Annotated in this window: 37 protein-coding genes, 1 pseudogene and 1 riboswitch; of the genes and pseudogenes, 32 read left to right on the top strand and 6 right to left on the bottom strand. The window is 68.4% G+C overall.

What is annotated here, in order from left to right; all coding sequences use genetic code 11:
• The first annotated feature begins 785 nt into the window (after nucleotides 1–785).
• The 4 genes from J2X52_RS16975 to J2X52_RS16990 all read left to right on the top strand — a co-directional run bounded on the left by J2X52_RS16975 (nucleotide 786) and on the right by J2X52_RS16990 (nucleotide 16,062).
• Nucleotides 786–1,595 carry a DsbC family protein gene (locus tag J2X52_RS16975; protein ID WP_310156185.1) on the top strand — a complete coding sequence of 270 codons (810 nt, stop codon included), beginning with the start codon at nucleotides 786–788 and terminating at the stop codon, nucleotides 1,593–1,595.
• Nucleotides 1,596–1,834: 239 nt separating this feature from the next.
• Nucleotides 1,835–5,737: a phosphoribosylformylglycinamidine synthase gene (gene purL, locus J2X52_RS16980; RefSeq protein WP_310156187.1), complete on the top strand. Its 3,903-nt coding sequence runs from the start codon at nucleotides 1,835–1,837 to the stop codon at nucleotides 5,735–5,737.
• Nucleotides 5,738–6,281: 544 nt separating this feature from the next.
• Nucleotides 6,282–13,982: a YadA-like family protein gene (locus J2X52_RS16985; protein ID WP_310156189.1), complete on the top strand. Its 7,701-nt coding sequence runs from the start codon at nucleotides 6,282–6,284 to the stop codon at nucleotides 13,980–13,982.
• A gap of 157 nt (nucleotides 13,983–14,139) precedes the next feature.
• Nucleotides 14,140–16,062 carry a S8 family serine peptidase gene (locus tag J2X52_RS16990; RefSeq protein WP_310156193.1) on the top strand — a complete coding sequence of 641 codons (1,923 nt, stop codon included), beginning with the start codon at nucleotides 14,140–14,142 and terminating at the stop codon, nucleotides 16,060–16,062.
• Between the two features lie 131 nt (nucleotides 16,063–16,193).
• Here J2X52_RS16990 and J2X52_RS16995 read toward each other — a convergent pair whose 3' ends face one another.
• From J2X52_RS16995 to J2X52_RS17005, 3 genes are read right to left on the bottom strand one after another with little or no spacing between them, the layout of a single operon-like run.
• On the bottom strand, nucleotides 16,194–17,321 hold the full coding sequence (locus J2X52_RS16995; protein ID WP_310156196.1) for a serine hydrolase: 1,128 nt from the start codon (nucleotides 17,319–17,321) through the stop codon (nucleotides 16,194–16,196).
• An 8-nt stretch (nucleotides 17,322–17,329) separates the two neighbouring features.
• Nucleotides 17,330–18,481: a serine hydrolase gene (locus J2X52_RS17000; RefSeq protein ID WP_310156198.1), complete on the bottom strand. Its 1,152-nt coding sequence runs from the start codon at nucleotides 18,479–18,481 to the stop codon at nucleotides 17,330–17,332.
• Between the two features lie 28 nt (nucleotides 18,482–18,509).
• Nucleotides 18,510–19,847, bottom strand: coding sequence for an acyltransferase family protein (locus J2X52_RS17005; RefSeq protein WP_310156202.1), 1,338 nt, complete (start codon nucleotides 19,845–19,847; stop codon nucleotides 18,510–18,512).
• Between the two features lie 88 nt (nucleotides 19,848–19,935).
• Between J2X52_RS17005 and J2X52_RS17010 the strand changes: the two genes are divergently transcribed.
• From J2X52_RS17010 to J2X52_RS17100, 19 genes and pseudogenes are all read left to right on the top strand, one after another.
• Nucleotides 19,936–20,343 (top strand): hypothetical protein, encoded by a 408-nt coding sequence (locus J2X52_RS17010; protein WP_310156206.1) that lies wholly within the window; start codon nucleotides 19,936–19,938, stop codon nucleotides 20,341–20,343.
• Nucleotides 20,344–20,448: 105 nt separating this feature from the next.
• Nucleotides 20,449–21,090 carry a DUF2242 domain-containing protein gene (locus J2X52_RS17015; RefSeq protein ID WP_310156208.1) on the top strand — a complete coding sequence of 214 codons (642 nt, stop codon included), beginning with the start codon at nucleotides 20,449–20,451 and terminating at the stop codon, nucleotides 21,088–21,090.
• A gap of 122 nt (nucleotides 21,091–21,212) precedes the next feature.
• A complete protein-coding gene (gene gspE / locus J2X52_RS17020; protein ID WP_310156282.1) occupies nucleotides 21,213–22,892 on the top strand; it encodes a type II secretion system ATPase GspE in 1,680 nt (559 codons plus the stop codon).
• A gap of 126 nt (nucleotides 22,893–23,018) precedes the next feature.
• Nucleotides 23,019–23,312, top strand: a complete 294-nt coding sequence (locus J2X52_RS17025; protein WP_310156211.1) for a GIY-YIG nuclease family protein — start codon at nucleotides 23,019–23,021, stop codon at nucleotides 23,310–23,312.
• A gap of 208 nt (nucleotides 23,313–23,520) precedes the next feature.
• Nucleotides 23,521–24,738: a type II secretion system F family protein gene (locus tag J2X52_RS17030; protein ID WP_310156214.1), complete on the top strand. Its 1,218-nt coding sequence runs from the start codon at nucleotides 23,521–23,523 to the stop codon at nucleotides 24,736–24,738.
• Nucleotides 24,739–24,794: 56 nt separating this feature from the next.
• Nucleotides 24,795–25,232 carry a type II secretion system major pseudopilin GspG gene (gene gspG / locus J2X52_RS17035; RefSeq protein ID WP_310156285.1) on the top strand — a complete coding sequence of 146 codons (438 nt, stop codon included), beginning with the start codon at nucleotides 24,795–24,797 and terminating at the stop codon, nucleotides 25,230–25,232.
• Nucleotides 25,233–25,312: 80 nt separating this feature from the next.
• Nucleotides 25,313–25,777: a GspH/FimT family pseudopilin gene (locus tag J2X52_RS17040; RefSeq protein ID WP_310156218.1), complete on the top strand. Its 465-nt coding sequence runs from the start codon at nucleotides 25,313–25,315 to the stop codon at nucleotides 25,775–25,777.
• The gene (locus J2X52_RS17045; protein ID WP_310156221.1) at nucleotides 25,774–26,199 is read left to right on the top strand and encodes a type II secretion system protein; all 426 of its coding nucleotides are present in this window, start codon (nucleotides 25,774–25,776) and stop codon (nucleotides 26,197–26,199) included. Before J2X52_RS17040 ends, J2X52_RS17045 begins: the two co-directional genes overlap by 4 nt.
• On the top strand, nucleotides 26,196–26,831 hold the full coding sequence (locus tag J2X52_RS17050; protein WP_310156225.1) for a prepilin-type N-terminal cleavage/methylation domain-containing protein: 636 nt from the start codon (nucleotides 26,196–26,198) through the stop codon (nucleotides 26,829–26,831). Before J2X52_RS17045 ends, J2X52_RS17050 begins: the two co-directional genes overlap by 4 nt.
• Nucleotides 26,828–27,685, top strand: coding sequence for a type II secretion system protein GspK (locus J2X52_RS17055; protein ID WP_310156228.1), 858 nt, complete (start codon nucleotides 26,828–26,830; stop codon nucleotides 27,683–27,685). The genes J2X52_RS17050 and J2X52_RS17055 overlap by 4 nt, the downstream gene beginning before the upstream one ends.
• Complete coding sequence (locus J2X52_RS17060; protein WP_310156231.1) at nucleotides 27,685–28,875, top strand: PilN domain-containing protein; 1,191 nt, start codon at nucleotides 27,685–27,687, stop codon at nucleotides 28,873–28,875. The genes J2X52_RS17055 and J2X52_RS17060 overlap by 1 nt, the downstream gene beginning before the upstream one ends.
• A 4-nt stretch (nucleotides 28,876–28,879) precedes the next feature.
• The gene (gene gspM, locus J2X52_RS17065; RefSeq protein WP_310156234.1) at nucleotides 28,880–29,527 is read left to right on the top strand and encodes a type II secretion system protein GspM; all 648 of its coding nucleotides are present in this window, start codon (nucleotides 28,880–28,882) and stop codon (nucleotides 29,525–29,527) included.
• On the top strand, nucleotides 29,517–30,365 hold the full coding sequence (locus J2X52_RS17070; protein ID WP_310156237.1) for a hypothetical protein: 849 nt from the start codon (nucleotides 29,517–29,519) through the stop codon (nucleotides 30,363–30,365). The genes gspM and J2X52_RS17070 overlap by 11 nt, the downstream gene beginning before the upstream one ends.
• A 10-nt stretch (nucleotides 30,366–30,375) precedes the next feature.
• Nucleotides 30,376–32,640 carry a type II secretion system secretin GspD gene (gspD, locus tag J2X52_RS17075; protein WP_310156240.1) on the top strand — a complete coding sequence of 755 codons (2,265 nt, stop codon included), beginning with the start codon at nucleotides 30,376–30,378 and terminating at the stop codon, nucleotides 32,638–32,640.
• Between the two features lie 27 nt (nucleotides 32,641–32,667).
• Nucleotides 32,668–33,435: pseudogene (locus J2X52_RS17080) on the top strand (glycosyltransferase); the annotation flags it as partial.
• Nucleotides 33,436–33,674: 239 nt separating this feature from the next.
• Nucleotides 33,675–34,535, top strand: a complete 861-nt coding sequence (locus J2X52_RS17085) for a glycosyltransferase family 2 protein (RefSeq protein ID WP_310156243.1) — start codon at nucleotides 33,675–33,677, stop codon at nucleotides 34,533–34,535.
• Nucleotides 34,536–34,675: 140 nt separating this feature from the next.
• Nucleotides 34,676–36,400: a DUF1800 domain-containing protein gene (locus tag J2X52_RS17090; protein ID WP_310156248.1), complete on the top strand. Its 1,725-nt coding sequence runs from the start codon at nucleotides 34,676–34,678 to the stop codon at nucleotides 36,398–36,400.
• A gap of 7 nt (nucleotides 36,401–36,407) precedes the next feature.
• Nucleotides 36,408–37,862, top strand: coding sequence for a DUF1501 domain-containing protein (locus J2X52_RS17095; RefSeq protein ID WP_310156252.1), 1,455 nt, complete (start codon nucleotides 36,408–36,410; stop codon nucleotides 37,860–37,862).
• A gap of 532 nt (nucleotides 37,863–38,394) precedes the next feature.
• A complete protein-coding gene (locus J2X52_RS17100; protein ID WP_310156253.1) occupies nucleotides 38,395–39,795 on the top strand; it encodes a hypothetical protein in 1,401 nt (466 codons plus the stop codon).
• Between the two features lie 296 nt (nucleotides 39,796–40,091).
• Here the strand turns inward: J2X52_RS17100 and pyrF are convergent, their stop codons facing one another.
• The 3 genes from pyrF to ettA all read right to left on the bottom strand — a co-directional run bounded on the left by pyrF (nucleotide 40,092) and on the right by ettA (nucleotide 43,450).
• On the bottom strand, nucleotides 40,092–40,922 hold the full coding sequence (pyrF, locus tag J2X52_RS17105; RefSeq protein WP_310156256.1) for an orotidine-5'-phosphate decarboxylase: 831 nt from the start codon (nucleotides 40,920–40,922) through the stop codon (nucleotides 40,092–40,094).
• A gap of 10 nt (nucleotides 40,923–40,932) precedes the next feature.
• A complete protein-coding gene (gene map, locus J2X52_RS17110) occupies nucleotides 40,933–41,670 on the bottom strand; it encodes a type I methionyl aminopeptidase (RefSeq protein ID WP_310156258.1) in 738 nt (245 codons plus the stop codon).
• Nucleotides 41,671–41,788: 118 nt separating this feature from the next.
• The gene (ettA, locus tag J2X52_RS17115) at nucleotides 41,789–43,450 is read right to left on the bottom strand and encodes an energy-dependent translational throttle protein EttA (RefSeq protein ID WP_310156259.1); all 1,662 of its coding nucleotides are present in this window, start codon (nucleotides 43,448–43,450) and stop codon (nucleotides 41,789–41,791) included.
• 161 nt (nucleotides 43,451–43,611) lie between these two features.
• On the opposite strand from ettA, the gene glyA reads away from it, so the two are divergent.
• The 9 genes from glyA to thiL all read left to right on the top strand — a co-directional run bounded on the left by glyA (nucleotide 43,612) and on the right by thiL (nucleotide 51,299).
• Entirely contained in the window at nucleotides 43,612–44,865 is a 1,254-nt protein-coding gene (glyA, locus tag J2X52_RS17120; protein WP_310156262.1) for a serine hydroxymethyltransferase, read from the top strand.
• A gap of 64 nt (nucleotides 44,866–44,929) precedes the next feature.
• Nucleotides 44,930–45,394: a hypothetical protein gene (locus J2X52_RS17125; protein ID WP_310156265.1), complete on the top strand. Its 465-nt coding sequence runs from the start codon at nucleotides 44,930–44,932 to the stop codon at nucleotides 45,392–45,394.
• 63 nt (nucleotides 45,395–45,457) lie between these two features.
• Nucleotides 45,458–45,979 carry a transcriptional regulator NrdR gene (nrdR, locus tag J2X52_RS17130; RefSeq protein ID WP_159680275.1) on the top strand — a complete coding sequence of 174 codons (522 nt, stop codon included), beginning with the start codon at nucleotides 45,458–45,460 and terminating at the stop codon, nucleotides 45,977–45,979.
• Nucleotides 45,980–46,098: 119 nt separating this feature from the next.
• Complete coding sequence (gene ribD / locus J2X52_RS17135) at nucleotides 46,099–47,199, top strand: bifunctional diaminohydroxyphosphoribosylaminopyrimidine deaminase/5-amino-6-(5-phosphoribosylamino)uracil reductase RibD (protein ID WP_310156269.1); 1,101 nt, start codon at nucleotides 46,099–46,101, stop codon at nucleotides 47,197–47,199.
• A 198-nt stretch (nucleotides 47,200–47,397) separates the two neighbouring features.
• A riboswitch (FMN riboswitch) is annotated at nucleotides 47,398–47,546 on the top strand.
• Nucleotides 47,547–47,641: 95 nt separating this feature from the next.
• Nucleotides 47,642–48,259, top strand: coding sequence for a riboflavin synthase (locus tag J2X52_RS17140; protein ID WP_310156272.1), 618 nt, complete (start codon nucleotides 47,642–47,644; stop codon nucleotides 48,257–48,259).
• Complete coding sequence (ribB, locus tag J2X52_RS17145; RefSeq protein ID WP_310156275.1) at nucleotides 48,256–49,356, top strand: 3,4-dihydroxy-2-butanone-4-phosphate synthase; 1,101 nt, start codon at nucleotides 48,256–48,258, stop codon at nucleotides 49,354–49,356. The genes J2X52_RS17140 and ribB overlap by 4 nt, the downstream gene beginning before the upstream one ends.
• A 41-nt stretch (nucleotides 49,357–49,397) precedes the next feature.
• Nucleotides 49,398–49,865 (top strand): 6,7-dimethyl-8-ribityllumazine synthase, encoded by a 468-nt coding sequence (gene ribH, locus J2X52_RS17150; protein ID WP_310156288.1) that lies wholly within the window; start codon nucleotides 49,398–49,400, stop codon nucleotides 49,863–49,865.
• Nucleotides 49,862–50,326, top strand: coding sequence for a transcription antitermination factor NusB (gene nusB, locus J2X52_RS17155; protein WP_310156278.1), 465 nt, complete (start codon nucleotides 49,862–49,864; stop codon nucleotides 50,324–50,326). Before ribH ends, nusB begins: the two co-directional genes overlap by 4 nt.
• A gap of 16 nt (nucleotides 50,327–50,342) precedes the next feature.
• Entirely contained in the window at nucleotides 50,343–51,299 is a 957-nt protein-coding gene (thiL, locus tag J2X52_RS17160; RefSeq protein WP_310156280.1) for a thiamine-phosphate kinase, read from the top strand.
• Nucleotides 51,300–51,511: the final 212 nt, after the last annotated feature.

Here is a 51,511-nt window from a genome sequence, read left to right on the forward strand (position 1 = left end):
CTGCGCGAGGCCGGACGTGCGATGAAACGACTGGCCGGCAGCGACTCGATCCAGACCGCGCGGGTGCGCCGAACGCCCGGCGTGCTTCGCCGGGCCGGACGTGCGATGCAATGAAAAGCCGAGAGCGATTCGATCCGAACCGCGCGTGACGGCGCCGAACGCCTCGTGCTGCGCGAGGCCGGACGTGCGATGAAACGACTGACCGGCAGCGACTCGATCCAGGCCCCGTGGGGACATCATTTCTCTCCAGCGTGCCTGCTATCTCAATCAACTCGCTCGATTCGGCCCTCACCCGACGCGCCGTGCGCGTCGACCTCTCCCGGAGGGAGAGGTGCCTGTGCAGCGGGGTTTGCCAGGTTCGACCTCACCTGACGCGCTCCGCGCGTCGACTTCTCCCGGTGGTAGAGGTGCCGGTTCGACGTTGGTTCGGCGAAGATCCGTCACCTGCGCTGCTGGACCGCGATGCAGCTCCCACGCGCGGGGTGCCGAACGGCCCCTCTCCCTCGGCGAGATGGGGTGAGGGCAGGAGCTCGCCGAAAACCAGCCCCCAGAACCGCGCCGTGAAACACACAGGCCGCGACGTGCCCATCGTGTCGCCGAGCCAGACGCCCCGGTTCCAGCACTGAAATGCCAAAAGCTCCGCGGCAGTCCTTCGGTAGCCGACGCCAGCCGACCGGCACCATGAACGTCCCAGCCCCACTCCAAGCCACGCGGAGCCCGCTCCATCCCTTCATGCCAGAATGGCCGCCCCCGGGATCGTCCCCCGCTCTTGGTCTCCAGATTCGATGAAGCGATACGTGTTCGCGCTGCTCGGCGCTTTCAGCCTGTCCGCCTGTGCCCAGAATCCGGGTGGATCCGACCCCGCCGCGGCCTCTACGACCCCCACGCCGGCGCCGGCCACGATCGAAGCGCCGGCAGGCTCCCCGGCGGCGGAAGCACGCGACGCGATCCTGTCGATCAATCCGCAGGTCTCGATCGAAAGCGTGTCCGATGCGCCGCTGCAGGGCTTCCAGGAGGTGATCGTCTCGGGCCAGGTGCTCTACGTCAGCAACGATGGCCGCTATGTGCTGCAGGGCAGCCTGTTCGACGCGCGCGAGAAGCGCGACCTGAGCCAGGCCGGACTGTCCAAGCTGCGCCAGCGCCTGCTGTCCGAGGTGCCCGAGGATCAGCGGATCATCTTCGCGCCGGCCAATCCGAAATACACGGTGTCGGTGTTCACCGATGTCGAATGCGGCTACTGCCGGCGCCTGCACGAGGAAGTGGCCGAGTACAACAAACGCGGCATCGCGATCGAGTACCTGGCCTATCCGCGCATGGGCCCGGGCAGCGACGATTTCCGCCTGATGGAATCGGTCTGGTGCGCCAGCGATCGCAAGCGGGCGCTGACCGATGCCAAGTCCGGCCGTCGCGTGAATGCCAGCGCGTGCGAGAACCCGGTGGCCGCGCATTACGCGCTGGGGCAGCGCGTCGGCCTGACCGGCACGCCGATGATCATCGCCGCCGATGGCACCCAGATGCCCGGCTACATGCCGCCCGACCAGTTGCTCCAGGCTTTGCAGCGCCTCGATGGTGCCGCTGCCGGCGGCAGTCGCTGAACGAAGGCGCCCGGCGCGCATCCAGGGCGCAGTGAACAGACCGCTGCCGGGGTGATGCACGGATGCCCGCTTGCGGGTCGCTGGGCGCTGCGCGCGGGCAGACGTCGCGCCGGGCCATTGCAGACTCGATTCCGTACAAGGCGCGTCGCGCGTCCATCGTCATCACCGGCGACACGGCCGGGGCAGCAGGCGCGGCCATTGGCTACAATGGCCGGCCCTGAAACACGGTTTCCCCGGACATGATCGTCCTCGAGGGCCAACAGGCCCTGTCGCCGTTCCGCCGCGAACGGCTTGAAGCACGTCTGCAGTCGGTGTCGCCCGCGCTCTTTGTCGCCGGCGCCTGGCATGTCTACTTCGTCGAAGCCAAGGCCGGGCAGGCGCCCGACGATGCCACGCTGCGCCGCATTCTCGAGGTCGATGCCGGTCCTGCACCGGCGCGCGTCGACGGCGCGGTCTCGCGCTACGTGTCGCCTCGGCTGGGCACGATCTCGCCCTGGGCCAGCAAGTCGACCGAACTGCTGCGCGGCGCCGGCCTTCCAGTGCACCGCGTCGAACGTGGCCTGCGCCTGGATCTGAGCGGCTGGCCTGATGATGCGGCCACGCAGGCCGCCATCTCGAAGTTGCTGCACGACGCGATGACCCAGTCGCTGCTCGACAACGTCGACGCTGCCGACGCGCTGTTCGCGGCGCCCGCGCGCGGCGCGCTCGAACGCATCGCGCTCGACGATCTCGATGCGGCCAACCGTCGCCTCGGTCTGGCACTGGCCGACGACGAGATCGCCTACCTGCGCGAGCGCTTCGGCGCACTCGGCCGCGATCCCGCCGACGTCGAGCTGATGATGTTCGCGCAGGCGAACTCCGAGCACTGCCGGCACAAGATCTTCAATGCGTCCTGGACCATCGACGGCGAGGACATGCAGCGCAGCGGTCGCGCGCAATCGCTGTTCGGCATGATCCGGCACACGCATGCGACCACGCCCGAGTACACGCTGTCGGCCTACAGCGACAACGCTGCGGTCGTCGAGGGTTATCCCTCGCAGCGGTTCCGCCCCGATCCGGTGTCGTTTCAATACCGCAGCGAACCGCTGATCGACAGCGCGTTCTGCATCAAGGTCGAGACCCACAACCATCCGACCGCGATCTCGCCGTTCGCGGGCGCGGCCACCGGCGCCGGCGGCGAAATCCGCGACGAAGGCGCGACCGGCCGCGGCGGCAAGCCCAAGGCCGGCCTGACCGGTTTCTCGGTCTCGCATCTGCGCATTCCGACGCTGCCGCAGCCGTGGGAAGCGCCGCGCGCGCTCAATGCGCGCATGGCGCCGGCGCTCGAGATCATGCTCGACGGCCCGCTCGGCGGCGCCGCGTTCAACAACGAATTCGGGCGTCCGAACCTGCTCGGCTACTTCCGCAGTTTCGAACTGGCCGAAGGCGACGACGGTCTGGTCCGCGGCTACGACAAGCCGATCATGCTGGCCGGTGGCCTCGGCGCGATCGACCGCGCGATGGTGGAGAAGAAGACGTTGTCGGCGGGCGACGCCGTCGTCGTGCTCGGCGGTCCGGCGATGCTGATCGGCCTGGGCGGTGGCGCGGCGAGTTCGGTGGCTTCGGGCGAAAGCGCCGAGGATCTCGACTTCGCCTCAGTCCAGCGCGACAACCCGGAAATGGAGCGCCGCGTGCAGGAGGTCATCGACCGCTGCGTGGCGCTCGGTGACCGCAACCCGATCCTGTGGTTCCACGACGTCGGCGCGGGTGGTCTGTCGAACGCGATTCCCGAACTGCTGCATGACTCGAACGTCGGCGGCATCATCGATCTCGACCGCGTGCCGAGTGACGATCCGTCGCTGTCGCCGATGCAGCTGTGGTGCAACGAGTCGCAGGAGCGCTACGTCCTCGGCATTCCGCAGGACCGCGTCGAGGAATTCGAAGCCATCTGCGCGCGCGAGCGTTGTCCGGTCGCGATCGTCGGCGTGGCGACGGCCGAAGAACATCTGACCGTCGGCTACGGCGCAACACCTGAAGCGGTCGCCGCAGGCGGCGACTGGGCGATCGACCTGCCGATGGACGTGCTGTTCGGCAAGCCGCCGAAGATGCACCGCGATACCGCACGCACCACGCCGCATCGCTGGCCGGCGCTCAACAGCCGCGCCATCGATCTGCACGAAGCCGGTCTGCGCGTGCTGGCGCATCCGACCGTCGCGTCGAAGTCGTTCCTGGTCACGATCGGCGACCGCAGTGTCGGCGGCCTGACCGCACGCGACCAGATGGTCGGTCCGTGGCAGCTGCCGGTCGCCGATTGCGCGATTACGCTGTCCGGCTTCGAAGGCTTCACCGGCGAGGCGATGGCGATCGGCGAGCGCAGCCCGCTGGCGCTGATCGATTCGGCCGCCGCCGCGCGCATGGCCGTGGGCGAAGCGATCACCAATCTGTGCGCCGCGCCGGTCGAAACCCTGCACCGGGTCAAGCTGTCGGCGAACTGGATGGCCGCGGCCGGCCACGCGGGCGAAGACGCGCGCCTGTTCGATGCGGTGCATGCGGTCGCGATGGAGTTGTGCCCCGAGATCGACCTGGCGATTCCGGTCGGCAAGGATTCGCTGTCGATGCAGGCGCAGTGGCAGGCCGATGGCGCCGCGCACAAGGTGGTCTCGCCGGTGTCGCTGGTGGTCACTGCGTTCGCGCCCGTGCCTGACGTGCGCACGCAGCTCACGCCGCTGCTCAGTCGCGAGCCCGGCACCGAGCTGTGGCTGATCGGCCTGGGCGCCGGCAAGCAGCGCCTCGGCGGCTCGGTGCTGTCGCAGTGTTTCGAAGGCTTCGGCGGTGCGGTGCCGGATGTCGACGAGCCCCAGCGCCTGAAGGCCTTCTTCGAGCTGATCTGCGAAGCGCGCGAGGCCGGCCTGCTGCTGGCCTATCACGACCGCTCCGACGGCGGGGCATTCACCGCGCTGTGTGAGATGGCGTTCACCGCGCATGTCGGCCTCGACATCGACCTCGAGGGCTGGGGCGACGACCGCAGCGGCGATGCCTTGCGCACGCTGTTTTCCGAAGAACTGGGCGCGGTGGTGCAGATCGACGCCGAGGATCGCGCGGAGTTCGCCGATCTGGTGTCGCGTCACGGCCTGATCGAATGCGCCCAGCGCATTGCGCGTCCGACCACGGCAAACGCCATCCGCGTGCTCGATGGCGAGGACTTGCTGGCGGAGTGGAAGTGGGAGGCGTTGTTCGACGCCTGGTGGTCGGTGACCCACGCGATGCAGGCGCTGCGCGACAACCCCGCATGCGCCGATGAGGAGCGCGCGGGCGCACGTCGCTTCGATGCACCGGCAATGCGTCCGGTGCTGACATTCGATCCTGGCGACGACATCGCCGCGCCCTACATCGCAACCGGCGCGCGGCCGCGCGTCGCCGTGCTGCGCGAGCAGGGCGTCAACGGCCAGATCGAGATGGCCTCGGCCTTCGATCGCGCCGGCTTCACCGCCGTCGACGTGCACATGAGCGATCTCATCGCGGGCCGCGTGGATCTGGCGACGATGCAGGGACTGGTCGCCTGCGGCGGCTTCAGCTACGGCGACGTACTGGGCGCGGGTCGCGGCTGGGCCACGTCGATTCTCGAGACTGCCGAACTGCGGGCCGCGTTCGAACAGTTCTTCGCCCGTGGCGACACGTTCTCGCTCGGTGTCTGCAATGGCTGCCAGATGCTGTCGCAGCTCAAGCCGATCATCCCCGGTGCCCGGCACTGGCCACGCCTGCTGCGCAACCGCAGCGAGCAGTTCGAGGCGCGCTTCGGTCTGCTCGAAGTCGAGGCGTCACCGTCGCTGTTCTTCACCGGCATGACTGGTTCGCGGATTCCGGTGGCCATCGCCCACGGCGAAGGTCGCGTGCAGTTCGACGACGATGCCGACCGGATCGCGGCCAGCGTCGCCTTGCGCTATGTCGACGGGGCAGGGCCGGCCACCACGTATCCGGCCAATCCCAACGGGTCCCACGACGCCATCGCGGGCCTCGCTTCGGCCGACGGCCGGGCCACGATCCTGATGCCGCATCCCGAGCGCACGCCGCGCACCGCCAACCTCAGCTGGGCGCCGGCCGACTGGCCGGAAGACAGCCCATGGCTGCGGATGTTCCGGAATGCGAGGCGGCATCTGGGCTAGTCCCGCCGCGTCCATCAACGTCACGCGAGCGCGTGACGTGCAATCGCGCACTGAAGACGCCCGGTCCTGATGGACCGGGCGTTTGCGTATGCGCGCCATAAATTTGACGCGCTTCGCAGTTTTGGCAAGAAATGTCGTTAATTCTGTGTTTAAGTCATTGATTGTCATTGATTGTCATTTTTGGCCCTTGACGGGCAGTTTTTGCGGCGCAAGTATCGGACACGAACCGGCGTTGGGGGACCGTTCAACTTGTACGCATTCAGGGGATTGATCCGACGACCGCGGCGCGAACCTGCGCCCGCTCCGACGCGTTCGAACTAGACATCGAAACCCACGGTCGCTTGCGGCCGTGGGTTTTTATTTGCCAAAAATCTTTTAAATCAGAGACTTGCAGAGGATCGACATGAACCGAATCTATCGAAAGGTGTGGAGCCGCGCGCTCAAGCAACTCGTGGTGGCGTCCGAGTTCGCGTCCGGAGATTCCGCAGGGGGTTCCGGTTCTCGCGTTGCTGGTGCAGGAGGCCGGGCGGCACTATCCGCTGCGGTGCTGATCGGGCTGTCGGGCATCGCACTCCCGCTTTCGGCGCAGTCGGTCGGCGTCGGCGGTTCGGGAAGCTGCGCGGTGGTGACCGGCAGCCGCCTCGTCGTGACCCAGTGCGCGATCACTGGCAGCGCGAACGCATCGGGCACGAACGCGACCGCCTTCGGCGCCCAGGCAGTGGCCAGTGGCCCCCAGTCAACGGCGATGGGCTACGCGTCGCAGGCGACGGGACCGAATTCGACCGCCCAGGGCGCGAATGCCCGGGCGACTGCCAACAGCGCGACCGCCAACGGCGCCAATGCCCGCGCGTCCGCAGCGAATGCCTCGGCCGTCGGTGCAGGCGCCAACGCCGCCGCGACCGGTGCGACGGCGCTCGGCTCGAATGCCCAGGCGTCCCGCGCGCAGTCCACTGCGGTCGGCTTCACCGCCCAGGCCCTCGCCGACGGCGGTACGGCGCTCGGCCGAAGCGCGACGGTTCGCGCAGGTGCGACCGATGCGGTCGCCATCGGTCACGGCTCTGTCGCCACGGATGCGGACACGGTGTCCTTCGGTGACGGCGTGGGGACCGGCGCAGCGGGTGCGCCTGCAACGCGGCGCCTGGTCAACGTGGCCGACGGCATCGCCGACAGCGATGCCGCGACCGTGGGTCAGGTCGATGACGCGGTGGCCGAGTCCACCCGCCACTTCCAGGCCACCGGCGAGGACGACGCGCTGGTCGAGGGCGAAGCCTCCGTTGCCGCAGGCGCGGGCGCCGCGACCGGTGGCGATTTCACCACCGCGGTCGGCTCCACCAGCAGCGCCTACGGCACGGGCGCCTCGGCGTTCGGCAGTGGCGCGTATGCGGGCGCCGACCAGTCCACGGCGCTCGGCTTCAACGCAAGCGCGAGTCAGGAAAACGGAACGGCTGTCGGCGCGGGTGCCGATGCCAGTGGCGTCGCCAGTACTGCCGTGGGCGGTCAGGGTGAAGCGCTCGACCAGTTCGGCTGGCCGATCGAAGACGAGGATGGCAATCCCGTGCTGGTCGGCGCCGCGGCAGCGGACTATTCGACCGCAGTGGGCGCAGGCGCGCAGGCGACCGGGGTCCGTTCGGCGGCGCTCGGCTACGGCGCGCGCGCCGAGGGCGAGTCCTCGCTGGCAGCCGGCAACAAGGCCCACGCACAGGCGGATTATGCGGTGGCGCTGGGTGACAACAGCCACGCCAACGGTGAGCAGAGCACGGCGACGGGCGCATACGCGTGGGCAACAGCCGACGGCGCCACCGCCTACGGCAGTTTTGCCTGGGCAACCGGCGTCGAGTCCACTGCGCTCGGCCTGGATGCGTATGCATCCGGTCGCCGCGCCGTCTCGATCGGCTACGGCAGCTGGGCGCCCGCGGAGAGCGCGGTCGCCATCGGCAAGGGCGCGTTCGCCTACGACAACTACACCGTCGCCATCGGCCACCAGGCATTCGCCGACGACATCCACGCCATCGCGCTCGGGACAAATTCGTACGTCGATGCCGAGAGCGGCATCGCGATCGGCGCCGGCGCATCGGTGGAGACTGGCGCAACCAATTCTGTCGCGCTCGGTTCCGGCAGCACTGCCGATCGCGCGGACACGGTATCGGTCGGCGCGGAGGGCAACGAACGCCAGATCACCCATGTGGCGGCGGGCACGGAAGAGACCGACGCGGTGAATCTTGGTCAGCTCGACGAAGCCACTGCACGCTTCACCGCGACCGGCGATGGCGAGGCCTATGCCGACGGCGACGATGCCACCGCGGCGGGATCCAATGCCACCGCGGGCGCGGATTACGCGACCGCAATCGGTTCCGGCACGAACGCGACCGGCGTGGGCGCATCCGCGTTCGGCAGCGGCGCCAGCGCTTGGGGCCAGTACGCGACCGCGTCGGGTTTCAATGCGCTGGCCGAGGGCGATTCGAGCACCGCCGTCGGCGGCTGGCTGTACTACGAAGATCCGACCACCGGCGCGGTCCTGCTGGACCAGACCACGACCGCCGCCGGCGCTGGCGCATCGGCCTTAGGCGCGGGCGCGCAGGCGACTGCAGCATTCAGCACCGCGACCGGTGCCGCGGCCACGGCCGAGGGCGCGCAGTCGACCGCGCTTGGCTACCGCAGCACGGCAGCAACGGCGGCCTCCAGTGCGCTGGGGTCCTTCTCCGAAGCCACCGGTGGTTTTGCCACCGCAGTGGGCTATGGCAGCGTGGCCAGCGGTGACTACGGTCTCGCGGTCGGCGGCATCGCCGACTACGGCGATCTGCTGATCGGGTTCCCCGGCCTGATCCTGCAGACGACCGAAGCCAGCGGCGTGGCGTCCACAGCGCTCGGCAACGGTGCATGGGCGACCGATATCGGCGCGACCGCAGTGGGCACGCTGGCCGAGGCGACCGGCATCCAGACCACCGCCGTCGGCACGCTCGCGTATGCGACAGCGGATGGCGCGAGCGCGATCGGCAGCGGCAGCGCCGCTTCGGGCGAGGACTCGACCGCGATCGGCTTCCTGGCCGGCGCGTCGGCGACGAACAGCGTGGCGCTGGGCGCGAATTCGCAGGCGGACCGCGACGACACGGTGTCCGTCGGTGCGTCAGGCAGCGAGCGCCAGATCACTCACGTGGCCGCGGGCACCGAAGACACGGACGCGGTGAACCTGGCGCAGCTCGACGAGGCCACACGGAATACGAAGTACTTTGTCGCCAGCGGCGCGGAAGGCGAGGACGGCGTCGCGGCCTACGTGGATGGCGAGTACGCCACAGCGGCCGGTGAGGCAGCCACTGCGTACGGCAGCGGTGCATCGGTGTTCGGTTCGGGCGCTTCCGCAGTGGGCGACTACACCACTGCATCGGGCTATGGCGCATCGGCCACCGCGACGTCGGCGACCGCTGTCGGCGGCATGCTCTATTACACCGACCCCGATACCGGCGCAGTGCTGCTCGAGCAAGTGACCACCGCGGACGGCGAGGGCGCAAGCGCGCTGGGCGCTGGCGCGCAGGCCACGGAAGCATTCGCAACCGCGACCGGCGCCGCCGCGTCCGCATCGGGATTGCAGTCCACGGCGACGGGCTACAGCAGTACGGCATCGGGTCTGGCCGCGACTGCGAACGGCGGCTTCGCCGAAGCCACCGGCGATTTCTCGACCGCGCTGGGTTACGGCGCAGATGCGAGCAATACGCGCACGACGGCAGTCGGCATCAGTGCAACGGCGAGTGGCACGAACGCCACCGCCCTTGGCAACACCGCCCAGGCCAGCGGAAACGTGAGCCTGGCGGCCGGCAGTGGTTCGCAGGCGACCGGTCTCAACAGCACTGCGCTGGGTGGGTCGGCCCGTGCGACCGCGGACAATACGACCTCGCTCGGCCAGTTCGCCTGGGCGACCGCGGTCGGAACGACGGCAGTGGGCCGCGATTCCTACGCCTATGCGCAGAACGCCACCGCGCTCGGACTCAGTGCCTGGGCCAACGGCGTGAACAGTGTGGCGATTGGCGCTGGCGCGCGGGCAACCGAAGCAGGGGTGGTCTCGATCGGCAACGGCACCGGCGCCGGTGGCTTCCCGGCCACGCGCCGGATCACCAACCTCGCGGCGGGTGTCAACGACACCGACGCGGTGAACATGGCGCAGTTCAATGCAGTGGCCGAGGCGGTCGAATCGACCACGCGCTACTTCGCTGCGAGCGGCGAGGGCGAGGCCGCAGTCACCGGTGACGAGGCGCTTGCGGCCGGCTCGGGCGCTGCGGCCGATGGCGATTACGCCACTGCGGTCGGCTCTGCGGCACAGGCACTCGATCAGGGCGCATCGGCGTTCGGCAGCGGTGCGTTCGCAATTGCCGAGAACGCCACGTCGATCGGCTTCAATGCGGTGTCCAGCGGCGCGAATGCGTTGGCAGTCGGCGCGACATCCGAAGCGTCGGGCGAGTACGCGATCGCCATCGGTGCCGAAAGCGTGGCAACAGGTCTCTACGCCACCGCAACCGGTGCAGCGGCGAGTGCGTCGGGCGACGGCAGCGTGGCCTCGGGTGCACTGGCCGAGGCGGCGGGCGAAGAGGCCACCGCAGTCGGCTACTTCGCGTCGGCTGCAGGGGAGGGGGCCACCGCGGTGGGCGCAGAAAGCGTCGCCGACGGATCGAGCGCAGCCGCGTTCGGATTCGCTGCCGAGGCGACGGGCGATTTCGCGACCGCCCTTGGCGGCAACGCGATGGCGAGCGGCGTGAACAGCACCGCGGTCGGCAATTCAAGCGACGCCAGCGGGACCAGTGCGCTCGCCGTGGGCGCCGACAGCATCGCCTCGGGCAGCTACAGCACCGCGGTGGGCCAGGCGGCCACCGCGACCGGCTACAACAGCGTGGCCGTGGGTGGCGCGTTCCTCGGCCTGCTGCCTGCCGAGGCATCCGGCGATTTCTCCACGGCCGTCGGTGGCGCCGCGTACGCGGCTGGTACCAACAGCACGGCGCTCGGCAACTTCGCAAGCGCCGAGGCCGTCAACAGTGTGGCGCTGGGCGCCGATTCGATCGCAGACCGCGAAGACAGCGTGTCGGTGGGCTCGGCGGGCAACGAGCGCCAGATCACCAATGTTGCAGCAGGCACCGAGACGACGGATGCAGTGAATCTGGGTCAGCTGGAAGACGCCACGGCCTACAACCGCTACTTCCGCGCATCGGGCGACGGCGAGGCCTACGCGGACGGCGAAGAGGCAACCGCGTCCGGTTCCAATGCGACAGCCGGTGCCGACTACGCCACCGCGATCGGCTCGGGGACGAATGCCACAGGCGTCGGCGCGTCGGCATTTGGCAGCGGCAGCAACGCCTGGGGTCAGTACGCCACGGCGTCGGGCTACAACGCATTGGCCGAAGGCAATTCGAGCACCGCAATCGGCGGCTGGCTGTATTACGAAGATCCCACCACGGGGGCGGTGCTGCTCGACCAGACCACCACCGCGGTCGGCGATGGCGCTTCGGCATTCGGCGCGGGCGCGCAGGCCGTCGGTGCGTTCAGCACCGCGACCGGTGCAGGGGCAACGGCCGAAGGCGGGCAGTCGACGGCCACCGGTTACAGCGCGACTGCGGGCAGTGACTACGCGACCGCGACCGGCGCTTTCAGCGATGCCAGCGGCGCGCGCGGCACTGCCAACGGCTATGCCGCATCGGCGGGTGGTGACTACAGCACGGCCGGCGGCGCATTCGCCGACGCGAGTGGTCTGTACGGCACTGCGTTCGGCTACGGCGCGACCAGCAGCGGCGATTACAGCCTGGCGATCGGCGGCGTCGCCGACTACGGCGATCTGCTGATCGGCTTCCCGGGCCTGATCCTGCAGCAGACCGAGGCCAGCGGTGTGGCCTCCACTGCGCTGGGCAACGGCGCCTGGGCCACCGAGATCGGCGCGACTGCGGTCGGCACGCTGGCCGAGGCGACCGGTGTGCAGACCACGTCGGTGGGCACGCTGGCCTATGCCACGGCTGACGGCGCGACCGCGATCGGCAGTGGCAGTTCCGCATCGGCCGAAGACGCCACGGCGATCGGCTTCCTTGCGGATGCGTCGGCCGCCAACAGTGTCGCGCTAGGCGCCAACTCGGCGGCAGATCGCGACAACACCGTCTCGGTCGGCGCGGCCGGTGCCGAACGGCAGATCACCAACGTGGCAGCAGGCACCGCAGGCACCGATGCGGTCAACGTCGACCAGCTCGAGGACGCCACGCAATACAACAAGTACTTCGCGGCCTCGGGTGACGAGGACAACGACCAGGGCGCTGCAGTCGACGGCGATTTCGCCACGGCCGCAGGTTCCGCGGCGCTTGCATACGGCGATGGCGCATCGGCCTTCGGCAGCGGCGCCTTCGCACTGGCCGACAACGCGACGGCAGTCGGTTTCAACGCAACCGCAGCCGGCCAGAACAGTGCGGCCTTCGGTGCTGGCGCGCAGGCTGACGGCGCCGCGAGCGTTGCCATCGGCGGCGCAGCCGTGGACGAGGACGGTACGCCGTTGCTCGTGGACGGCAGCGGCAACCCGATCGAAACCTCGGCTACCAGCGCGGGTGTCGCCGGCACGGCGGTGGGCGCAAGCGCGGATGCGAGTGGCTTCGCCGGCTCGGCCGTCGGCGTGGGGGCTTCGGCTACCGGCGAACTGTCGTCCGCCTTCGGCGCAGTCGCCAATGCGGTCGGCGACCAGTCGACGGCGATGGGCTACGCCTCGGCGGCCACGGCTGCGGACTCCACCGCGATCGGCTCCTACTCGGTGGCCAGCGGTCTCAACAGCGTCGCGGTCGGCGGTGGCGCCGGTCTGTTCAACCTGTTCCCGACCGAAGCCAGTGGTGACTACTCCACCGCCGTCGGCGGCGCCGCATGGGCATCGGGCTTCAACAGCACGGCGCTCGGCAACTTCTCCACCGCATCGGGCGACAACAGCCTGGCGCTGGGCGCCGATGCGGTGGCGACTGCCGATGGCAGCGTGGCGCTCGGCCAGGGTTCGGAAGCCGATCGCGAGAACTCCGTGTCGGTGGGCAGCGCTGGCAGCGAACGTCAGATCACCAATGTGGCTGCCGGTGAAATCGCCGCCGACAGCACCGATGCGGTCAACGGCGGCCAGCTCTACGACACCAATGTCCGTGTGGACGGGGTCGAAGATCGTCTGGGCGATGTCGAAGGCATTGCCGCCACCGCAATCACCTACGACGACGACAGCCGCGCTTCGCTGACGTTCGAAGGGGAGAACGGCACCCGACTGACCAATCTCGCCAATGGCGCGATCAACGCGGGCAGCACCGATGCAGTGACTGGTCGCCAGGTCTTCGGCGGTCTGCAATCCACCGCAGATGCGCTGGGCGGTGGCGCGGCGGTCACCGCATTCGGCACGATCTCCGCGCCGACGTTCGCCATCCAGGGTGGCAACTACTACTCCGTCGGCGATGCCTTCGGCGCACTGGATGCCGAAATCAGCGGGCTGAAGCAGCAGGTCGGCGATCTGGATTCGGCGGTGAATTCGGTCACTGCAGCCAAGTCGCAGGCGAGAGTCGCAACGGCAGCCGCGAGTGACGAGACCGCCGTTGCCGGCGACACGCGTACAACTGCAGCCACGACCGCGACCGCGGGCGCCGAACTCGCGACCGTCGACGCGGTGGAAGATGCGGCCAGCGCGCCGGCAGGCGCACAAGCCACGGCCCAGGCGAGCGCGTCGGCAGAGGTCGACACCAGCGGTGTGCAGGGCACGCCCACCGCGGCCAGTGTTGGGCGCGAACGCGTTGCGGATCCGGCCACGAGCGCGACCGCCTCGACGACCGCCGTGTCGGCGGACGTGCCCGCCGCCGGTGGCGTGTCGATGGCCCAGGTGGAGGCGGCATCGGCCGATGCACGTGCGTATGCCGACACCACCGCGACCCAGGCGGTCAGCAGCGCGAACTCGTATACGGATCAGCGCTTCGCAGCGTTCGACGACACCTTCGAGCAGTTCAAGGGCGATGTCGATCGCCGCTTCTACGACACGGATCGCCGCATCGACCGTCAGGGCGCGATGGGCGCGGCGATGCTCAACATGGCGACCAGTGCGGCGGGTATCCGCACCGAGAACCGCGTCGGCGTCGGTATCGGCTTCCAGGGTGGCGAGAGCGCGCTGTCGGTGGGCTACCAGCGCGCGATCAGCGAACGCGCGACGGTCACCCTCGGCGGTGCGTTCAGCGGCGATGAAAAGTCGGTCGGCGTGGGTGCCGGTTTCGGCTGGTAAGAACTGACCGTCGCGCCGTCGCCAACCGGCGGCGCGATGGGAACGGGCGGGGCAGTCGGGCGGCAGACGCGGTCCGATACGAGGCGGCAGGGGCGTGGCGCAGCGCTGCGTGGACCGGGTCGTCGCATTCCATCATTTCTGCAAAGAAGAGGTTCCAATGAAGAAAGTCATCATTCCGTGCACGCTCGCGGTTGCGGTTGCAGCGGCACTGACCGTCGGCGCTGTCAACGCAGGCAAGACCTCGCGCGCCGCCGGCAACATCTCGACCGACAACGTTGCAGGCCGCGTCGACGCGCAACCGGTGCAGCGCCTGATCATCGAATACCGCGACGGAACCCGCGAGAAGACCAACCAGGCGGCGGTGGTTACCAACGTCCAGAGCGCGCTGGTCCGCTCGGGCCTCGTGCGCGGCGCGAGCAAGGCGTCGAATGTCAGCTACCAGCGCAGACTGGCGACCGGGCATGAGTTGGTCCGTCTGACCAGCCCGCTCGATGCGGTCGAAGCCGATGCGCTGGTCCGCCAGATCGCCGCCGATCCGAACGTCAAGTCGGTCAGCGTCGATCGCTTCCGCCAGATCGCATCGGTGCAGCCGGCCTATGTGCCGAACGATCCGGATTTCCAGGAATACCAGTGGCATATGCGCGCCCCGGATGGCGGCGCGACCTTCGACGGCGGTCCGAACCGCGGCGGCGCCAACGTGCCGGCCGCATGGGACCTCTCCGACGGCGATGGCATCACCATTGCCGTGCTCGACACCGGCATCAGCGCGCATCCCGACATCGACACCTCGCTGGCCGATGCAGGCTATGACTTCATCACCGACGCCCTGGTGTCGGGTCGTGCGACCGCCGGCCGCGCGCCGGGCGGTTGGGATCTGGGAGACTGGACGATCAACTACCCCGGCGCGAGCGCCTGCCAGCAGCGCAACAGCTCCTGGCACGGCACCCACGTGGCGGGTAGCGCCGGTGCGCAGATCACCGACAACGGCGTCAGCCTGACGGGCGTGGCCTATGGCGCAAAGCATCTGCCGGTGCGCGTGCTCGGTCACTGCGGCGGCGCCGAGTCCGACATCGTCGACGCGATCATCTGGGCTGCCGGCGGCAGCGTCGCAGGTGTGCCGGACAATCAGAACCCGGCGCAGGTCATCAACCTGAGCCTCGGTGGTTCGGGCCCCTGCTCGTCGGCCGAAGCCGATGCCATCGCGCAGGCGAACGCGCTGGGTGCAACGGTCGTGATCGCGGCCGGCAACAGCAATGGCGACGTGGCGAACTTCTCCCCGGCCAACTGCCCCGGTGCGATCGCGGTCGCGTCGAACGGCGTGACCAGCGCCCGCGCCTATTACTCGAATTACGGCGCAGGGATCGACATTTCGGCGCCGGGCGGTGGTGTCTATGCGAACGATGCCGGCAGCGGCACGCAGATCTATGACGGCTTCATCTGGCAGGCGAAGAATCCGAGCACCACGACACCGACCCCGGTCGCCGACATCGCACCGAATTATGCGTCCGGTTCGGCGGGCACCTCGCAGGCGTCGCCACACGTGGCCGGTGTCGTTGCGCTGATGCAGAGCGCACGTCTTGCCGCCGATCTCCCGCTGCTGACGCCGGTCGAAGTGCTCGACATCCTCAAGCAGACCGCCACGCCGTTCGCCGTCGCACCGGTCGCCAACCGTCCCATCGGCCCGGGCATCGTCAATGCCGGCGCAGCCGTTCTGAAGGCGATCGAGCCGCCGTGCGAGGTCGATTGCGCGCCACCTGCGACCCCGATCGTCAACGCGACACCGGTGCGTTCGCTCTCGGGTGCAGCCGGCAGCGAAACGCTCTACAGCATCGAGGTGCCGGCCGGTGTCACGGGTCCGCTGAGCATCACCACCAGTGGTGGCAGCGGTGACGTCTCGCTGCACGTGAGTCTTGACGAAGCGCCCGGCGACACCGGGACGTGGAACTCGACGCGTCCGGGCAACTCGGAAACCATTCGCATCAACGCGCCTGCAGCCGGTGTCTATTACATCAAGCTGGCCGGCAACCGGGCCTACTCCAACGTCATCCTGCAGGCGCGTTTCACAGCACCCCAGATCTGATGTCCAAGCCGTCCTGCGGATGCAGGGCGGCTGACGGCGTACTCGAAACCGGTGGATGCTCGCATCCACCGGTTTTTCTTTGCGGACGTTTCCATCTGGAAGCTGCTGGCCGGTGTGCGCAGCGCTTGCACTCACCCACCGGCGTCCGCGTCGAGCACCGTCTCGCCCAGCGCGCGTCCCAGGCCCTGGAACGCGGTTTCGGCCTGTGCCAGCTCGTCGAAGTCCTCGGCGCAGGCGAGCACCAGTGTGGCGCCGTCGCGGGCGCGTTCGGCATCGATGACGCCCACGTTGCAGGCGCGGCGGTGCTGGGTGCCGGTCTTCTGCGCGAAGTCGGTGCCCGGTGGCAGGCCGGCACTGATGCGGCGGTCGCCGGTGCTGATGGCACGCATGTGCTCGAGCATGCGCCGCGTGCTGTCGGGTGACAGCAGCTCGCCTGCCGCCAGGCGGTCGAGCAGGACGGCGAACGCCGGCAGGGTCGCCGTGTTGCGGTCGCTGCGGTAGTAGGCATCGAACACTGCATCCAGCGTGTCGGCATCGAGGTCTGCGCGGGCCACGCCCAACGCACTCGCCAATGCCTGCAGGCGCGGCTCACCTGCCTCCGCATTGCGCAGCCGCACGATGGCCATGTTGTCCAGTTGCGCCACGCCGGGATGCACCGGGCCGTAAGCGTCGTAACGGACCTGCAGGATCGTCGTGACGGGGCCGAAGCCGCCGCCGGTCCACGCCTGGATGCGTGCGTTGAGGTGGTCCTCGCCGAGCTTGCGGATCAGCATGTCGGTCGCGGTGCTGTCGCTGTCGCGCAGTGACTTTTCCAGCAGCGCGGCAAGGCTGAAGGTCTGCCCGGGCTTGTGTTCGAGCATGTCGCCGGCGCCGTCGACGAAATCGGTCTGCGCGAGCGTCAGTGTGTCGTCGAGTGACAGCGTGCCCGCGTCGACCTGTTCGAGCACCGCGATCGCCACCGGAATCTTGATCGTCGACGACAGATACCAGGCGCGGTCCTGGCCACGGTCCAGCGTGCCCGGCTGCGCGCCGTAGTGCCGGACGTGGACGCCGAACCGGCCGGGCATCGCGTCATCGAGCGCGTCGATGCGCGTATCGAGTGCGGCGACCCAGGGCGCGTCGGTTGCGAGAGCCGCGTCGACTGCAGGTTGCGCAGCGGGATCGTCTGCAGGTGGCGGTGTGTCCCCACCGCGGCATGCCGCCAGCAATGCGACGGACAACACGAGAGGCGCGAATCGATACAGGGCGCGTGCGGGCATGGCGGGACTCATCGGGTGGGCGAATGTGGACGGCGCGAGGGATCCAGCACCCCCGACGCGGTCACCGCGGCACCGAGTTCGCGCATCGCGCGCTCGCTCGCAGCCGTGCTGGCGCCGCGCGCACAAGCGGCAATCACCACATGCACCGGCGCGCTGCCATCGCGCGTCGGCAGGCTCGCGATACCGGCATCGCAGATGCGCCGGTACTGGGTGCCGGTCTTGTGGGCGAAACGCGCATCGGCGGGCAGGCCTGCGCGGATGCGCTGCTTGCCGGTCTGCACGCGCGCCATCACGTCGAGCAGGTACCGCGTGCTTTCGGGCTCGAGCGCCTCGCCCGCCTGCAGCGCCGCCAGCATCCGGCCGAAATCGCGCAGCGTGCCGCTGTTGGCGTGGGTGGCGTAGTAGGACTCGAACGCGCTGTCGAGATCGGGCAGCAGGAAATCGTCGGTCGTGACGCCTAGCAGCTGCGCAAGCCTGCGCACGCGTGCCTGACCGGCGCCTGCACGCTGCAGCGCCAGCATGTCCTGGCCGCGCAGGCCGGCGGCGCCGGGATGGAACATGCCATAGGCGAGGCGACGCACATCGGCCAGCGTCGTGATGCGGACATCGCGTGCAATCAGTTCCGCCGCCACCCGGTTGACCTGTCCGAGCCCCACGGTGCGGATCAGCATGTCGCTTGCGGTGTTGTCGCTGTAGACGATCATCTGGTCGAGCAGCCAGGCGACGGTCAGCCGGTCGCCGGCGCGATGTGCATTGGTCCGCCCCGCGCCGTCGACGATGTCGCTGCCGAGCAGGGTCACCTGGGTGTCGAGCGTCAGCCAGCCCTGTTCGACCTCGCGCAACACCGCAATCGCGATCGGCACCTTGACGCCCGATGCCAGGTACCAGATCTCGTTGGCGCGAAAGCCGTATTGCGCGCCATCGTCGAGACGTTGCACGTGCACACCCAGTTCGCCGGAAAAGCGCGCGTCGACGGCCCGTATGCGGTGGTCCAGATCAGCGCGCCAGCCTGCGTCGGCCGCCGGTGGCGACTTGATCGCGGGCTTGCCAGCTGCCGGCGCCGTTGCAGCCGGCGTGGGCGTCTGCGCAACGGCCGGGCGCCCCGGCCACGCAAGCGCGAGCGCAGCGGCGAAGATGACGTAGTGCAGGCGTCTCAGCATGGGCTCAGGAGCCTGGTGACCGGCCGCTTCACTTGCGCTGAACTTCGCTGTCGGACGAACGCTTCAGTGCGCGCTTCATCGCGCCCCAGAGCCAGATCCAGGTCGCGGTTGCGGCCAGCAGCAAAGCGGTCAACAGCAGCGCGCGCTCGTAGGTCACGGACTGGTACAGCCCCAGCGTCTCGCGCAGCAGCAGGAAGATCACGCTGATGTGCACGATGAAGGCCATCAGCGCATCGCTGCCGATGACCGCGATCGGACGCAGCCACTTGGCCAGCCATTCGCCGCCGGCGACCGCCAGCGCCAGCAACGCGAACGCGCCGCCGGTGCTGAAGAGCATGAACATCAGTTGCGGGGGGTGCTTGCCGGTGTTGCGCGCAATATCGACCAGCAGCGGGCGCAGCTCGCCGGCGCGGATCAGGAACCAGGCGAACAATGCCGCCGATACCAGCGCCAGCACGCCGGCCAGTGCCCAGCGCGTGCGTGGCGCGCGATACGCCTGCAGCAGCACGCCGCCGATCAGCAGGCCGACCAGGATCAACGGCCCGCGCGCAAGCTGGCCCCAGGTGTAGTAATCGGGATGCTCGACGATCAGCGCCTGCAGTTGCGGCACGCCCCAGAAATCGAAATGGTGCAGCAGCCACCACGACGCGAACGCAACCGGCACAGGACTCAGCCAGCGCAGCCAGGCAGGCGTCTTCGCCCACAGCGGCAGCAGCCACGGAATCCACAACAGCGCGATGGCATAGAAGCCGAGGATCTCGACGAACGAGGGAAAATCGCGATACAGCAGGGTGTCGACGATCGCCCCCGTGTCGTGGCGGCCGTACATCTCCACGACGGTGAGCACCTTGTACCAGAACAGCACCACCAGCCCGCGCCACAACAGGCGGTTGCGGCGCTGTGGCCAGTCGGGCGCCGTGGTCTTGGGCACGAACGCCACGGCGAGCGCGATGCCGAACACGATCACGAACAGTGACGAGGAGAACTTGGTGATCGCGTGGACCGGCACCTGGCCCCAGGCGGGGAAGTCGTCGAACGGCATCAGGCCGTTGGTGCCATGGCTGAGGATCATCAGGACGACTGCGAAGCCCCGTGCCAGATCGATCGCGCCGATCCGTCCAGGGGACGGCTTCGTGTTGCTTTCAGATGGCGACCGCAGCGACGGCTCCGCCTGTGCCGCGCTCACGCCACGTGTCCGGCGCGGTCGGTCCATCTGCGGCAAGCCGCGCGCGCCACCCGCATCAGCAAACCCCCACTGCGTCGCATGCGCGCGATGGCGACAGGAATGCGGGACGGCATGCACGCGATGCGTGGAGGGATAGCAGCACCTGGACCATGGGAATCTCCTCGAGGTCGGGTCCTGCATTCCAGCAGCGCACACGTGATGGAGTGGTCAGCGGCCCCGCGCCGATCTGGGATACTGTCGCGCCAGGCTTCCGTACGACCGCCGTCCGATGTCCATCTCGTCCAAGTCCCGCCGCGACGCAAGACGTCGCAATGCGCCGCGTCGCAGCGACGGCATCGCGGGCACGCCGCAGATCCATGCGCAACTCAAAGGGCCCGATGAGCGCGTGCTCGCCGGTGCGACCTATCACGAGGGTGAGTGGACGCTCGTGCTGCGCGGCGAGCCTGTCGCCGCCACGCCAAGCGCGGCGATGGTGCTCGCGATGCTGCGGCACACCGCGGCCTCGCGCCACGCGATCGGCATTGCCACGCGGCTGTCGGTGTCGAAAGCGCTCGATGCTGCGGCCAGCGCCGAGGCCGAAGCGCAGGGGCGCACACTGGTCGAGCATCTCGACTGGCTCGAGGCCGAGCGGCAAACCCGCAACGCACCGCCGGAGGCGCCGCCCAAGGCGCATTGACGCGTCGCGGCGGGTCCGTCTGCACGATGAACCGTGCAAGCCGGGTCGGATTGGACGCTTCGCGCACCGGTATCATGCCGCGGTCCCGGTTTCCGACCTGCCCCGATGCGATCCGTTCGATTCCTGCCGCGTTTGACCACCCTGGCCGTTGCCGTGCTCCTGCTGGCCGCATGCGGACGCAATGCGCGGGAGGACGCGCCGTTCATGGGCGAATCCTTCGATTCCGACGAGACCTACTCGCGTACCTACGAGCTGCCGCCGGCACAGGTCTGCAGCGCGGCGCGTCTGGCGCTGCTGGGGCAGGGCTATGCAGTCGGCAAGTCCAGCGACGACGCGGTGGAAGCGACCAAGAATTTCCAGCCCGAGGACGACGTGCACACGCAGTTGTCGGTACGCGTGTCCTGTGTGTCGCGCGGCAACGAGCGCTCCCTGCTGTTCGTCAGCGCCCTGCTGGATCGCTACGTGATGCGCAAGAGTTCCAATTCGGCAAGCGTCGGTGTCGGCGGAATCGGCTCGCTGTCGCTGCCGGTCGGCAGTCGCGAGGATTCGCTGGTGCGCACCGCCAGCAGCACCGTGCAGGACGCCGGTTTCTACCGCCGCTTCTTCGAACGTGTCGGCTTCTACGTGCCGGCGCCGAGCAGCCGCGACCGCAAGCCGAGCGCCGACGAGATGCGCCGCGAAGACCCGCCACCGGCCGACCTCAAGCAGGGCGCGGCGCCAGCAACGAGCGACCTGCCACAAGGCTGATCCAGCCCGCGCCCGGCGCCTTCGACTGCTAAAGTCGGCCGATCCGTAATTGATGGGATGGCCGTGCAGTGAATGCGGTGCTCGAGGATTCCACAGCGACGCCCGACACGCCTGAAGCGCGCATCGTCGCGCGCCTGCGCGCCAGCGGCCGGCTCAAGGATGTCGATCTGGCGCGCGCGCAGCGCCTGCATGCCGAGGCCGGCGGCAGTCTGCTGACATTGCTCGGGCGTCTGGGTCTGGTGTCGGAGCGCGACCATGCCGAAGCCTGCGCCGCAGAACTGGGCCTGCCATTGCTGTCTGCCAAGTCGGTGCCCGAAGATCCGCCGGAGCTCGTCGAGGGCGCGCAGCCCTTGTCAGTGCGATTCCTGCGCCAGTTCCATGTGCTGCCGATCGGCGAAAGTCGCGGCCGCCTGCAGGTGTGGATGTCCGATCCGTTTGATGCTTACGCGCTCGAAGCCGTGCGCCTGGCGACCGGCTGCGAGATTGCGCCCGCCGTCGGCCTGCGCTCGGAGATCGACGATCTGATCGAACGCTGGTACGGCCAGGGTCGCAGCGCGATGGGCACGATCATCGAATCGGCCGATGGCGAGGGCGGTGGCGATGTCGACGACGTCGAGCATCTGCGCGACCTCGCGTCCGAAGCGCCGGTGATCCGGCTGGTGAACCTCGTGATCCAGCGCGCGGTCGAGCTGCGCGCCTCCGACATCCACATCGAACCGTTCGAGAGCCGTCTGAAAGTGCGCTATCGCGTCGACGGCGTACTGATCGACGGCGAAAGCCCACCGGTGAATCTCACCGCGGCGGTGATCAGCCGCATCAAGATCATGGCGCGGCTCAATATCGCCGAGCGCCGGTTGCCGCAGGACGGCCGCATCATGCTGCGCGTGCAGGGCAAGGAGCTCGACCTGCGCGTCTCCACAATGCCGACCGCGCACGGCGAGAGCGTGGTGATGCGTCTGCTCGATCGCGAAACCGTGGTCTTCGATTTCTATCGGCTCGGGTTCACCGACGAATTCCTGCCGCAGTTCAACAAGGTGCTCGACCAGCCGCACGGCATCCTGCTGGTCACCGGCCCGACCGGTTCGGGCAAGACCACGACGCTCTACACCGCGCTGTCGCAGCTCAATACGCCGGACGTCAAGATCATCACCGTCGAAGATCCGGTCGAATACCAGATCGAAGGTATCAACCAGATCCAGGCCAAGCCGCAGATCGGTCTCGATTTCGCGCACGCCCTGCGTTCGATCGTCCGCCAGGATCCGGACATCATCATGATCGGCGAAATGCGCGACCTGGAAACCGCGCGCATCGCGATCCAGTCAGCACTGACCGGCCATCTGGTGCTCAGCACGCTGCACACCAACAACGCCGCCGGCGGCATCACCCGCATGCTCGACATGGGCGTCGAGGATTACCTGCTCACCTCGACGATCAACGGCATCCTCGCCCAGCGCCTCGTGCGCAGGCTCGAGCCCACGCACGCCGTGCGCTACGCGGCATCGCCCGAGGAGATCGAACGCTTCGAGCTGCGCCGGTTCCAGCCGGAAGGCGAGATCGTGCTGTATCGCCCGGGCCCGTCGGCTGGTGCGCCTACCGGCTACCTCGGCCGCACGACGATCGTCGAGTTCCTGGTCATGAACGACACGCTGCGCCGCGCGGTGATGCGTCACGCCGGCATGGGCGAGCTCGAACAGCTCGCCCGCGAATCGGGCATGCGCACGATGTACGAGGACGGCATCCTCAAGGCGCTGGCTGGGAAGACGACGATCGAGGAAGTGCTGCGGGTGACGGAGGACGCGTGATGGCAGCATTGCGCAAAGCTTCAGGCTCTCGCGCCACGTCATCCCCGCAAACGCGGGGATCCAGCGCCTCGGGCGTTTTCCGCCACGGTGCGGCGACGCGCCACCTCAAGGAAGAGGTCGTCGTCAATGGAGCGGAATCCCTGTGTCTACCTGCTGGCGCGCGCGCGCAATGGCACGCTGTATCTGGGCGTCACATCGAACCTGGCGCAGCGGGTCTGGCAACACCGAACATCCGTGATAGACGGCTTCAGCGCGCGCTACGACACCCATCATCTGGTCTGGTTCGAACGACACGAAACGATGCCGTCGGCGATCGCTCGCGAGAAGCAGATCAAGAAATGGCGGCGAGCGTGGAAGGTGGATTTGATCGAGTCTGCGAATCCGTACTGGCGAGATCTGTGGAGCGAGATCATCGGGTAAGTGGCGGGGACCACCGGCAATACGGGAAGGCGCTGGATTCCCGCGTTCGCGGGAATGACGGCAGTCAACGTCCAGCCGTCCGCAAACTTCGGCCTCCCATAACGCGTCATTCCCGCGAACGCGGGAATCCAGTGGCTTGCACCTCTGGATACCAGGTCGGCAAAGATTTCTCTCCCCTCACTTCGTTTGTGCGTATTGCGCCGCCCCAATGACCCTCTACCGCTACAAAGCCCTCAACACCCGCGGTGAAACGCTCGACGGCACGATGGACGCCGCCAGCGAAGCCGAGGTCGCGCTGCGGCTGCAGGAGCAGGGCCATCTGCCAATCGAGGCGCGGCCGGCAAGCGAGGCGCGGGCGGTCGAGGACTGGAAGGCGTTGTTCAAGCCCAAGCCGTTCTCGGGGCCGCGGCTGGTGCAGTTCACCCAGCAGCTCGCGACGCTGCTCAACGCCGGTCAGCCGCTGGATCGCGCACTGACGATCCTGCTCGATCTGCCCGAGGAGCCGGAAGCCAAGCGCACGATCACCGAACTGCGTGACGCGGTGCGCGGCGGTGTGTCGCTGTCGACCGCGCTCGAACGCCAGCACGGTACGTTCTCGCGGCTGTACGTGAACATGGTGCGCGCCGGCGAAGCTGGCGGTAGTCTCGAAGACACGCTGCAGCGCCTCGCCGATTACCTCGAAAGCGCGCGCCTGTTGCGCGGCCGCGTGGTCAACGCGCTGATCTACCCGGCGATCCTGATCGTCATGGTCGGCGCGTCGTTGATGTTCCTGCTCGGTTACGTGGTGCCGCAGTTCGCAGCGATGTACGACAGCCTGGATGCGGAACTGCCGATGTTCACCAAGATCGTGCTCGGCCTCGGCGAGTTCGTGCGCGACTGGTGGATCCTGATGCTGGCGGTGCCGGTGATCGCGATCTACGCCTTCGTGCTGAAGCTGCGCGACGCGCGGTTCCGGCTGCGGTTCGACGCCTGGCTGCTCCAGCGCAGGATCTTCGGCCCACTGGTCGCGCGTATCGAAACCGCGCGGCTGGCCCGCACGCTGGGCACGCTGCTGCGCAACGGTGTGCCGCTGATCGCGGCGCTGGGCATCGGCCGCAAGGTGCTGGGCAATCTGGCGCTGTCGGCGGACGTCGAATCGGCCGAGTCGGAGGTCAAGAACGGTGTCGGCCTGTCGACGGCGCTGGGTCGCAGCAAACGTTTTCCGCGGCTCGCAATCCAGATGATCCAGGTCGGCGAGGAGTCGGGCGCGCTCGACGCCATGCTGCTCAAGACCGCGGACACCTTCGACCAGCAGACCGGTACATCGCTCGACCGCATGCTCGCCGCGCTGGTGCCGGCGATTACGATGCTGCTCGCGCTGGTGGTGATGGTGGTGATCCTCGCGGTGCTGGTGCCGATCTACGACCTGACCAGCGTCATCGGCTAGGTTCAGCTGCGCGGCGTCATACAATGCGGACCAGACTCTTGAGCGAGGCAGTGTCGATGCAGCACATCCGCAGATCGCGTCCCCTCGGCAGCCCGCGCAGCGCGCAGGGCGGTTTCAGCCTGATCGAGATCATCCTCGTCGTCGTACTGATCGGTGGCATCGTCGCGTTCGCCGCGACCCGCATCCTCGGCGGCGGCGACCGCGCGCGCGTGAACCTCGCCAAGGCGCAGGTGCAGACGCTGGCCGAAAAGGTGCACCAGTACGAAATGGATACCGGCACGCTGCCCAATTCGCTGGGAGATCTTGTCACCGCGCCCGGCGGCGCCAGTGGCTGGCTCGGCCCGTACGCGAAGGACGCGGAGCTGCGCGATCCCTGGAACACGCCCTACGAGTTCGCCGCGCCGGGCAACAGTCAGCCCTTCGAGATCGTCAGCTACGGCGCTGATCGCAAGCCTGGCGGCGATAGCGTCAACGCAGATATCCGTTACGAATAAGCGGCCCGCGCGCTGTGGATAGCGGCGCTGATGATGCTAGATTCCGGGGCTGCTCCCGCTCCGGAACGTCGCCGCGCCAGATGTCGCACCGCATCGCCAGGGTTCGCGGTTTCTCACTGCTCGAAGTGCTGCTGGTCGTCGGCCTGATTGCCGTGACCGGCGTGCTGGCGGCGGCCGCCATGAGCGGCGGTTTCGATCGCATCGCGCTGCAGTCCACAAGCAAGACGATCGCCGCGCAGTTGCGTTACACCCGGGCGCAGGCGATCTCGACCGGCGAGCCGCAGCGCTTCGTGATCGATCCGCAGGCGCGCACCTGGCAGGCGCCCAATGGCCGTCACGGCACGATTCCGGAACCACTAGCAGTCGAATTCACCGGTGCGCGCGAACTGCAGTCGAGCGACAGCGAAGGCGTGATCCTGTTCTTCGCCGACGGCGCCGCGACTGGCGGTCGTGTGCGTGTGTTGTTGCGCGAGGCGGCGTGGCAGGTCGATGTGGCCTGGCTGACCGGCGAAGTGCGTCTATCCCGCGCGAACGCGGACGAATGAGTCATCGCGGCCAGCGCGGATACACCTTGATCGAAGTCATCGTGGCCTTCGCGGTGCTGGGCATCGCGCTGATGCTGTTGCTCGGCACGTTGTCGAACGGCACGCGCCAGGTGCGCTGGGCGGCGGATTCCGGGCGCGCGGCGCTGCATGCGCAGTCGCTGCTGGATGGCATCGGCATCGATATTCCTGTGGTGCCAGGCAGTACCACTGGCGAGTTCGAGGACGGGCGCTATCGCTGGACGCTGGAGATCGTGCCCTACGTCGATCCGCAGATGCCGCCGACACTCCTTGATCCGTCCGGCCAGCAGTTGTTCGAGATCGCACTGGCGGTCGACTGGGGCGAGCGTGGTCCGCGCGAGCGGCTGCAGGTGCACACGTTGCGGCTGCGCGAATCCGATGCGCCCGGGGTGCTGACGCCATGAAGCACGCGCGCGGTTTCACGTTGATCGAGGTGCTGCTGGCGACGGTGTTGCTGGCCGCTGGACTCGCTTTGGCGCTGACCACGTTGCGCGCCGCGACGGCGACCGTCGATCGCGGGGAAGCGCTGTCACAGCGCAGCGAGCGGATGCGCGCGGTGGAAGGCTTCCTGCGCCGGCGCGTCGCATCCGCGCAGCAGATCGCATTCCAGACCGACGAAAGCACCGGCGAGATCTCGCAGTTCGTCGGCGAGCCGCAGCGTCTGCGCTTTGTTGCCGATCTGCCGAACTATCTGGGGCAGGGCGGGCCGCATCTGCACGACATCGCGGTCGACGACGTGCGCGGCGCGCAGCGCCTGACGGTCGCATTCGGCATGGTGATGACCGGTCGCACGATCGAGCCGCCCAGTCCACGTCCGCCGGAACCCCTGGTCGACGATCTCGTCGAACTGCGCCTGCGCTATCGCGGCTTCGACGAGACGGGTGCGCTCGGCGAATGGCAGGAGCGCTGGGGACCTGCTGCATTGCCGTTGCAGGTCGAAGTGCAGATCGAGACCGAGCGCGACGGCGTCTGGCCCACGCTCGTGGTCACCTTGCCGCAGGGCACCGGACAAGCCGCCCCGGTGGCACTGCCATGAGCGCGCGCGCGCATCGCGGCGCGGCGCTGCTGCTGGTGCTGTGGCTGATCACGCTGCTGGCCGCGCTGGTCGGCGCCTTCGCGTTGACCGCGCGCATCGAACAGCAGCAGGGCCGTGTGCTCAGCCGCGGTGTCGCCGGCGACCAGGCTGCGCGCGCGGGCCTTGAGTACGCGCTGACGCGGCTGGCGATGGATGATCCTGCATTGCAGTGGCAGCCCGACGGGCGTCCCTACGCCTGGCGCTTCCACGACATCGATGTGGAACTGAACCTCGTCGACGAGACCGGCAAGGTCGATCTCAACGCCGCCGACGCTTCGCTGCTGGCCGCGCTGCTGCAGGTCACCGGCGCTGAACAGAGCATCGCCGTGCAGGTCGCCGGCGCGATCATCGACTGGCGCGACGGCGACGATTTCGTGCAGATCACCGGCGGCGCCGAAGCCGCGGACTACGCCAGCGCGGGGCGGCCCTACGGCGCCAAGAACGCGCCGTTCGAAAGCGTTGCCGAGGTCGAACAGGTACTGGGCATGACGCCGGAGCTGTTCGAGGCCGTCGCCCCTTACCTCACCATCTACACCCGGCTGCCGACGCCTGATCCGCAGTTCGCCGCCGCGCCGGTGCTGCGGGCGATGGGCGTGGAAGCCGATCCGATCCTCGCCGCACGCGAAGCCACTGCGGCGCAGCTCATGGGCGCCCTGCTGGGCGGCGGCAGCGGCACGTATAGTGTCGAGAGCCAGGCGCGGCTCCCGGAAGGACGGACCGCGCGGTTGCGTGCAGTCGTCAGGACCGGCGGTGGCGCCGTACCGGGCACGGCCTACACCGTGCTGCGTTGGGAGGAAGGAGCGTCACCACGATGATGTCCGCTACACCCGCATCTCCGGCCGAACGCGCGCCCGGCCGTCGCACATGGCGTCTGGACGGCCGCACGTCCGTACGTGTCCGCACGTTTCTGTCGTGGTGGGGCGCGGCGCTGTCGGCCTGGTTGCCGGCGCGCGTGCGCGAGCTGTTCGGGCTCGCCAGCCGACGTCTGCTGCTGGTCGGCAGTGGTGCGGATATCGCGCTGCAACTCCAGGATGCCGATGGCGTGCGCGACCTCGCGAACGTGCCGCGCGTCTCGTTCGACGACACCGCCGGCGATCCGCTGGCTGCCCTGCTCGCGCCGCGGACGATCGAGCTGCCGCGCTGGCTGCTGCTGCCCGCGCGTACCGGCCTGCGTCGGCAACTGACCCTGCCCGAAGCCGCCGGCGACCGCCTGCACGATGTGCTCGGCTTCGAGATCGACCGGCAGACGCCGTTCGCCGCCGCTGACGTGCGCTACGACCACCGCGTGCTCGGCCGGCGCGGCGACGGCCAGATCGACGTGGAACTGGTGGTGGTGCCGCGCGCCGCGATCGACGCACAGCTCGCGGCGCTCGGTCCGCTGGCGCCGATGCTCGCCGGCATCGATCTCGCCGGCGACGGCGGCCCGCTGGGCGTCAACCTGATCGACGACGCACGTCGTCGTCGCCGCGAGGATCCGCAGCGCCGCGTGCAACTGCTGATCCTCGGCATCGCCGTGCTGCTGACCGCGTTCGGCCTGTGGCAGATGCGCGAGAACCGCAGCGCCGCCGCCGATGCACTGGAAGCGCGTGTCGCGTCGGAGGCGACGCGTGCGCGCGCGGCATCCGCGCAACGCCAGCAGCTGACCGATCTGCGCGAAGGCATGGCGTTCCTGCAGGCGCAACGCGCCGCGCGGCCGCTGACCGTCGCAGTGCTCGACGAACTCGCGCGCCGGCTGCCGGATTCCACATCGCTGGAGAAGGCCGCGATCGAAGGCGACCGCGTGTTGCTGATCGGTCTGAGCACCGAAGCCTCGGCGCTGGTCGGTCAGCTGGCGGGCTCCACGCTGTGGCGCGCGCCTGCGCTGGCTGGCGCGCTGCAGAACGATCCGCGCACACGTTCCGACCGCTTCACGTTGACCGCCGAACTCGTGCCGCCGCCCGCGGCCGTGCCGGTGCCCGCTGTCTCCACACCACAGGAGCCCGTGCGTGCGGACGATGCCCGATAGGCCCGTGTCGGCCCGCGACCGCTGGCTGGCACTCGCGCTGCTGCTCGGCGTGCTGCTGCTGGGATATCTGTTGCTGATCCATCCTTGGTGGACCCAGTCGATGCGCGAGCTCGGCACACGTATCGACACGCTGCAGGAGCGCGAGTTGCGCATCCGCCGCGAACTCGAGCAGGCGCCACTGGTGCGCGCCGAGCTCGAGCGCGCCCGCGCGTCGATGGAAGAGACCCCCGGTTTCATGCCGCAGGCCGGCGTCGAGCTCGCGACCGCGGCGCTGGTGCAGCGTCTCGAAAGCGCGGTGCTCGACGCGAGCCCCGGCAACCGCAGCTGCGCGATCAGCAACCGCTCGCCGATCGCCGGCCCGCGCACCGACAAGTATCCGCGTGCGACGGTGCAGGTGCGGCTGCGCTGCGGCAATCCGGAACTGGCTGCGGTGCTGCATTCGCTGGAGACGGGCACGCCCCTTCTGTTCGTCGACAATCTCAACATCCTCAGCCAGCGGCACACGCTCGCGGCCGGGGCGACCAGTGGCGGCGTCGACGTGAGTTTCGACCTGTCCGGCTACGTGCTGCCGACGACCGGCGCGACGCCCGCCCCCAGCACCGCCGCACGTAGGCAGCCGGCGGTGGTCGATGGAGGCAACGATGCGGATTGATGCCACCAACGCACACACCTGGCTGGTGGCCGCGGTCGGTGGCTGGGCGCTGCTGTTCGCGCTGCTGTCGCTGGCCGGACTCGGCAGCCGCATCGGCGCGCTGGAGGACGATGGCAGCGTCGCCGCGCCGATCGGTCCTGCCCCTGCGAATACCGCGCCAGCGCCGCCGCTGTCGAGCTTTGACGAAGTCGCCGCGCGTCCGTTGTTCAGCGGCGACCGTCGGCCGCATCCGTTCTTCATCGATCCGCAGGACGAGGGCGAGGGCAGCGGCACCGGATTCGACTACGTGCTGACCAGCGTGCTGCGCACGCCCGATTTCGCAATGGCGATCCTGCAGCCCAGCGGCGGCGGCGATTCGATCCGGCTCAAGGTCGGCGAAGGTCCGCCCGAAGCGACGAACTGGCTGCTCGATTCGGTGGATGCGCGCAGCGTGGTGTTCACCACGCCCGAAGGTCCGCGCACGCTGGAACTGCGCGTGTTCGACGGCAGCGGCGGACAGCCGCCCACACCGATGACCCCGACGCCGCCCCCGGACGGCCGGTCACCGGCGCAGGCGGCATCGCGTCCCCCGGCGTCGCCCGAGCAGGCCGCGCAGCAAGCTGCGGAGGCGGCAGCGCGCGCCGCAAACGCTGCGAATGCCAGCGCGTCGCCGCAGCCACGCAATCGCGTCGACCCAACGGGCGCGTCGCCGATAAACGCGGACGGTGGCGCCGTGCCCGAGGCCGCGCAGGCCGCCGGTCCGTCGGAAGCGCAGGTCGAAGCCATCCGTCGCCGGATCGAAGAACGGCGCGCACGTCTGCGCCAGCAGCAACAGCAACCCAATTCCGCCCAGGACTAGACTCCCGTCGATGAAGCCTTTCCAGACGCCAGCCTTCCACCTCCGGGCCATCGCCCTCGGCACCGGCATCGCACTGCTCGCCGGCTGCGCCAGTGCGCCGACTGCTTCGATGCGCCGCGACGCGGACCTGCGCCAGGGTGCGGAAGCGGGCACCTCGTCCGCCGATACCGCATCGGCGCCCGGCGCCCGCACGCAGCCGCTGCTGGCCGATGACGAGCGTCCGCAGCCGCAGATCCGCCGCGGCAGTGGCACCGTACTCAACCAGCGCGCCGCCTCCGCCGCGCCGCCGACACTGGGCGCGACCAGCGGGCAGGCCTCGTTCAATTTCGAAGGCGAATCGGTGCACGCCGTCGCCAAGGCGATCCTCGGCGACATGCTCGGCCAGAACTACGTCATCGCGCCGGAAGTGCAGGGCACGGTCACCCTGGCAACGCCGCAGCCGGTGAGCGCGGCCCAGGCGCTGAGCCTGTTGGAGATGGTGCTGGGCTGGAACAACGCCCGCATGATCTACAGCGACGGCCGCTACAACATTGTCGCCGCCGACACCGCGCTCGCGACCGGCACCGTCGCGCCGCGTACCGGCAGTACCGGTGCGGCGCGTGGTTTCGAAGTGCGTACCGTGCCGCTGCGCTACATCTCCGCGACCGAGATGGAGAAGGTGCTCGAGCCGTACGCGCGTCCGAACGCGATCGTCTCGGCCGACAACGCGCGCAACGTCATCACGATTTCCGGCAGCCGCTCCGAACTCGACAACTACCTGCGCACGATCGAGATCTTCGACGTCGACTGGCTGTCGGGCATGTCGGTCGGCGTGTTCCCGTTGCAGTCGGGCAAAGCCACGCAGGTCGTCGCCGATCTGGAAAAGGTGTTCGGCGCGGACAGCGAATCGCCGGTCTCGGGCATGTTCCGCTTCATGCCACTGGAAGGCGCGAACGCGGTGCTGGTGATCACGCCGCAGGCCGATTATCTGGGCGAGATCCAGCAATGGCTGGAGCGCATCGACAACGCCGGCCAGGATCCGAAGCTGTTCTCCTACGAACTGAAGTTCATCAAGGCCCGCGAACTCGCGCAGCGATTGTCGGAAGTGTTCGGCGGTGGCAGCGGACGAAGCGGGGGCCAGGACGCGGCGTCGCTGATGCCGGGCTTGACCGGCAACACCTTGCGCACGGGCGGTACGGACGGCTCATCCGGTTTTGATAGTGGCGGCAGTTCCGGCCTCGGCAGCAACAATCGCGGCGGCGGTTCCGGGATGAGCGGTGGAGGGGGCGGCGTGGGCCAGATGCAGCTCAGCGAGCAGCAGGACGGTCCGAGCAGCGTGACGTTGGAAGTGGAAGGCGATCGCGTCGGCGTGTCGGCGGTCGATGAAACCAACACCCTGCTGGTGCGCACGACGCCGGCGGCCTGGCGTTCGATTCGCGATGTCGTCGAGCGGCTCGACGTAATGCCGGCGCAGGTGCACATCGAAGCCCAGGTGGTCGAAGTGCTCCTTAGCGGCGATCTCGAATACGGCGTGAACTGGTTCATCGGGCAGGGCGTCAGTGACAACAGTATCGGGCCGTTTCCTGGGCCGGGTGAGCCAGGTATCGGCGGGCCGAGCCGCTGGAGCACGCTGGGTGCCGCGGTCGGCGGTGCATCCACGGGGCCCGGCTTGGCCTGGACGCTGGTGAGGAACGACGCAGCCGCGGTGATCCGGGCTCTGGACGAAGTGACCGATGTACAGATTCTGCAATCCCCGTCGGTGTTCGTGCGCAACAACGCAATGGCCGAGTTCAACGTCGGCGCGAGCATTCCCATTTCATCGAGTAGTGTGAATCCGATCCTCGGCGACAGCCAGTACACCCAGGTCCAGTACATTGAAACCGGCACGATCCTCAAGGTCCGTCCGCGCGTCACCCGCGACGGCATGGTGTTCCTCGACATCGTGCAGGAAGTGAGTTCGCCGCAGCCGCAGAACACCGCCGATTCGCAGGGCAATGTGCGCATCGATACGCGCCGGCTCAAGACCGAGGCTGCGGTGCAGGCAGGCGACACGGTGATGCTGGCAGGTCTGATCCGTGACCAGGTGTCGCGCACCTCGGCCGGGATTCCGGGTCTCAGCCGCATTCCCGTGATCGGCGGCCTGTTCGGTTCACAGCGCTCGGGAACCGAACGTAGCGAAGTCATCGTGCTGCTGACGCCGACCATCGTGCGCAATCCGCTCGAGGCGCGGCAGTTGACCGACGAGTACGGGCGCCGTTTCCGCGCGCTGCAGCCGCTGCAGCGTTCGCAGGACTGAGTGCCGCGATGCGCGGAGTTAATGCGCATGGCTGAGCTGCCGGTGATCCTGCTGCCGGTCGGGCATGACGACGACGCGCTCGACGCGTGCCTGGCCGCGCTTGACGCCGGCACACCGGCGGGCACGCGGATCTGGCTGGCCGACGATGCGCGCATCGGGCCGCGCGGCGCGGAGGTCGTGCAGCGCTGGCTCGCCAGCACGCCGCTGCAGGCCGACTACACCTGCCGCCAGCGCTCGATCGGCGAGGTCGCGCATCTCGACGACGTGCTACGCGCCTGCGGCGATGCGGATGTCATCGTGCTCGCGCCGGATGCGATTCCCGCGCAGGGCTGGGCCAACGCACTGGCAGCCTGCTTCACGCGCGATGCGTCCATCGCCACCGCGACGCCGTGGAGCAACGCCGGCGAATCCGCCGCTTGGCCGCGGATCGGCGAGATCAATCCGGTGCCCGATGACCTCTCCCGCCTCGCGCGCGCCTGCCAGGGCCTGCCGCCGCTGTACCCGGAACTGCCGGCCGCCATCGGTCATGCGGTGCTGCTGCGTGGCAACGCGCGCCGTAAAGCCGGTGGGCTCGATGCATCGAGCTACCACTCCTGGTATGCCGCTTTGATCGACCTGTCGTTGCGCATGGCGGGACTGGGCTGGCGCAACGCGCTGTGCGAGACCGCATTCGTCGCGCGCGGCGGCGAGGGTGGTCCGGCCGATGGCGACATGGACGCGCTCGCTGTGCGCTGGCCATCCTGGCATTCGCGGCTCGCGAGCTTCCTGATGCAGGACCCGCTATACGCGACGCGCGTGGCGCTGCAGCGCGACTTCGAGGCGCTGGAAAACGCGCCAGCGCAGCAGCAGCTGTTCTACGACGAAACGGCGGACGCAGTCGGTCTGCCCACATCCCTCTCCCTCCCGGGAGAGGGGGGCGCCATCCGCGAAGCGGATGGTGGGGTGAGGGCAGCGAGGGCAAGCAGCGCTGGCGACACGCCAACTGCACCCGATGCATCGGACAATGTCGCGCCCACCGTAGACACGGCGCCGAAGTGACTGACGCAGTTCCCAACCTGGCCGATATCGTCGCCGTCGTCGTCACCCATCAGAGCGGCAGCACGATCGATGCCTGTCTCACGCGCCTGCGCGCGGCCAATGGCGTCGCCCAGATCCGCATCGTCGACAACGCGTCCAGCGACACGACACTCGGGATCGTGCAACGGCATGCTTCGCTCGACCCGCGCGTGCGCTTCATCGGAAATCCCGACAACCCCGGTTTCGGTGTGGCCTGCAACCAAGGCGCGCGCGCTGCGGACGCGGGCTGGATCGCATTCGTCAACCCGGACTGCATGGTCGAATCCGACACACTGTCGCGGCTGCACGCGCATGCCCGCGCACTGGGGACCGACAGCCTGCTGGGCACCGACCTCGTCGGCGAGGATGGTGTGCACGATCCGGCTGCGCGCCGCCGCGATCCCGATTTCGCCGCGATGCTGCGTCGCGCGGCGGCGAGAAACCTGTCCGTGCCCAGCGATCCGCAGCAGGCGCTGCAACCCGTCGACGCGGTCTCGGGAGCGCTGATGCTGCTGCCGAGGGTCCTGTTCAACCGGATCGACGGGTTCGACGAGGGGTATCGTCTGCATGCCGAGGACTTGGACCTGTGCCGACGGGCGCGCGAGGCGGGCGCCGTCGTCGCCGTGGCCAACGACATCGTGGTCGTGCATGTGCGCGGAGTTTCCAGTCGCGCCCGTCCAGTGTTCGTGGAATGGCACAAGCATCGGGGTCTGTGGCGTTATTTCCGTCGCTTCGAGGCCCGGCATCGCACCTGGCCTGTCCGGATCGGGGTCTGGGCGATGGTCTGGTTGCGGCTGCCTGTGGCGGCCGCACGCGCCGCGGCACGCGCCGCCGGCTGAGCCAACCCCCCGAAAAGTGCGACTGGGTTGGCAGAGCGGACGATCCGCATGCACTGCGAGCCGCCCGACTGTCGAATGTGTTCACGCCATGTGTACGCTAACGCCGGGGACACGCCGCTGCTGCAACCGGGGAAATTCGAATGTCCAGAACCGCTTGGGCGCCGATCGCGCTCGTGGCCTTGATGCTGTCCGCCTGTGGCGGCGGAGGAGGCGGAGACGCCGCGCCATCGCCTGCGCCCGGTGCACCCGCGCCCGCACCTGCGCCGGCCTTCAACGCCATTCCCGCCACCGATGCCGAGGCCGCACGCTTTCTGGTGCAGGCCACGTTCGGGCCGACGCGTGCCGACATCGACCGACTTCGCCGGATCGGATATGCGGCGTGGATCGACGAGCAGCTCGACCCGGTCCGCACGCCGGCCACGCTGGTGACGCCGCACATCCTGTCGATCCCGGTGGCGCAGCTCAATTACGCTGAGCGCCGCAACTACTGGCTCTGGCAGGCGACGACACGACCCGACCAGTTGCGCATGCGCATGGGCTTCGCGCTGAGCGAAATCTTCGTCGTCTCCGACCGGGACTACAACACAGCGAATTTCGGTCGCATCAGCGACTACCAGGACATGCTCGCGCGTGGCGCATTCGGCTCGTATCGGCAGCTGGTGGAACAGGTCACGCTGCATCCGGCGATGGGGCTGTACCTGAGCCACATGTCGAACCGCAAGTCGACGAGCTACAACAACGGGCAGGGCGTACGGGTCACCATCGTGCCCGACGAGAACTACGCACGTGAGCTGATGCAGCTGTTTTCGATCGGCCTGGTCGAGCGCAACCCCGATTTCAGTCCCAAGCTCGATGCCCAGGGGCGCACCATCCCGACCTACGACCAGGAAACGGTCAAAAGCATGGCGCGGGTGCTCACTGGCTGGACCTGGCCGGGCAACACCCGCGACACGTTCTGGCGCTGGGGCGCCGACAACGAGGCGCGCCCGATGAGCTGCGTGCCAGAGTTCCACGACGACCAGCCCAAGACCATCTTCAACGGCGTGGTCATCAACGAGGGCAGCAACTGCGTCGCCAGTCTTGCGAAGATGCTCGACGCCCTCTCGACGCATCCGAACGTCGCGCCGTTCATCAGCCGGCAGTTGATCCAGCGTTTCGTCACCAGCAATCCCAGCCCGCAATACATCGCGCGCGTGGCCAAGGTGTGGACCGATACCGGCGGCGACCTCGGGCGTGTGATCAAGGCGATCCTGCTCGACGTCGAGGCGCGGATTCCGCCGGCACCTGACAACGCCAGTTACGGCAAGGCCCGCGAGCCCTTGCTGCAGCTCACCGCGTTGTGGCGTGCGTTCGATGCCCGCTATTTCCCACGTGCCGACGGGCAGTACTACTTCGGCTTTTCAAACGCGTGGGACTTCGCCACCAGCCTCGGCCAGGATTCGCTGCGGGCGCCTTCGGTGTTCAACTTCTTCGAGCCCGACTATCGGCTGCAGGGTGCCAACGGCGCCGCCGGGCTCTACGCGCCGGAACTCCAGCTCTACAACGAAGCCACCTTCGTCAGTGTGTTCAACCAGCTCGACAGTGCGGGCTGGTCGCAGCTGCAGTCTGCGCCGCCCACTGCCAACACGTCGGCGCCGGTACTCGACATCCGCCCGCTACTGACGCTGGCAGAACAGGACAACCACGTCGCCATGGTCGACCAGATCAATACCCTGCTGCTGGCGGGCGCGCTCACAGCGGACAACCGGGCTGTGATGGTGTTGATGCTCGATCGCCTCAAAATCGAGCGGCGGCCTGCCGACGAGCGCGTGCGTTCGCTGGTGCAGCTCGCCGTTGCCTCTCCCGAATTCGTCATCCAGCGCTGAGGTCACGATGGACACCTATTCCCGCACCTCGCGTCGCCAGTTCATCGCCCGGCTCGGCGCGCTGCTCGCTGGTGGCGCGGCTGTGGCGACGCTGCCCCAACTGCAACTCATGGGGCGTGCGCTCGCCGCCTCCCCCGTGGCGACGCCCGGCTACCGGGCCGTCGTCTGCATCTTCCTGCTCGGCGGCAACGACTCCTTCAACATGCTCGTGCCGCATGTGCGCGAGGAACACGATGTCTACCTAGCGAGCCGGGGCGGCGTGTTCAATGCCGCCAGCAACTCGCAGGGTCTGGGCCTGGCGCGCGATGCACTGGTGCAGGTGACCGACACAGCCGGCAAGACCTGGGGCCTGCATCCATCGTGTGCGTCGCTCAAGCCACTGTTCGACAGGGGCGAACTGGGCTTCATGGCCAACGTCGGGACGCTGGTGCAACCGGTGACCAAGGCCGAGTACATCGCGCGCAGCCGGCGGCTGCCGCAGGCGCTGTATTCCCACAACGACCAGCAACGCCTGTGGATGCGGGGCGAATCCGAGCTGGCCAGTTCGACCACGGGCTGGGGCGGCCGCTGCGCCGACCGCCTCGAGTTCGCCAATGCGGCCGGGCTTTCGACCCTGCCGCCGACGATCTCGCTGGCCGGCAACAACCTGTTCCAGAGCGGCAGCGCGACGACCGCCTACGGCATGGGCACGGGCGGACCGGTCGCGCTTCGCCGGTTCACCAGTGCCACCAACGCCGCCGAACGCATCCGCCGTGAAGCGTTGGAGACGATGCTCGACCGTCGCTATACGCCGATCATGCAGGACCACTACGCCGTGCTCGGCGAGGGCACGATGCAGATCAGCGACACCTTGCGTGCGGCCCTCGATCCGGCCGCGGGCGGGGACATCACGACCGCGTTTCCGGCTAATGAAAGCCTGGCGTCGCAGCTGCGGATGATCGCGCGGATGATCAAGGCCAGCCGTGGCAGCGCGATCAACCATTCCCGCCAGATCTATTACGCGACGCTCGGCGGCTTCGACACGCACGACAACCAGATGGCGGAAGGCAGCCACGCGCGTCTGCTGTCGAGGCTGAGCGAGGGGCTCGCCGCATTCCGCAATGCGCTGGTCGAAGTGGGCGCGCTCAATGACGTCGTGAGCTTCACGATGAGCGACTTCGGACGCACCCTCAACAGCAACGGCAACGGTACCGACCATGCTTGGGGCGGGGTGCAGCTGATGATGGGTGGCGCGTCGGGCACAGGCGGCCCGCTGCGTGGCCGCCGCGTACATGGTGCCTATCCCTTGCTCGAACTGGACGGGCCTCAGGCCGTCGAGCGCGGGCGCATGATACCCACGACGTCGACCAACCAGTTCGGCGCTACGTTCGCCCGCTGGCTCGGCGTGGCCGATGCCGATCTGCCGACAGTGTTCCCCGGCTTGGGTAATTTCAGTCAGCCCGTGCTCGACTTCCTCGGCTGACCCAGCCTTGGAGGCGTGATGGATCGCCGCGGGTGGCTGCGCGTGCGTGGCGCGCTGTCGGCGCTGTGCCACGGCCTGCGACTTCTTGCGAATGCTGCGAGAGCCAACAGCGGTGCAAGCGCGGACGTGCGGGGCGGTGCGGGGCAGATCCGCACGCTGTTTCGGTCCGCAGGGTAGACACGCACTGGACCAAGGCGGTAGCGCTCACGGGTCATAGACTGGCCTGAAGCCCGCGGTGCTGATTGGTGTGCCGCATGTTTCCGAAGGCGCGTGGGGCACCTCCTCGTGGCTGGTGAGGTGGGCGCTTTCATCCATGTCGGCAGCTTCGCCCTCAGCGTCTCACTGCAGGACGACGTTGCCGTTCTGCGCGATGTGGTCGATGTGCGGGCGATGCCATGACGCGGTTACCCCGGCCAGCCATGCAGCACACTGCCGCCGGATGCTCGTTCGGTTTCATCGGGATGACATCGCAGTGCGATGAAATGCCCGGCCGTGCGTTCGCGTCGCGTGCACTTCACAACCGGATATCCGTATGACTGCCCAGCCCGTTCCGTCCATGCGCGTGCGCCGCGCGTGCTTCCCCTTGCTGTTGCTGGCGCTCGCCGGCGTCGCGCACGCCAGCGACGCCAGCGAAGGCCGCAGCTGGCTGGCAGGCGACCACCACGTCCACAGCGAGTGGAGCGTCAACTGGGACGAGGCCACGTCGCCGCCCACGCCGATCCGCGGTGGCGACTCACCGTACTCGCGTACCCGCAATGCAGAGGAAGCCCGTCGGCACGGCCTGACATGGATGGTGCACACCGACCATGGCGGTCCAAACCATTCGGCGGTCACACACGATTCCGCTTGGCCTGCGCTGCAGCAGGCGCGAGTCGAAGTGCCCGAGGTGCTGCAGTTCCACGGCATGGAATTCGACGTGCCGGCCGGCGAGCACGCGTCGTTGATCATGGCGCCCGGCGCGCACGAGAACACGATGCTGGTCGAGCTGGAACGCCGCTTCAACCGGCGCGAGGTCGACGACGACGCGCGCGACACGCCCGAGGCGATGCTCGCCGCGCTGCGCTACATGCAGGCGCAGGAACCGCAGCCGCTGATGTTCGTCAACCATCCCTCACGCACCGCGACCGCAGTCGGCGTCTGGGGCCAGGTCGAGCCGGGCGAACTGCGCGCCTGGCAGGATGCGGCGCCGGACGTGCTCGTCGGCATGGAGGGCGCGCCGGGCCATCAGGCGGACCGGCGCCATCGCGGCCTTTATCGCAACGATGCCGCCAAAACCTGGGGTGGCTTCGACCAGATGACGGCGCAGCTCGGCGGCGTCTGGGACACGCTGCTCGCCGAGGGCAGGCGCTTCTGGATCACCTCGACCTCCGATTCGCATCGCAACGTCGACATCGGCGGCGCCGATTTCTGGCCGGGGGAGTACAGCAAGACCTACGTGCTGGCGCGCCACGACAGCGCGGATGTTCTCGATGGCCTGCGACATGGCCGTATGTTCGCGGTGACCGGTGATCTGATCGACACGCTGGATCTGCAGGTCCACGCCGGGGGCAAGGCGCCAGCGACGATGGGCGGCACGTTGCAGGTGGCTGCTGATGCGCAGGTGACGGTGCAGGTCGCGGTGACCGTGCCTGAGGGCACCAACTTCAACGGTGACCGCAATCCGATCGACCACATCGACGTGATCGCCGGGCAGGCGACTGCCGACGGCACGCCGGACATGACCGTGCACACCGTGCGCCCGACGCAGTGGCAGCAGACCGGCAACCGCATCGCATTCGAGCTCACGCTGCCGGCGCCGCAGACGCGTGGCTTCGTGCGCGTGCGCGGTACGTCGAATGCGCAGATCGAACCAACGCCGGATGTGGCCGGCGAGGACCCGTGGCAGGACCTGTGGTTCTACTCGAATCCGGTGTTCGTGGAAGTTGTTCGCTGAGGAAGAAGCGCTTTCGCCTGCATCTTCGCAGTAACGCTGGCACCTCTCCCTTTGGGAGAGAGCCTGCCCCGGACCTGATCCGGGGTCGACGCGCAAAGCGCGTCGGGTGAGGGCAGGGGTTTACTGAGCAGTTTCCGTAAAGCTCCCTCACCCCAACCCCCGCTCCGCGCCCCGGCCCTTGCGTTGACGCGAGGGCGTTCATCGGCACGCAAGCCAGTGGCTCGCAAGCGTGCCGCTTCACCCCGGAGGAAGAAGGGCTCTAGAAATCTGGGCTGGAATGGTCTTCTCGCGCGCCCTCAACGAAACCGGTTGATCGCATCCCGCAACGCACGCGCCTCGCGTGCCGCCGCGTCTGCGTAATCGTCGCCGTTCGACGCGTAGAGGATCGCGCGTGAGGAACTGACCATCAGACCGGTGCCGTCCGCAGTCTTCGCATTGCCGACCACCGCCTCGACATCGCCGCCCTGTGCGCCGACGCCGGGCACCAGGAACGGCATGTCGCCGACGATCGCGCGGACTTCGCGCAGCTGTTCGGGCCAGGTCGCACCGACCACCAGCGACACGTTGCCGTGGCCGTTCCACTCGCGCGCAATGGTCTCGGCGACCTTCTGATACAGCGGCCGCGTGGCGCCAGCTTGCGCGACCGGCAGGTCCTGCAGGTCGGCCGCACCCGGGTTCGAGGTGCGGCACAGGATCACGACGCCCTTGTCGCTGCGGTCGAGAAACGGCTGCACCGAGTCGCGCCCGAGATAGGGATTCACCGTGACCGCGTCGGCCTCGAAGCGATCGAATGCCTCGGCGACGTAGCGCTGCGCGGTACTACCGATGTCGCCGCGCTTGGCGTCGAGGATCACCGGCACGCCGGGATGCGTGGCATGCAGATGCGCGATCAGGCGCTGCAGAGCGGCTTCGGCGCCGAGGGCGGCGAAGTGCGCGATCTGCGGCTTGAACGCGCAGGCGTACTCGGCGCTCGCGTCGGCGATGTCGCGGCAGAACGCGAACACCGCGTCGGGATCATTGGCGAACCGCGTCGGAAACTTCGCCGGTTCGGGATCGAGGCCGACGCAGACGAGCGTGTCGGCGGATTGCCAGCGCGCACGCAGCGCCTGCATGAAGGTGGGCGTCATGTAACGGCTCTCAGGTGACGATGATCGGTGCGCCGTGGGTGACGACGACGGTGTGTTCGAACTGCGCCCCGAAGCCCTTGGGGCAGATCAGCGACCAGCCGTCGTCCAGCTCTTCGGTGCGCGTGGCATGCGTGGCCAGGAACGGCTCGACGGTGATGACCATGCCGTCGTGCAGGCGACGGGTGTCGCGACGATCGAAGTAGCCGGGAATCGAACCGGGCGATTCGTGCAGCGCACGGCCGACGCCGTGGCTCTGCAGGTTGCGGATGACGCGGAAACCCCGACGTGCGGCGACGGTCTCGATGGTGCGGCCGATGCCGCTGAGCAGTTCGCCCGCACGCAGCTGGGCGATCGCGGCGTCGCGTGCTTCGCGGGTCGCGTCGAGCAGGCGCTGCTGCGCGGGGCTGGCGGTGCCGACGACGAAGCTGGCGCCGGTGTCGGCGAAGAACCCGTCGAGTTCGGCCGAGACGTCGATGTTGACCAGGTCGCCATCGCGCAGCGGCGTGGCATCCGGGATGCCGTGCGCGACGACCCGGTTGACGCTGATGCAGGTCGCGGCCGGGAAGCCGTAGGTCAGCACCGGCGCGGAGTGCGCGCCGGCGTCGTGCAGCATGTCTGCGCCGACGGCATCGAGCTCACGCGGTGTCGTGCCGGCCAGTGCCTGCTCGCGCATCGTCGACAGGATGCGCGCGACGAGTGCGCCGGCGCGCTTAAGGCCTTCGAGTTCTTGCAGAGTCTGGATGGTCATGCGGGGCTCCCGGTTGTCTGCGCTGCCCTCACCCCAACCCCTCTCCCGGAGGGAGAGGGGCTCACGTCCGCCTGGCATCTGGTCCGCGCGTACCTGCGCGGATGCCGAGCCACGACGATTACTTCAGCGCCTTGAACCGCAGCCGCTTCGGACCGGCGTCGTCGCCCATGCGGCGGCGCTTGTCTTCTTCGTACTCGCGGTAGTTGCCCTGGAAGAACTCGACGTGGCTGTCGCCTTCGAACGCGATGATGTGCGTGGCGATGCGGTCGAGGAACCAGCGGTCATGCGAGATCACGAAGGTATTGCCGGGGAACTCCAGCAGCGCGTCTTCGAGTGACCGCAGGGTTTCGATGTCGAGATCGTTCGACGGTTCGTCGAGCAGCAGCACGTTGCCACCCTGCAACAGGGTCTTGGCCATGTGCAGACGGCCGCGCTCGCCACCCGAAAGCGTGCCCACCAGCTTCTGCTGGTCCTGGCCCTTGAAGTTGAAGCGGCCGATGTAGGCGCGCGACTGGATCTCGACGCCGTTGATGTTGAGGATGTCGAGGCCGCCGGCGATTTCCTGGAAGACGTTGTGGTTGCCCTCCAGCGCATCGCGGCTCTGGTCGACGTAACTCAGCTGCACGGTCGGTCCCACGACGATCTCGCCCGAATCTGGCTTTTCCTGCCCCGTGATCATCTTGAACAGGGTGGATTTACCCGCGCCGTTCGGGCCGATGATGCCGACGATCGCGCCCGGCGGGATGATCATCGACAGGTTGTCGATCAGCAGGCGGTCGCCGAACTTCTTGCTGACGTTCTTGAACTCCATCACCGCGTTGCCCAGGCGTTCGCCCGGCGGGATGAACAGCTCGTTGGTCTCGTTGCGCTTCTGGTAATCCACCGACTGCAGCTCTTCCAGGCGGGCCAGACGCGCCTTGCCCTTGGTGCGGCCGCCCTTGGCGTTCTGCCGCGACCATTCCAGTTCCTTCTGGATCGCCTTCTGGCGTGACTTCTCTTGGTTGTCTTCCTGCTTCAGGCGCTCGTCCTTCTGCGTCAGCCATTCGGTGTAGTTGCCCTTCCACGGAATGCCGCGGCCGCGGTCGAGCTCGAGGATCCACTCGGCGGCGTTGTCGAGGAAGTAGCGGTCATGGGTGACCGCGACGACGGTGCCGGTGTAGCGCGCGAGGAACTGCTCCAGCCATTCCACCGACTCGGCGTCGAGATGGTTGGTCGGTTCGTCGAGCAGCAGCATGTCCGGCTTCTGCAGCAGCAGGCGGCACAGCGCGACGCGGCGCTTCTCACCGCCAGACAGGTTGCCGACCTTGGCCTCCCACGGCGGCAGACGCAGCGCATCGGCGGCCACGTCCAGCTGGTTTTCCAGCGTGTGCGCATCGCCCGCGGCGAGAATCGCCTCCAGGCGTTCCTGTTCCTTGGCCAGCGCGTCGAAATCGGCGCCTTCCTCGGCGTAGGCGTCGTAGACCTTGTCCAGCGCGGCCTGGGCCTGCAGCACTTCGCCCACGCCTTCCTCGACCGCTTCGCGGACCGTCATCTCCGGATCGAGCTCCGGCTCCTGCGCCAGGTAGCCGACCTTGGTGCCGGCCTGCGCACGCGCCTCGCCTTCGAAATCCTGGTCCACGCCGGCCATGATCTTCAGCACGGTGGACTTGCCGGAGCCGTTGAGGCCCAGCAGGCCGATCTTCGCGCCCGGGAAGAACGACAGCGAGATGTCCTTGATGATCTGCCGCTTCGGCGGGACCACCTTGGACACGCGGTTCATGGTGTAGATGTATTGCGACATGGGGGCTCCGGTTGTGCCGGCCCGCGCCGGGGCCCGGTCGGGCGGCGTCGGGTGGGGAAGGGATGGCGGCGATTATAACGGCTCACGCCCGGCGGGGCCGCGCGCCGGGCGGGCCGGCGCTACAATGGCCGGCCTCGCCGTTCACTGTTCCGGAGCCCTCGATGTTCCAGCGCGACGCCCGTCTCGAAAGCTACGATCCCGACCTCGCCCAGGCCATCGCGAACGAGGTCCGCCGCCAGGAAGACCATGTCGAGCTGATCGCCTCGGAGAACTACTGCAGCGCGCTGGTGATGGAGGCGCAGGGCAGCCAGCTCACGAACAAGTACGCCGAAGGCTATCCGGGCAAGCGCTATTACGGCGGCTGCGAATACGTCGACATCGCCGAGCAGCTGGCGATCGACCGCGTGAAGCAGCTGTTCGACGCGGACTATGCCAATGTGCAGCCGCACTCGGGTTCGCAGGCCAACCAGGCGGTGTATCTGGCGCTGCTGCAGCCGGGCGACACGATCCTCGGCATGTCGCTGGCGCACGGCGGTCACCTGACCCACGGCGCCAAGGTCAACGTCTCGGGCAAGCTGTTCAACGCGATCCAGTACGGCGTCGACGATGCCGGCCTGATCGATTACGACGAGGTCGAGCGCCTCGCGCTCGAGCACAAGCCGAAGATGGTCGTCGCCGGGTTCTCGGCGTACTCCCAGGTTGTCGACTGGGCACGCTTCCGCGCCATCGCCGACAAGGTCGACGCGATCCTGTTCGTCGACATGGCCCACGTCGCCGGTCTCGTGGCCGCGGGCGTCTACCCGAGCCCGCTGCCGCACGCGCACGTCGTCACCTCCACCACGCACAAGACGCTGCGCGGACCGCGCGGCGGCATCATCGTCGCCAAGGGCGCGGGCGAAGCGATCGAGAAAAAGCTGCAGTCGATCGTGTTCCCCGGCATCCAGGGTGGCCCGCTGATGCACGTGATCGCCGGCAAGGCGGTCGCGTTCAAAGAAGCGCTGGAGCCCGCGTTCAAGACCTATCAGCAGCAGGTGGTGAAGAACGCGCAGGCGATGGCGAAGGTCATCATCGAACGCGGCTACAAGATCGTCTCTGGTGGCACCGAGAACCACCTGATGCTGGTCGACATGATCGGCAAGGACGTCAGCGGCAAGGATGCGGAAGAGGCGTTGGGCGAGGCGCATATCACGGTCAACAAGAACGCGGTGCCCAACGATCCGCGTAAGCCCTTCGTGACTTCGGGCCTGCGCCTGGGCACGCCGGCGGTCACCACGCGTGGCTACGTCGAACAGGACTGCACGGATCTCGCGCACTGGATCTGCGACGTGCTCGACGCGCCGGCCGACGAGACTGTTATCGCCAAGGTGCGCGACAAGGTTGCCGCTCAGTGTGCGAAATACCCGGTGTATGGCTGAGCGCTCTGGCGCTGCGCTGGAACGCGTAGCGCCGGGCCCGACACCTGCGACCGGATCGGGCGAAGTGGGTGAACCTGTCGATCCATGGCATGGGGATCACCGTCAACGCATCGTCTATGCAGTGCACGCGCTGATATTGGGGATGCCGGTGCTGTGGATCGGTGGCGGTGTGGCGCTGGTGGGCGTGTACATGTCGATGCTCGGCGCGCCGGCTTGGATATTCATGCTGTCGCTGATGGGGCTTGCGGGTCTGATCGCCTGGTTGCGTCTGAGCATCGGATTTCTGCGCAGCGGTCGCCTGGGACTGCTGCGTATCTCGCGTGGCTGGTGGTGGGGGATCGGTTCGGGCATTGCGGCAACGCTCTGGATGTTCGGATCCGCCTGGTACGACGGCGGGCCGGCTTTTGGTGGCTCCGACGGCACGCGCGTTGTCGGCCGCAGCTTGTTGATGCTCGCACTCGGCCCCGCGCTGTTGCCGTCCGTCGCGCATCTGACCTGGCTGTTCTGGTCGGCGCGGCGTCCGCGCTAGCCGCCCGCGGCACGTCTCGGCGATACTGCGTCCCACACTGCCTTCCAGGCCGGTCTCCACCGCATGCATTGCCCCTTCTGTCAGCACACCGACACCCGCGTGATCGATTCGCGCGTGTCCGAGGACGGCGCGACGATCCGTCGCCGCCGCGAGTGCGAAGCCTGTGGGGAGCGTTTCAGCACGCTGGAGACGATCGAGCTCAAGCTGCCGACGATCATCAAGGGCGACGGGCGGCGTGAACCGTTCGATGCGCGCAAGCTGCGGCTGAGCATGGATCGCGCGCTGCACAAGCGCCCGGTCTCGGAGGAACAGATCGAGGCGACGGTGCGCGCGGTCGTGCATCACCTGCGCATGACCGCGGAACGCGAGGTGTCCTCGCGCCGGGTCGGCGAATTCGTGATCGCCGAACTGCGCAAGCTCGACCACGTCGGATTCGTGCGCTTCGCGTCGGTCTACCGCTCGTTCGAGGACGTGGCCGACTTCCGTGAGGAACTCGACCGGCTCGAACGCGACCTGCCGGGCGATGGTCAACTGCCGCTGCTCGAAGGCGAGACGGCGCCGGTCAAGACGCCTCGCAGACGCTGAGCTTTCGCAGAATTCTTGTGGGACCGCACTTCCGCGCGACGGGGCGCCGAGAATGCCGGGTCGCGCGTAAGCGCGCCCCTACAATGGCTCCCCTCTGTCGCACGCGTCGCCGAGGCCTCATGACCGCTTTCACTGCCGACGATCACCGTTTCATGGCCCAGGCGCTGCGCCTCGCCGAGCGCGGCGCATGGACGACGCGCCCCAACCCGATGGTCGGCTGTGTGCTCACTGCGGGCGGCGCGGTCGTCGGCGAGGGCTTCCACGTGCAGAAAGGCGGCCCGCATGCGGAAGTGATCGCGCTGCAGGCGGCCGGCGACCGTGCGCGCGGCGCGACGGCGTACGTGACGCTGGAACCCTGCGCGCATACCGGCAGCACCGGGCCGTGCGCCGATGCGCTGATCGAAGCCGGTGTGTCGCGCGTGGTCGCGGCGATGCGCGACCCGTTTCCGCAGGTCGACGGCGCCGGCTTCGACCGTCTGCGCGCGGCGGGGATCGCAGTCGAATCGGGCCTGATGGAAACGCAGGCGCGCGCGCTCAATCGCGGATTCCTGTCGCGCATCGAGCGCGGCCGGCCGTGGTTGCGTGTGAAGCTCGCCTGCAGCCTCGACGGGCGCACCGCGATGGCGAACGGCGATTCGAAGTGGATCAGCGGCGAGGCCTCGCGCGCCGACGTGATGCGCTGGCGCGCACGCGCCGGTGCGCTGCTCACGGGCAGCGGTACGGTGCTGGCCGACGATCCGCACCTGACCGTGCGCCTCGCAGAGGACGCGCCGTTCGCGGTGCCGCTGCGGGTGGTGCTTGATCCGGGGCTGGCGACGATCGCGCGCGGCAACATCCGCGATGCCGCAGCGCCGACGATCTACGTCCACGCGCAGGACACCAAGGTGCCGCAGGGCTTCGACGCGCCACGCGTGGCCATCGGCCGCGGTGGCGACGGACAGCTCGACCTAACCGCGGTGCTGACGGCACTGGGCGGAGGCGAGATCAACGAAGTCCAGGTCGAGGCCGGCGCCACGCTGTCGGGCGCCTTCCTGCGTGCCGGCCTCGTCGACGAACTGCTGCTCTACGTCGCGCCGGTCTTGCTGGGTGAGCGTGGGCGACCGCTGTTCGACGGGCTCGGCATCGACCGCATGGCGCAGCGCCTGCATCTGCAGACGATCGACACACGCCGGGTCGGCGACGATCTGCGGGTGTTGCTGCGTCCGAAGCCGGCCGCCTGATACAGCCCCCGTAGGAGCGCGCTTGCGCGCGAAAGGCTTTCACCCGACTACCCCATCGCGCGCGAGCGCGCTCCTACAGGGCGCGGTACACCTGCCGTCCCGGGCTGTCCTTGCAATGAAGCGTCTCGCTCCGGCGCACGGGTCGCGCCAGTGGCGCTGGTAGAATCCCCGGGCCGGCCTTTCCGGCAACACACAATCGAATGTCTTCGGGGCGGGGTGGAAGTCCCCACCGGCGGTAGGCGCGGCGACGCGCGAGCCCGCGAGCGCTGCCGGCACACGCCGGCGGGTCAGCAGATCCGGTCGAACTCCGGAGCCGACGGTCAGAGTCCGGATGCGAGAAGACGACCTCTTGCGTGGCCCAGCGGTCGCGCACGCTGTCGCGTCCCGGACCGTTCCCTTTCGGCTTGACCGTGCGGGCTTCCGCGCGGACGGAGGCAGCGACATGTTCACCGGACTGATCGAGGGCGTCGGACGCCTGGTTTCCACTGAGTCGCGTGGCGGCGACGCGCGGCTGCGCATCGCGGTCGGCACGCTGCCATTCGAGGGCGTGGCGATGGGCGAAAGCATCGCGGTCAATGGCGTGTGCCTGACCGTGGTCGCGTTCGACTCCGCGCATTTCGAGGCCGACGCCTCCACCGAAACCCTGTCGCTGACCACGCTCGGCGCGTTGGCGCCCGGCCGCGCGGTAAATCTGGAACGCGCGATGCGCCCGACCGATCGTCTCGGTGGCCACATGGTCAGCGGCCACGTCGACGGCGTCGGCAGTGTCGCTTCGGTGCACGACGATGCGCGCGCGCAGCGCTGGCGCTTCGAGGCGCCGGCCGCCCTGCTCAAGTACATCGCGCACAAGGGCTCGATCTGCGTCGACGGCGTCAGCCTGACGGTCAATGCCGTCGATGCAACCGGTTTCGAGGTCGCGCTGGTGCCCCACACCGTCGCCCACACCGCGTTCGGCAACACGGCGGTTGGCGAGGCGGTGAATCTGGAAGTCGATCTGGTCGCGCGCTACGTCGAGCGCCTGCTCAGCGCGGGCGTTGTCCCGGCGGGAGTGGCGGCATGAACTTCGCGCCGGTTCCCGAACTCTTGGAAGAGATCCGCCAGGGCCGCATGGTCGTCATCGTCGACGACGAGGACCGCGAAAACGAAGGCGACCTGATCATGGCCGCCGAGCTGGTCAAGCCGTCGGACATCAATTTCATGGTCACCCACGGCCGCGGCCTGGTGTGCCTGCCGGTGACGCCGAGCCGCGCCGCGCAGCTGGGCCTGGCGCCGATGGTCCGCGCGAACACCGCGCAGTTCCAGACCAACTTCACCGTCAGCATCGAGGCCGCCGAAGGCGTGACCACCGGCATCTCGGCGCATGACCGCGCGCATACGATCCGCACTGCGGTGAAGGCGAACGCGAAGCCCGAGGATCTGCACCAGCCCGGCCACATTTTCCCGCTGGTCGCCCAGCCCGGCGGCGTGCTGACGCGCGCCGGGCACACCGAGGCCGGCGTCGATCTGGCGATGCTCGCGGGTCTGGAGCCGGCCGGCGTGCTGGTGGAGATCCTCAATCCCGACGGCAGCATGGCGCGCCGCCCGGAGCTGGAAGTCTTCGCCCGCGAGCATGGCCTGAAGATGGGCTCGATCGCCGATCTCATCGCCCATCGCCTCGCCACCGAGCACACCGTCGAGCGCATCGATGAACTCGAGATCGAGACCGAGTTCGGCGCCTTCCATCTGGTGACCTATCGCGACCGTATCGCCCACGACCTGCATTTCGCGCTGGTCCGAGGCACGCCCGACGCGGCCACGCCGACGCTCGTGCGCGTGCAGGTGGAGAACCCGCTGGCCGACCTGCTGCACTGGCGTCGCGACGATTTCGGCGTGGCTGGCAGCGATGCGCTGCGCGCGATTGCCGAGGCCGGGCAGGGCGTGATGGTGGTGCTGTCGGCGCCGCGTGACTCGGACGCGCTGCTGGCGCGGCTGCGCAAGGAAGCCGTGGTGCGGGCGCCCGGCAAGGACAAGGACGTGGGCCAGTGGCGGCGCAACGGCGCCGGTGGCCAGATCCTGGCCGATCTGGGCCTTGGCCGACTGCGCGTGCTGGGCACGCCGCGCAAGCAGGTGGGCCTCGCCGGCTACGGTCTCGAGGTCGTCGAATACGTCACGCCCTGACGCGCGTTAAACTGACCGGCCTTGCGCGAATCCCCATGCCCATGAGCTACCTCGAAGGCGACCTGCGCGCCCCGGCCGGCGCGCGTTACGCGATCGTCGCCAGTCGCTGGAACCCCAAGATCACCGACGCCCTGATCGCCGGCGCGCGCAAGGCGTTCGCCGATCACGGCGTCGCCGAAGACGCGGTCGACGTGATCCGCGTCCCCGGCGCCTGGGAGATCCCGGTGGTCTGTGCGCGGCTGGCCGCGGCCGGCGCGCACGCCGCGCTGCTGGGCCTGGGTTGCGTGGTGCGCGGTGACACGCGCCACTACGAGCAGGTGGCCGACGGCTGCAGCGATGCGCTGATGCGCGTGGCCCTCGACAGCCGCGTGCCGGTCGCCAACGGCGTGCTCGCGGTGGAGGACTACGTCGACGCCGAGAAGCGCGCCGGCGGCAGCCACGGCAACAAGGGCGAAGAAGCGGCGCTGGTCGCCATCGAAATGAGCAACCTGTTGGACAAGATCGGATGAACCAGACCCGCAAACCCCATGGCGTCGACCCCGTGCTGCGCTCGCGCGCGCGCCGCCGCGCGCTGCAGGCCATCTACGCGATGCAGATGTCGGGCACCGAGCCGCGCGAGATCGTGGCCCAGTTCGCGCACGAGCAGGCCAAGGAAGTCGCCGATCTCGCCTACTTCGAGGATCTGGTCCACGGCGTCGGCACGCGTTACCGCGAACTCGATGCGGCGCTGGCGCCGTTCCTGGACCGCACGATCGAAGAGGTCGATCCGATCGAGCGCGCGATGCTGCGCATCGCCGCCTACGAACTGCAGCACCGCGTCGACGTGCCGTACCGCGTCGTCATCGACGAGGCACTGAAGACGGTCAAGCGTTTCGGCTCCGAACACGGCCACACCTACGTCAACGGCGTGCTCGACAAGGCCGCGGCCGCATGGCGCGCGCCGGAAGTTGGCGCGCTGCGCGGGCGCTGAGCCCGGCGCCGTCGGAATGGCCGCCGGCGAATTCGACCTGATCGACCGCATTCGCGCGCGCATCATCGCGCGCCACGATGTGGTACTGGGCATCGGCGACGATGCCGCACTGCTGCAGCCGCCTGCCGGCATGCAGCTCGTCGTGGGGATGGACACGCTCAACGCCGGCATTCATTTCCCGCACGACACCGCGCCGGCCGACATCGGCTGGAAAGCGCTGGCGGTGAACCTGTCCGACCTCGCGGCGATGGGCGCGACGCCGGCGTGGTGCACGCTGTCGTTGTCGCTGCCGGAACCCGATGCGGCGTGGGTGGGTGCGTTTCTCGACGGTTTCGACGCGCTGGCGCGCCAGCATGCGGTGGCCCTGGTCGGCGGTGACACGACGCGCGGGCCGCTGTCGGTCTGCGTGACCATGTTCGGCTTCGTCTCGCCCGGCCGCGCGCTGCGGCGCGATGCGGCGCGGGTTGGCGACGATATCTGGGTCAGCGGCACGCCCGGTGATGCGGCCGCTGCACTGGCGCAGTGGTCGGCGGGCGGCGCGCGCGATCCTGTGTTGCGCGCTCGACTCGATCGGCCGACACCGCGGGTCACGCTCGGTTTGCGACTCTCCGAAGTGGCGCATGCTGCGATCGACATCTCCGACGGCTTGCTGGCCGATCTCGCGCATGTCTGCCGCGCGAGCAACGTGCGTGCGGAGGTCGACGTGGATGCTTTGCCCGTGTCAGATGCACTGCGCGCTGTAGTTTCCGACGTTGAGACACGTCGCGCGCTGCAGGCGAGCGGCGGCGATGATTACGAGTTGTGCTTCGCCGCGCCGGCCGCACAACGCGACGCCATTTTTGCGGCTGCGCTGGATGCGCGTGTGCCGGTGACCCGGATCGGGCGCATTGTTGAAGGGCAGGGCGTCGTCGCAACTGCGAACGGCGCGCCCTGGATGCCGGTGCGCACCGGTTGGGATCACTTCGCCGGTTGAAGCGCTCCGTCGTCGGAGCTCGGGCATGCCGAGTTGGTAATTGCGGATGCTGGTCTGGTTCTGTGGCCGCCGCGCTTTGGCTTTGGTTGTTGCTGTGGTTCCCGCTTTGGCTTTGGTCTTGGCTTTTGACTTGAATCGAGCCGTAGAGCGAGCCGAGCACCGGAGCCTGGCGTGGCCGAAGAGCAGCCCATGTCTGAGCGCAGCGAGTTTGG

Source organism: Luteimonas sp. 3794 (genome assembly GCF_031456825.1).
Taxonomy (GTDB): domain Bacteria; phylum Pseudomonadota; class Gammaproteobacteria; order Xanthomonadales; family Xanthomonadaceae; genus Luteimonas.

Coding starts and splice junctions, on each gene's coding strand:
- ribD (WP_310156269.1), top strand. CDS start 46,099: ATGACCGCTTTCACTGCCGACGATCACCGTTTCATGGCCCAGGCGCTG.
- glyA (WP_310156262.1), top strand. CDS start 43,612: ATGTTCCAGCGCGACGCCCGTCTCGAAAGCTACGATCCCGACCTCGCC.
- J2X52_RS17070 (WP_310156237.1), top strand. CDS start 29,517: ATGCGGATTGATGCCACCAACGCACACACCTGGCTGGTGGCCGCGGTC.
- J2X52_RS17045 (WP_310156221.1), top strand. CDS start 25,774: ATGAGTCATCGCGGCCAGCGCGGATACACCTTGATCGAAGTCATCGTG.
- J2X52_RS17030 (WP_310156214.1), top strand. CDS start 23,521: ATGACCCTCTACCGCTACAAAGCCCTCAACACCCGCGGTGAAACGCTC.
- J2X52_RS17050 (WP_310156225.1), top strand. CDS start 26,196: ATGAAGCACGCGCGCGGTTTCACGTTGATCGAGGTGCTGCTGGCGACG.
- gspD (WP_310156240.1), top strand. CDS start 30,376: ATGAAGCCTTTCCAGACGCCAGCCTTCCACCTCCGGGCCATCGCCCTC.
- J2X52_RS17090 (WP_310156248.1), top strand. CDS start 34,676: ATGTCCAGAACCGCTTGGGCGCCGATCGCGCTCGTGGCCTTGATGCTG.
- J2X52_RS16990 (WP_310156193.1), top strand. CDS start 14,140: ATGAAGAAAGTCATCATTCCGTGCACGCTCGCGGTTGCGGTTGCAGCG.
- gspG (WP_310156285.1), top strand. CDS start 24,795: ATGCAGCACATCCGCAGATCGCGTCCCCTCGGCAGCCCGCGCAGCGCG.
- pyrF (WP_310156256.1), bottom strand. CDS start 40,922: ATGACGCCCACCTTCATGCAGGCGCTGCGTGCGCGCTGGCAATCCGCC.
- J2X52_RS17040 (WP_310156218.1), top strand. CDS start 25,313: ATGTCGCACCGCATCGCCAGGGTTCGCGGTTTCTCACTGCTCGAAGTG.
- J2X52_RS17140 (WP_310156272.1), top strand. CDS start 47,642: ATGTTCACCGGACTGATCGAGGGCGTCGGACGCCTGGTTTCCACTGAG.
- J2X52_RS16975 (WP_310156185.1), top strand. CDS start 786: ATGAAGCGATACGTGTTCGCGCTGCTCGGCGCTTTCAGCCTGTCCGCC.
- J2X52_RS17055 (WP_310156228.1), top strand. CDS start 26,828: ATGAGCGCGCGCGCGCATCGCGGCGCGGCGCTGCTGCTGGTGCTGTGG.
- J2X52_RS17005 (WP_310156202.1), bottom strand. CDS start 19,847: ATGCAGGACCCGACCTCGAGGAGATTCCCATGGTCCAGGTGCTGCTAT.
- J2X52_RS17000 (WP_310156198.1), bottom strand. CDS start 18,481: ATGCTGAGACGCCTGCACTACGTCATCTTCGCCGCTGCGCTCGCGCTT.
- ribH (WP_310156288.1), top strand. CDS start 49,398: ATGAGCTACCTCGAAGGCGACCTGCGCGCCCCGGCCGGCGCGCGTTAC.
- ettA (WP_310156259.1), bottom strand. CDS start 43,450: ATGTCGCAATACATCTACACCATGAACCGCGTGTCCAAGGTGGTCCCG.
- purL (WP_310156187.1), top strand. CDS start 1,835: ATGATCGTCCTCGAGGGCCAACAGGCCCTGTCGCCGTTCCGCCGCGAA.
- J2X52_RS17060 (WP_310156231.1), top strand. CDS start 27,685: ATGTCCGCTACACCCGCATCTCCGGCCGAACGCGCGCCCGGCCGTCGC.
- J2X52_RS17010 (WP_310156206.1), top strand. CDS start 19,936: ATGTCCATCTCGTCCAAGTCCCGCCGCGACGCAAGACGTCGCAATGCG.
- J2X52_RS16995 (WP_310156196.1), bottom strand. CDS start 17,321: ATGCCCGCACGCGCCCTGTATCGATTCGCGCCTCTCGTGTTGTCCGTC.
- nrdR (WP_159680275.1), top strand. CDS start 45,458: ATGCATTGCCCCTTCTGTCAGCACACCGACACCCGCGTGATCGATTCG.
- J2X52_RS17015 (WP_310156208.1), top strand. CDS start 20,449: ATGCGATCCGTTCGATTCCTGCCGCGTTTGACCACCCTGGCCGTTGCC.
- nusB (WP_310156278.1), top strand. CDS start 49,862: ATGAACCAGACCCGCAAACCCCATGGCGTCGACCCCGTGCTGCGCTCG.
- ribB (WP_310156275.1), top strand. CDS start 48,256: ATGAACTTCGCGCCGGTTCCCGAACTCTTGGAAGAGATCCGCCAGGGC.
- map (WP_310156258.1), bottom strand. CDS start 41,670: ATGACCATCCAGACTCTGCAAGAACTCGAAGGCCTTAAGCGCGCCGGC.
- J2X52_RS17025 (WP_310156211.1), top strand. CDS start 23,019: ATGGAGCGGAATCCCTGTGTCTACCTGCTGGCGCGCGCGCGCAATGGC.
- thiL (WP_310156280.1), top strand. CDS start 50,343: ATGGCCGCCGGCGAATTCGACCTGATCGACCGCATTCGCGCGCGCATC.
- J2X52_RS17095 (WP_310156252.1), top strand. CDS start 36,408: ATGGACACCTATTCCCGCACCTCGCGTCGCCAGTTCATCGCCCGGCTC.
- J2X52_RS17100 (WP_310156253.1), top strand. CDS start 38,395: ATGACTGCCCAGCCCGTTCCGTCCATGCGCGTGCGCCGCGCGTGCTTC.